The sequence below is a fragment of the Phormidesmis sp. 146-12 genome (genome assembly GCF_052939495.1).
The window spans coordinates 1-54,453 of sequence record NZ_JBJPHS010000034.1; the positions used below are offsets into that span (position 1 = coordinate 1).

General features: G+C 47.5%; 60 protein-coding genes and 4 pseudogenes (1 of these 64 only partly in view). 34 read left to right on the top strand and 30 right to left on the bottom strand.

Features of this window, described 5'->3' with window-relative positions; all coding sequences use genetic code 11:
* Positions 1-72 precede the first annotated feature (72 nt).
* The 4 genes from ACKFKF_RS15570 to ACKFKF_RS15585 all read left to right on the top strand — a co-directional run bounded on the left by ACKFKF_RS15570 (position 73) and on the right by ACKFKF_RS15585 (position 3,208).
* A complete protein-coding gene (locus tag ACKFKF_RS15570) occupies positions 73-597 on the top strand; it encodes a hypothetical protein (RefSeq protein WP_446868510.1) in 525 nt (174 codons plus the stop codon).
* A gap of 9 nt (positions 598-606) precedes the next feature.
* Positions 607-1,248: a hypothetical protein gene (locus ACKFKF_RS15575; RefSeq protein ID WP_446868511.1), complete on the top strand. Its 642-nt coding sequence runs from the start codon at positions 607-609 to the stop codon at positions 1,246-1,248.
* Between the two features lie 174 nt (positions 1,249-1,422).
* Positions 1,423-2,205 carry a ParA family protein gene (locus ACKFKF_RS15580; RefSeq protein ID WP_446868512.1) on the top strand — a complete coding sequence of 261 codons (783 nt, stop codon included), beginning with the start codon at positions 1,423-1,425 and terminating at the stop codon, positions 2,203-2,205.
* A 73-nt stretch (positions 2,206-2,278) separates the two neighbouring features.
* Positions 2,279-3,208 (top strand): ParB/RepB/Spo0J family partition protein, encoded by a 930-nt coding sequence (locus tag ACKFKF_RS15585; RefSeq protein WP_446868513.1) that lies wholly within the window; start codon positions 2,279-2,281, stop codon positions 3,206-3,208.
* A 114-nt stretch (positions 3,209-3,322) separates the two neighbouring features.
* Here ACKFKF_RS15585 and ACKFKF_RS15590 read toward each other — a convergent pair whose 3' ends face one another.
* Genes ACKFKF_RS15590 through ACKFKF_RS15600 form a run of 3 tightly spaced genes read right to left on the bottom strand, consistent with a single transcriptional unit; the run spans position 3,323 to position 6,694 of the window.
* Positions 3,323-3,964, bottom strand: a complete 642-nt coding sequence (locus ACKFKF_RS15590; protein WP_446868514.1) for a hypothetical protein — start codon at positions 3,962-3,964, stop codon at positions 3,323-3,325.
* A gap of 11 nt (positions 3,965-3,975) precedes the next feature.
* Complete coding sequence (locus tag ACKFKF_RS15595) at positions 3,976-4,392, bottom strand: hypothetical protein (protein ID WP_446868515.1); 417 nt, start codon at positions 4,390-4,392, stop codon at positions 3,976-3,978.
* 10 nt (positions 4,393-4,402) lie between these two features.
* Entirely contained in the window at positions 4,403-6,694 is a 2,292-nt protein-coding gene (locus ACKFKF_RS15600; protein ID WP_446868516.1) for a hypothetical protein, read from the bottom strand.
* A gap of 201 nt (positions 6,695-6,895) precedes the next feature.
* Between ACKFKF_RS15600 and ACKFKF_RS15605 the strand changes: the two genes are divergently transcribed.
* On the top strand, positions 6,896-8,476 hold the full coding sequence (locus tag ACKFKF_RS15605) for an ATP-binding protein (protein WP_446868517.1): 1,581 nt from the start codon (positions 6,896-6,898) through the stop codon (positions 8,474-8,476).
* Between the two features lie 29 nt (positions 8,477-8,505).
* Positions 8,506-8,637 carry a hypothetical protein gene (locus tag ACKFKF_RS15610; RefSeq protein WP_446868518.1) on the top strand — a complete coding sequence of 44 codons (132 nt, stop codon included), beginning with the start codon at positions 8,506-8,508 and terminating at the stop codon, positions 8,635-8,637.
* Between the two features lie 52 nt (positions 8,638-8,689).
* Here the strand turns inward: ACKFKF_RS15610 and tnpA are convergent, their stop codons facing one another.
* Complete coding sequence (tnpA, locus tag ACKFKF_RS15615; protein WP_446865813.1) at positions 8,690-9,109, bottom strand: IS200/IS605 family transposase; 420 nt, start codon at positions 9,107-9,109, stop codon at positions 8,690-8,692.
* Between tnpA and ACKFKF_RS15620 the strand changes: the two genes are divergently transcribed.
* Positions 9,108-9,590: a hypothetical protein gene (locus ACKFKF_RS15620; protein ID WP_446868519.1), complete on the top strand. Its 483-nt coding sequence runs from the start codon at positions 9,108-9,110 to the stop codon at positions 9,588-9,590. The two genes, tnpA and ACKFKF_RS15620, sit on opposite strands and share 2 nt — an antisense overlap.
* A gap of 113 nt (positions 9,591-9,703) precedes the next feature.
* Here the strand turns inward: ACKFKF_RS15620 and ACKFKF_RS15625 are convergent, their stop codons facing one another.
* The 5 genes from ACKFKF_RS15625 to recA all read right to left on the bottom strand — a co-directional run bounded on the left by ACKFKF_RS15625 (position 9,704) and on the right by recA (position 14,785).
* Positions 9,704-10,969 carry a hypothetical protein gene (locus ACKFKF_RS15625; RefSeq protein ID WP_446868520.1) on the bottom strand — a complete coding sequence of 422 codons (1,266 nt, stop codon included), beginning with the start codon at positions 10,967-10,969 and terminating at the stop codon, positions 9,704-9,706.
* Positions 10,957-11,679: a hypothetical protein gene (locus ACKFKF_RS15630; protein ID WP_446868521.1), complete on the bottom strand. Its 723-nt coding sequence runs from the start codon at positions 11,677-11,679 to the stop codon at positions 10,957-10,959. Before ACKFKF_RS15630 ends, ACKFKF_RS15625 begins: the two co-directional genes overlap by 13 nt.
* A 9-nt stretch (positions 11,680-11,688) precedes the next feature.
* The gene (locus ACKFKF_RS15635) at positions 11,689-13,017 is read right to left on the bottom strand and encodes a tetratricopeptide repeat protein (RefSeq protein WP_446868522.1); all 1,329 of its coding nucleotides are present in this window, start codon (positions 13,015-13,017) and stop codon (positions 11,689-11,691) included.
* A gap of 389 nt (positions 13,018-13,406) precedes the next feature.
* Positions 13,407-13,724 (bottom strand): hypothetical protein, encoded by a 318-nt coding sequence (locus tag ACKFKF_RS15640; RefSeq protein WP_446868523.1) that lies wholly within the window; start codon positions 13,722-13,724, stop codon positions 13,407-13,409.
* 206 nt (positions 13,725-13,930) lie between these two features.
* Positions 13,931-14,785 carry a recombinase RecA gene (gene recA, locus ACKFKF_RS15645; RefSeq protein ID WP_446868524.1) on the bottom strand — a complete coding sequence of 285 codons (855 nt, stop codon included), beginning with the start codon at positions 14,783-14,785 and terminating at the stop codon, positions 13,931-13,933.
* A 61-nt stretch (positions 14,786-14,846) separates the two neighbouring features.
* On the opposite strand from recA, the gene ACKFKF_RS15650 reads away from it, so the two are divergent.
* From ACKFKF_RS15650 to ACKFKF_RS15660, 3 genes are all read left to right on the top strand, one after another.
* Entirely contained in the window at positions 14,847-16,013 is a 1,167-nt protein-coding gene (locus ACKFKF_RS15650) for a PDDEXK nuclease domain-containing protein (RefSeq protein WP_446868525.1), read from the top strand.
* Positions 16,014-16,203: 190 nt separating this feature from the next.
* The gene (locus ACKFKF_RS15655; protein WP_446868526.1) at positions 16,204-18,312 is read left to right on the top strand and encodes a helix-turn-helix domain-containing protein; all 2,109 of its coding nucleotides are present in this window, start codon (positions 16,204-16,206) and stop codon (positions 18,310-18,312) included.
* Positions 18,313-19,584: 1,272 nt separating this feature from the next.
* Positions 19,585-21,642, top strand: coding sequence for a hypothetical protein (locus tag ACKFKF_RS15660; protein ID WP_446868527.1), 2,058 nt, complete (start codon positions 19,585-19,587; stop codon positions 21,640-21,642).
* 116 nt (positions 21,643-21,758) lie between these two features.
* On the opposite strand, the pseudogene ACKFKF_RS15665 reads toward ACKFKF_RS15660, so the two are convergent.
* A pseudogene (locus ACKFKF_RS15665) lies at positions 21,759-22,379 on the bottom strand (IS1 family transposase).
* Positions 22,380-22,558: 179 nt separating this feature from the next.
* Here ACKFKF_RS15665 and ACKFKF_RS15670 point away from each other — a divergent pair.
* Together ACKFKF_RS15670 and ACKFKF_RS15675 are read left to right on the top strand one after the other, a co-directional pair.
* Positions 22,559-23,682 (top strand): annotated as a pseudogene (locus ACKFKF_RS15670) (HAD-IC family P-type ATPase).
* The gene (locus ACKFKF_RS15675) at positions 23,658-24,368 is read left to right on the top strand and encodes a cation transporting ATPase C-terminal domain-containing protein (protein ID WP_446868528.1); all 711 of its coding nucleotides are present in this window, start codon (positions 23,658-23,660) and stop codon (positions 24,366-24,368) included. Before ACKFKF_RS15670 ends, ACKFKF_RS15675 begins: the two are co-directional and overlap by 25 nt.
* A 4-nt stretch (positions 24,369-24,372) precedes the next feature.
* Here ACKFKF_RS15675 and mgtA read toward each other — a convergent pair whose 3' ends face one another.
* The 4 genes from mgtA to ACKFKF_RS15695 all read right to left on the bottom strand — a co-directional run bounded on the left by mgtA (position 24,373) and on the right by ACKFKF_RS15695 (position 28,961).
* A complete protein-coding gene (gene mgtA / locus ACKFKF_RS15680; protein WP_446868529.1) occupies positions 24,373-25,716 on the bottom strand; it encodes a magnesium-translocating P-type ATPase in 1,344 nt (447 codons plus the stop codon).
* Positions 25,704-27,014 (bottom strand): HAD-IC family P-type ATPase, encoded by a 1,311-nt coding sequence (locus tag ACKFKF_RS15685; RefSeq protein ID WP_446868530.1) that lies wholly within the window; start codon positions 27,012-27,014, stop codon positions 25,704-25,706. Before ACKFKF_RS15685 ends, mgtA begins: the two co-directional genes overlap by 13 nt.
* A gap of 309 nt (positions 27,015-27,323) precedes the next feature.
* Positions 27,324-28,031 (bottom strand): Tn3 family transposase, encoded by a 708-nt coding sequence (locus ACKFKF_RS15690; protein ID WP_446868531.1) that lies wholly within the window; start codon positions 28,029-28,031, stop codon positions 27,324-27,326.
* Positions 28,032-28,961, bottom strand: coding sequence for an IS5 family transposase (locus tag ACKFKF_RS15695; RefSeq protein ID WP_446868572.1), 930 nt, complete (start codon positions 28,959-28,961; stop codon positions 28,032-28,034).
* A gap of 63 nt (positions 28,962-29,024) precedes the next feature.
* Between ACKFKF_RS15695 and ACKFKF_RS15700 the strand changes: the two genes are divergently transcribed.
* Positions 29,025-29,369 carry an antibiotic biosynthesis monooxygenase family protein gene (locus tag ACKFKF_RS15700; RefSeq protein ID WP_446868532.1) on the top strand — a complete coding sequence of 115 codons (345 nt, stop codon included), beginning with the start codon at positions 29,025-29,027 and terminating at the stop codon, positions 29,367-29,369.
* A 25-nt stretch (positions 29,370-29,394) separates the two neighbouring features.
* Here ACKFKF_RS15700 and ACKFKF_RS15705 read toward each other — a convergent pair whose 3' ends face one another.
* Genes ACKFKF_RS15705 through ACKFKF_RS15715 form a run of 3 tightly spaced genes read right to left on the bottom strand, consistent with a single transcriptional unit; the run spans position 29,395 to position 32,309 of the window.
* On the bottom strand, positions 29,395-30,435 hold the full coding sequence (locus ACKFKF_RS15705; protein WP_446868533.1) for a hypothetical protein: 1,041 nt from the start codon (positions 30,433-30,435) through the stop codon (positions 29,395-29,397).
* A 27-nt stretch (positions 30,436-30,462) separates the two neighbouring features.
* Positions 30,463-31,092, bottom strand: a complete 630-nt coding sequence (locus tag ACKFKF_RS15710) for a response regulator (protein ID WP_446868534.1) — start codon at positions 31,090-31,092, stop codon at positions 30,463-30,465.
* A complete protein-coding gene (locus ACKFKF_RS15715; RefSeq protein WP_446868535.1) occupies positions 31,089-32,309 on the bottom strand; it encodes a sensor histidine kinase in 1,221 nt (406 codons plus the stop codon). Before ACKFKF_RS15715 ends, ACKFKF_RS15710 begins: the two co-directional genes overlap by 4 nt.
* 194 nt (positions 32,310-32,503) lie before the next feature.
* On the opposite strand from ACKFKF_RS15715, the gene ACKFKF_RS15720 reads away from it, so the two are divergent.
* Both ACKFKF_RS15720 and ACKFKF_RS15725 read left to right on the top strand, forming a co-directional pair.
* Positions 32,504-32,728, top strand: coding sequence for an alpha/beta fold hydrolase (locus tag ACKFKF_RS15720; RefSeq protein ID WP_446868536.1), 225 nt, complete (start codon positions 32,504-32,506; stop codon positions 32,726-32,728).
* Between the two features lie 132 nt (positions 32,729-32,860).
* Positions 32,861-33,604 carry a MerR family transcriptional regulator gene (locus ACKFKF_RS15725; protein ID WP_446868537.1) on the top strand — a complete coding sequence of 248 codons (744 nt, stop codon included), beginning with the start codon at positions 32,861-32,863 and terminating at the stop codon, positions 33,602-33,604.
* On the opposite strand, the gene blaOXA is transcribed toward ACKFKF_RS15725, so the two are convergent.
* Together blaOXA and ACKFKF_RS15735 are read right to left on the bottom strand one after the other, a co-directional pair.
* Positions 33,601-34,335 (bottom strand): class D beta-lactamase, encoded by a 735-nt coding sequence (gene blaOXA, locus ACKFKF_RS15730; protein ID WP_446868573.1) that lies wholly within the window; start codon positions 34,333-34,335, stop codon positions 33,601-33,603. The genes ACKFKF_RS15725 and blaOXA overlap by 4 nt on opposite strands.
* 9 nt (positions 34,336-34,344) lie before the next feature.
* Positions 34,345-34,491 (bottom strand): hypothetical protein, encoded by a 147-nt coding sequence (locus ACKFKF_RS15735; RefSeq protein ID WP_446868538.1) that lies wholly within the window; start codon positions 34,489-34,491, stop codon positions 34,345-34,347.
* Between the two features lie 130 nt (positions 34,492-34,621).
* Between ACKFKF_RS15735 and ACKFKF_RS15740 the strand changes: the two genes are divergently transcribed.
* Positions 34,622-35,173 carry a GNAT family N-acetyltransferase gene (locus ACKFKF_RS15740; RefSeq protein ID WP_446868539.1) on the top strand — a complete coding sequence of 184 codons (552 nt, stop codon included), beginning with the start codon at positions 34,622-34,624 and terminating at the stop codon, positions 35,171-35,173.
* Positions 35,174-35,321: 148 nt separating this feature from the next.
* Here the strand turns inward: ACKFKF_RS15740 and ACKFKF_RS15745 are convergent, their stop codons facing one another.
* From ACKFKF_RS15745 to ACKFKF_RS15755, 3 genes are all read right to left on the bottom strand, one after another.
* Positions 35,322-35,966, bottom strand: a complete 645-nt coding sequence (locus ACKFKF_RS15745) for a GNAT family N-acetyltransferase (RefSeq protein WP_446868540.1) — start codon at positions 35,964-35,966, stop codon at positions 35,322-35,324.
* A 95-nt stretch (positions 35,967-36,061) separates the two neighbouring features.
* A complete protein-coding gene (locus ACKFKF_RS15750) occupies positions 36,062-36,433 on the bottom strand; it encodes a VOC family protein (RefSeq protein WP_446868541.1) in 372 nt (123 codons plus the stop codon).
* 57 nt (positions 36,434-36,490) lie between these two features.
* Positions 36,491-37,132, bottom strand: coding sequence for a helix-turn-helix transcriptional regulator (locus ACKFKF_RS15755; protein ID WP_446868542.1), 642 nt, complete (start codon positions 37,130-37,132; stop codon positions 36,491-36,493).
* 230 nt (positions 37,133-37,362) lie between these two features.
* On the opposite strand from ACKFKF_RS15755, the gene ACKFKF_RS15760 reads away from it, so the two are divergent.
* Together ACKFKF_RS15760 and ACKFKF_RS15765 are read left to right on the top strand one after the other, a co-directional pair.
* Entirely contained in the window at positions 37,363-37,863 is a 501-nt protein-coding gene (locus ACKFKF_RS15760) for an anthrone oxygenase family protein (RefSeq protein ID WP_446868543.1), read from the top strand.
* A gap of 43 nt (positions 37,864-37,906) precedes the next feature.
* Positions 37,907-38,308 (top strand): nuclear transport factor 2 family protein, encoded by a 402-nt coding sequence (locus ACKFKF_RS15765; RefSeq protein ID WP_446868544.1) that lies wholly within the window; start codon positions 37,907-37,909, stop codon positions 38,306-38,308.
* Positions 38,309-38,690: 382 nt separating this feature from the next.
* Here ACKFKF_RS15765 and ACKFKF_RS15770 read toward each other — a convergent pair whose 3' ends face one another.
* Positions 38,691-39,572 carry a LysR substrate-binding domain-containing protein gene (locus ACKFKF_RS15770; protein ID WP_446868545.1) on the bottom strand — a complete coding sequence of 294 codons (882 nt, stop codon included), beginning with the start codon at positions 39,570-39,572 and terminating at the stop codon, positions 38,691-38,693.
* 117 nt (positions 39,573-39,689) lie between these two features.
* Here ACKFKF_RS15770 and ACKFKF_RS15775 point away from each other — a divergent pair, with 117 nt between their 5' ends.
* The 4 genes and pseudogenes from ACKFKF_RS15775 to ACKFKF_RS15790 all read left to right on the top strand — a co-directional run.
* A complete protein-coding gene (locus tag ACKFKF_RS15775; protein WP_446868546.1) occupies positions 39,690-40,565 on the top strand; it encodes an oxidoreductase in 876 nt (291 codons plus the stop codon).
* 10 nt (positions 40,566-40,575) lie between these two features.
* Positions 40,576-41,031, top strand: coding sequence for an NIPSNAP family protein (locus tag ACKFKF_RS15780; RefSeq protein ID WP_446868547.1), 456 nt, complete (start codon positions 40,576-40,578; stop codon positions 41,029-41,031).
* Positions 41,032-41,078: 47 nt separating this feature from the next.
* Positions 41,079-41,201, top strand: a complete 123-nt coding sequence (locus ACKFKF_RS15785; RefSeq protein ID WP_446868548.1) for a hypothetical protein — start codon at positions 41,079-41,081, stop codon at positions 41,199-41,201.
* 185 nt (positions 41,202-41,386) lie between these two features.
* Positions 41,387-41,467: pseudogene (locus ACKFKF_RS15790) on the top strand (GFA family protein); the annotation flags it as partial.
* Between the two features lie 53 nt (positions 41,468-41,520).
* On the opposite strand, the gene ACKFKF_RS15795 reads toward ACKFKF_RS15790, so the two are convergent.
* The 6 genes from ACKFKF_RS15795 to ACKFKF_RS15820 all read right to left on the bottom strand — a co-directional run bounded on the left by ACKFKF_RS15795 (position 41,521) and on the right by ACKFKF_RS15820 (position 46,148).
* Positions 41,521-43,104, bottom strand: coding sequence for a PEP/pyruvate-binding domain-containing protein (locus ACKFKF_RS15795; RefSeq protein WP_446868549.1), 1,584 nt, complete (start codon positions 43,102-43,104; stop codon positions 41,521-41,523).
* 192 nt (positions 43,105-43,296) lie between these two features.
* Positions 43,297-43,695: a VOC family protein gene (locus ACKFKF_RS15800; RefSeq protein WP_446868550.1), complete on the bottom strand. Its 399-nt coding sequence runs from the start codon at positions 43,693-43,695 to the stop codon at positions 43,297-43,299.
* Positions 43,696-43,715: 20 nt separating this feature from the next.
* The gene (locus tag ACKFKF_RS15805; protein ID WP_446868551.1) at positions 43,716-44,222 is read right to left on the bottom strand and encodes a GNAT family N-acetyltransferase; all 507 of its coding nucleotides are present in this window, start codon (positions 44,220-44,222) and stop codon (positions 43,716-43,718) included.
* Between the two features lie 163 nt (positions 44,223-44,385).
* Positions 44,386-44,757: a hypothetical protein gene (locus tag ACKFKF_RS15810; protein WP_446868552.1), complete on the bottom strand. Its 372-nt coding sequence runs from the start codon at positions 44,755-44,757 to the stop codon at positions 44,386-44,388.
* Complete coding sequence (gene add / locus ACKFKF_RS15815) at positions 44,720-45,763, bottom strand: adenosine deaminase (RefSeq protein WP_446868553.1); 1,044 nt, start codon at positions 45,761-45,763, stop codon at positions 44,720-44,722. Before add ends, ACKFKF_RS15810 begins: the two co-directional genes overlap by 38 nt.
* Before the next feature lie 4 nt (positions 45,764-45,767).
* Positions 45,768-46,148 carry a DUF6463 family protein gene (locus ACKFKF_RS15820; RefSeq protein WP_446868554.1) on the bottom strand — a complete coding sequence of 127 codons (381 nt, stop codon included), beginning with the start codon at positions 46,146-46,148 and terminating at the stop codon, positions 45,768-45,770.
* A 91-nt stretch (positions 46,149-46,239) separates the two neighbouring features.
* Here ACKFKF_RS15820 and ACKFKF_RS15825 point away from each other — a divergent pair, with 91 nt between their 5' ends.
* From ACKFKF_RS15825 to ACKFKF_RS15845, 5 genes and pseudogenes are all read left to right on the top strand, one after another.
* The gene (locus ACKFKF_RS15825) at positions 46,240-46,824 is read left to right on the top strand and encodes a TetR/AcrR family transcriptional regulator (protein ID WP_446868555.1); all 585 of its coding nucleotides are present in this window, start codon (positions 46,240-46,242) and stop codon (positions 46,822-46,824) included.
* A complete protein-coding gene (locus ACKFKF_RS15830; RefSeq protein ID WP_446868575.1) occupies positions 46,821-46,976 on the top strand; it encodes a hypothetical protein in 156 nt (51 codons plus the stop codon). The genes ACKFKF_RS15825 and ACKFKF_RS15830 overlap by 4 nt, the downstream gene beginning before the upstream one ends.
* Positions 46,976-47,155 carry a DUF2834 domain-containing protein gene (locus tag ACKFKF_RS15835; protein ID WP_446868574.1) on the top strand — a complete coding sequence of 60 codons (180 nt, stop codon included), beginning with the start codon at positions 46,976-46,978 and terminating at the stop codon, positions 47,153-47,155. Before ACKFKF_RS15830 ends, ACKFKF_RS15835 begins: the two co-directional genes overlap by 1 nt.
* A 127-nt stretch (positions 47,156-47,282) precedes the next feature.
* Positions 47,283-48,575: pseudogene (locus ACKFKF_RS15840) on the top strand (amidase).
* Between the two features lie 166 nt (positions 48,576-48,741).
* On the top strand, positions 48,742-49,098 hold the full coding sequence (locus ACKFKF_RS15845) for a hypothetical protein (RefSeq protein ID WP_446868556.1): 357 nt from the start codon (positions 48,742-48,744) through the stop codon (positions 49,096-49,098).
* A 5-nt stretch (positions 49,099-49,103) separates the two neighbouring features.
* Here ACKFKF_RS15845 and ACKFKF_RS15850 read toward each other — a convergent pair whose 3' ends face one another.
* Complete coding sequence (locus tag ACKFKF_RS15850) at positions 49,104-50,165, bottom strand: WD40 repeat domain-containing protein (protein ID WP_446868557.1); 1,062 nt, start codon at positions 50,163-50,165, stop codon at positions 49,104-49,106.
* Positions 50,166-50,478: 313 nt separating this feature from the next.
* Here ACKFKF_RS15850 and ACKFKF_RS15855 point away from each other — a divergent pair, with 313 nt between their 5' ends.
* From ACKFKF_RS15855 to ACKFKF_RS15885, 7 genes are all read left to right on the top strand, one after another.
* Positions 50,479-51,525 carry a hypothetical protein gene (locus ACKFKF_RS15855; RefSeq protein WP_446868558.1) on the top strand — a complete coding sequence of 349 codons (1,047 nt, stop codon included), beginning with the start codon at positions 50,479-50,481 and terminating at the stop codon, positions 51,523-51,525.
* A 142-nt stretch (positions 51,526-51,667) separates the two neighbouring features.
* Positions 51,668-51,997, top strand: a complete 330-nt coding sequence (locus ACKFKF_RS15860) for an ArsR/SmtB family transcription factor (RefSeq protein WP_446868559.1) — start codon at positions 51,668-51,670, stop codon at positions 51,995-51,997.
* An 11-nt stretch (positions 51,998-52,008) separates the two neighbouring features.
* The gene (locus ACKFKF_RS15865; RefSeq protein WP_446868560.1) at positions 52,009-52,551 is read left to right on the top strand and encodes an SRPBCC domain-containing protein; all 543 of its coding nucleotides are present in this window, start codon (positions 52,009-52,011) and stop codon (positions 52,549-52,551) included.
* 102 nt (positions 52,552-52,653) lie between these two features.
* Positions 52,654-53,064: a VOC family protein gene (locus tag ACKFKF_RS15870; RefSeq protein ID WP_446868561.1), complete on the top strand. Its 411-nt coding sequence runs from the start codon at positions 52,654-52,656 to the stop codon at positions 53,062-53,064.
* 37 nt (positions 53,065-53,101) lie between these two features.
* Entirely contained in the window at positions 53,102-53,620 is a 519-nt protein-coding gene (locus ACKFKF_RS15875; protein WP_446868562.1) for a DUF1579 domain-containing protein, read from the top strand.
* A gap of 128 nt (positions 53,621-53,748) precedes the next feature.
* Positions 53,749-54,054, top strand: coding sequence for a hypothetical protein (locus ACKFKF_RS15880; RefSeq protein WP_446868563.1), 306 nt, complete (start codon positions 53,749-53,751; stop codon positions 54,052-54,054).
* Positions 54,055-54,086: 32 nt separating this feature from the next.
* On the top strand, positions 54,087-54,453 hold the 5' portion of the coding sequence (locus ACKFKF_RS15885; RefSeq protein ID WP_446868564.1) for a GNAT family N-acetyltransferase. 140 nt of this gene lie beyond the right edge of the window; only the first 367 of its 507 coding nucleotides appear in the window; it begins with the start codon at positions 54,087-54,089; its stop codon lies off the right edge, out of view.

The following is a 54,453-nucleotide window of genomic DNA, read 5'->3' on the forward strand; positions in this document are numbered from 1 at the left end:
CCGCAATGGTCATCTTTTGCCTTAAGCTGTGGTCAACTTATTATTAAAATCACAAGTTGAGAAAACAAGCGAATGGGTCGTTCTGTCAGCCGAATTTGTATGAAGTGTGCCCTACTGCCCGTTGAGGAAGCGAAAGCTCAACATTGCTGGAATCCAAACGTGTGCCATCGGCGACGATCGCATTATCGCAATCGGCAGCAGAATAATGAGAAGCGCCAGCAAGAGCGACGACTTGCAAGTAAAGCAGTTCCATCACTGAATCCAGATCAACCGCTTGAAGTCACGTTACCCGAACCGGAAACCCTGGCAGCTTTTCTGATGTTCGTCCGGCGCAATCCAGGTGCTCCCATTCATGCGATCGGGGCAGAGGTTTGGCAGCAAGGACGGCTGGCAGGGCGAATTCAACTTCAGCACACCGTAGGAATGCGTGGCCCCGACCTTAACGCCTATCTTCAGCAAATGCAACAGAAGCTACAGGAAGCCTTTGATATTGAGCGGTTTGAGGATACGTTTATTGAGATTCAACCAGAGGATTGCCCGATTCATCCCTGTCCTTTGCGTCCTGCCCCTGCTGCCAATCCAACTGAATTGCGATGAGGAAATGCCATGAAGGGAACTCAGTTGGAACTCGATTTACATCAGGCACTGGCAGATCCACCCACCGCTGACTTAAAGCAACTTTGGCAGGTATTGGAGGAGGCATTGCAGCCTTTGCCAAAATATCAACAGCTTCAGATTGCTGGAGATGCGATCGCTCAAATTGTCGAAGTAGTTTGCGGTCGCGCACAGCAAATCTTAGATGGGCTTGAGCATTCTCAGCATTCACTTCAGACAGAACCTCAGATAAAAATCTGCTTAAGTCGCGAGTTTCTTGAACCATTTATTCGTCAGTCAGTTAGTCTGAATCTCGATCAACTCCTTGTCCCACCGACCAACCGTCAGCGCGAAAAAGGAATTCAATCGGTAGTCGAAGAATGTAACAAGGAAGCACTCCTCTTAATGCTGGACGAAGAGCAAGCCAAGCAGCAAGCACTAGCGGTTGCTCATGCCGAAGCCGTAGAAGACTGGAGTACTCGGTTACGAGAGTTTTTTATACAAACAGACAAGCCTGCTTTGCTGAACGAATTGGTTCAGGACTTACAGATGGACTGGGTTGAGGTCTGGTTGGGTTTACTGTTGGGTGGCTTTAAATTAGAGCAGCAAGGTGAATTTTACGACGCAAAAACAATTTTGTGTGGGGTCGCTTAAGCAAAGCGTCCGTTCAGCTTTAGCCTAAAACTGCTGCCTGAATCCGTATTTTGAAGCCTATATAAACTGACAGTGAACAGGGAATTGGTCTCCACGCTATCATTTCATCCCATAAAGTTTCTTCAACTCTCCAATCATCTGACATACTAAACCTTAGTTGCTGTAGTCAACGTCATGGCATACAAAATTGCGATTTTCAATATGAAGGGAGGCGTTGGTAAGTCTGCGACTGCAACCAACTTGGCAGACGGACTCTCCCGATTTAAGGGAAAAAAGGTCTTATTAGTCGATATCGATCCACAGGGAACCTCCGGTGCTTCACTCGGTATTGAAATTTGGAAGCTAGAAACCCAACTGAAGGATGTGCTTCAGAGCGAGACAGCCGCTGAGCGCAAAAAACTTCTCAAGCAAGCGATCGTCCCCGTTTGCGATAACCGAGTCGATGTTCTACCCTCCAACATCCTGCTTGCTGTCGAAGAACTGCAAATCTCGGGATTGCCGGGGCGAGAAAATCTTCTGAAGCGATTGCTGGCTGAGATTGATGCCAAGTATGATTTTATCCTGATTGATTGCCCACCTAACATAGGAGTCTTTTCAATCAACGCCCTCAAAGCCAGTGATGGAGTGATCGTCCCAGTTGATATGAGTTACGTGGGACTGTTAGGCGTTCAGGGAGTGGAGTATGCTTTTAATCTGGTCAAAAACTTTCTGGATCACGACGTGAAGTTGTTAGGTGTGCTTGCAACGAAGTTTGATGGACGGCAAAAGATTGGCAAGGACGTGTTGATTTATTTACAAGAGCATTTTAAGGCAGCCATGTTTAAGGTGATTATTCCTACAACCGTCCGGATTTCCGAAGCTCCCAGCTTTGGCATTTCAATCTTTGATCATGATCCTAAAGGAACAGGCTCAAAAGCTTATAAAGAGCTGATCAATGAAATGCTCAAACGGCTTTAGCAGTTGACACAGGTTCGATCATTTCTTTTTCCGACAACGTTGTCGGAAAGATATTCAGGAGTTGTAGGGTTTTATGTCTAAACGAGGTCTCGGTACTAATCCTTTCAAAACAAGCTCTGTAGCAAGTATTTTTAGCCCAACAGAGCATCTCAGCGTGGAAGTAAAGGACGCAACTAGCGTTAGTTTAGCCAGCATCCAACTACCAGCTCAACAACCCCGCCGCTATTTTGACTTGCAAAAACTTCAGCAGTTGGCTGAATCGATCAGGGTGCACGGCATTTTAGAGCCACTGTTGGTTCGTCCAATTGCAGGCGATCGCTATGAGTTGGTCGCTGGAGAACGACGCTATCGGGCAGCGAAGGAAATTGGATTACAGGAAGTTCCTGTAGTTATTCGGGAACTCAGTGACTTACAGGCAGTTGAACTGGCACTAATTGAAAACCTACAGCGGGAAGACCTTAATCCTGTGGAAGAAACAGAAGGAATCCTTACTTTGTTAGGTGCCAAGCTGGACATGCCGACCAGTGAAGTCTCTCAGCTTCTCCATCGACTTGCAAAACGTGGTTCCGACAACGTTGTCGGAAGTGAAGAGACGCTAGAGATCGTTGAAGCAATCTTTCAAATTGTAGGCAAGATGAGTTGGGAATCCTTTGCTACTCACCGTTTACCTCTACTAAATCTGCCACAACCAGTTCTTGAGGCACTTCAAGCAGGCAAGATTGAGTACACGAAGGCAAGGGCATTGGCACGAGTAAAAGATCCTGAGGTATTAAGTGACCTCTTGGAGCAAACCACGACAGAACAGTGGTCACTGAATCAGATTCGGACAGCGATTAATGAGAAAACTAAATCTGCCACGTTAGAAGACACAGAACTGAAGCAAAGATTCAGCCAAGTTTCTAAAACATTGAAATCGTCTACAGTTTGGGAAGATCCGAGTAAACGCCAGCGACTAGAGCAATTGCTCGACGAGCTTCAACAGCTAGCCAAGGGGGAGATTTAGGCAGTTGGCGTCACTGCTAATAGAACATAAGATTTATTCCTCGGGTCAATAAATCATTAACCACTTGGCTAACAGATTGCTGCCTTCAAACCAGTACCGAGACATCAATGAATTTTAGATTTTTATTTTTTCAACTTTTGAAGCACCCCGATTAGAATGACTGGGTTCAAGGAGTTGGCTGTTGAGTACTGTCTGCTCAGGAGCGTACTGATTACCATCCCAACTGTAGACGACCTGCCGAAGCTGATTTCCTTCAACCTGATTGGCAATAAATGAGGGCATTTCTTTTTCCTCATACTGAGCCAGTAACGGAATGTGTTTGGGGAGATTGGGAGACAGATAGCTGCTCCACACCAATCGATACTGGGTATGTTGCTCAAGATATGCTGCAAAGAGGCATCCCAACTGACCACACAGTTGAGGGGATTGGGAGAAGTTGAAGAAAATAATTCGCCCTTGCTTACTCTCCATCTGGGTTGCCAGCACTGGCAGTTGTCCCTCTTGATCGGGAGGGGTCGATGTAATTTGTTGAACAGCAGTCTGGATAACTTCTTGAGGAACAACTCTCTGAGCCTCTGTCCAGTTCAAAGGTTTGCCGTTTAGTGCCAATGCTTTGCTTGTGCATCCAGCGAGTCCAAGGGTGGTGATGAGTAGAGCGATCGCCACACCAACCCGAAATAGAAGAGCAAATCGTACCCAGAATTTTGGGACTGGTGGGAAGGGTGGAGCTTGAGTCGCTTGAGTAGTTTGAGTCACAGTTACTGCTCCTATTGCTCGTAATTACGCCACTTGGGATCAATTTGAGTCAGCAGTCGTTCAGCGATCGCCTGTGGTACACCAGATTGTTTCAATCCGCCCAGTCCCAACCAGCCACCCCCGTGAGTGAGAATTTTCCAGGTTCCAGCTTGCTTTTGCAACAGCGCCTGACCACCGGCTTCGCCTTCAACCCAGGACACCAATGCATAGCTAGATGCCACTGCAATCTTTCGCACTTTGAACTGTTTTGATTTGCCTAACTGCTGCTGGACGACTTTTTTGACAATCGCTTGATCAGAGCTTTGAGTCATTTGAATTGGTTGAGATGCAGTTGCTTGAGTGGGGTGTATCCAGGGTTCAATAGCAATCGTGGTCGCGATCGCCGCCGCAAACAGCAGTATGAAGGCTATTTTGGTATATCGAGTCATTGGTTTCTCCTTACTTGGTTACTCGGTAAATTTCTTCTGAACCGCCATATTGGTCATAAGCACCATCAAAAGTGCGGCTGGATTTCCAACGAAATGAGGCACGACTAGACGAGTTGGATAGGACTTCAGAGCATCCATCTTTGAGACAAATTCCAATATGGCGTTGATCCTTAGCAATGATAATGTCACCCGCTTTTGCTTGCGCAGCCAATATCTTCTGCCCTCTGTTTGCTCTGAGGTCATCCACGACAGACGGAACATAGTTCGGATTTGCTCCAAGGGGACGAATTCCCGCCTCTGCCAACACTTTATTGACTGTCCAAGCACAGGCATTGGCACCGCCATCGGGTCCAGCAGAGGTGTTCATTCCGAAAAGTTGTTTAGTGGTATTAGTGATTTTGGTGTTCACTCCATTGACAGCTTTGCTAGAGCCTTTTCCAATTGCTTTGGTCTTGGTTAAGGCAGTCGTTTGGCAGTTCCCTTTGCCATTCGATTTGTAATAAGTTCTAGCTTTAGTGCCATAGGCAGCCAGCGACAACTGCCCTGATGCATCGGAACTACCCCCATCAACCGCTGAGTAGTCTCCACCAAAGTGTTTTTGGGCAACTCGTTCAAGCAGGCGATCGCCCGTGAAAGGCTGCTCAGTTTTAGGATCAATTTCTCTAGCAGTAGTAGTGAGTTTGTCAGCAAGCGAATTTTGAAATGCTCGGTCTTGATCTTCCGGTGGGAAGTACTGCATCAGATCAGCAGAGGTCGGTTGGTAACCTCGCTCCACTCGACGCAAAAAAACCTGACCATCAGAGCGGGCAGAAATCAGGTCAGCGGCGTATTCGTTATAGTTCATGAACTGGTACTTGCCCAGTCCTCTCCCGCAGTTGCGTCCTCCATCTGCACAGGTATAGACACCCACAGCGTTGTACCCACCATTGCCTCGACTCTCGATCGCGGCAATCGCTTGCGCCAGTCCCTCTAAATTCAATCCTTGCACAGTTTTACCAGAGCAAAGTGCCAGAAGTTTTCCAGACAGACTGTCATTTCCACCCAAGTTGCCTAAATCACTTGCAGTCTCACCGATTCGGGCATTAGTCGGGGCAGACATTCCAGTAGAAGTCTCTCGCCAGTCTGGAGCACCCACAAAAATAGGGGAGTTTGCTGTGTAACTGAAGAAAGGAATCGGTCCCAGGATATAGGGTGACGAACCGCAGAAGGTGCTGAAACGGAAATACAAGGCTGTATTCACCCGATCGGTCTGCTCATTAGGTTCCATCACCACGACTTTGAATAGTGAACCAAATGGGTGTCTGCCCGTGGGTTCTTTGCCACTATTCACATCCGCTAAACAGCCCTCACCACCATTAACCGTTTGATATTTACCAGAAATCCACTGCTTACCTTCAAAGCTCCCCCGTGTGTTACGTCCCGAATTTTCCAGATCATCGAGTTCCATATAGGCACAGCGGCTTCCACATGCAACGCTGAATCCTTGCTGGTAAGAACCTGAAATGGCGCGATCGCGTTTTGCTTCACCGGGTCCGTAAATCATGTCGATGCGAGCAACCACATTTCCCATTCCATCGAGCGGTTGGGGAAATGCATTCAACGGCAAATCTCCTAGTCCTGGAACTCCGCTCACTTTAGTAGATTGCCAATCTTGAAAATCTTTGAAGGACACTACATCCAAATTAGGAATCGAAGAGATTGGGTATTGACTTAGATTGATGGAGCCAAGTTTTTGGGTGGCGGTAGCCGGATTATTTTCCAGCACTTGCGCGATCGTGCCGTTTTGGTTTCCAGAGACAGCTTTGACTAGATCTCGAATCGGTGGTACTTCACTCACAAACCGGTTGGCAAGTTCGGGGACAACTGCAACCAAATGTCCAAGTTGTTGTTGAGCTACAAGCGTGAAGGCACTGAGAGCAATTTGCTCAATGTCAGTTCTTGTAGACTCTGCCACAGCACCAAGCGTCAGGTTTTCTGCCCCCAGTGCTGGGGCCAAATCTCCAACCCGCAAGAACTGATCCGGAGTTTGCCCTCGCTGCCATTTCACTGGCTCTCCATCGATCGTGACACTACCGTTGCTTTGAATCGGTGGCATATTGGACAAACTGATGGCGCTCCAGTCTGGCGTGAGTAGCTGTTCGCCTGTTCCAATCGTCTGAATTTGAGTCGGCAATCCACTGGTCTCGACTGCCAAAGCAGGATCACTCCAGGTAACTATATAGAGGAGAATGCACATCAGCCCCAACAGCACGGACTGAATTACTCTTGCGAGACAAGCAGGGAATGTTCGGATTCGCTTCATTGCCAGTGGTATGAACACTTCGCTTCTTGTTGTAAGAAACGCGATTCGCTCTACACCTCAGAACAATGGGAGGATTCTCCTTATCCAGATGGGACATCCAGCTACGTCCTCTGCCGATCAGGAGATATTTTCTTAGCCAATTTGTAGGGGAGAATCACTTCAAGCTTTGATTTACTGAATGAGTCGAGAAGCGTAAGTGCAATGGTTGACTCCTCAAGCACTGCCCTGAATAACCTTCCTAATCTTTTTCGAGCAGGCACTCAACTAGTCGCGGTTCAGTCTCCAATCACTGAGCGGCGATCGCTCCTGGAGCAGATCCTATCCTGGACAGATACTCCTCTGCTTTTTTGGAGCGCTGGCTTCAAAATACTTCAGCAGGTTGAACAACTCGACAATAAATTGTTGTTGAGGACCTTCGGCAGCGATCGCATTGATGATATTTTGCAATTCGCCATCAACCGCCACTCCAATGGCTGGTTCATTTTAGAAGGACTCTTGGAGCTTGATGACACTGGTGAATTGAGCGCCGAACAAGTGGCAGAACTGACCGATACTTTTTATGCCCTCCAGCAACAGCCAGACCTCAAAATTGTACTGGTCGATGAGTATGTGCAGTTCCCGATCGAACTGATGGCGCTTATCCCCACACTGGAAAATCTTCTTCCAGAAGGTGAAGCGGTTACTCATCTCGTAGCGGAGTTTTGTACTCAGCATCCTGGCATGGTTGGGGAGCAACGGTTTCTGGTACGTGCCTGCCTGGGTTTGCCGGATGGCGAGTTGCGGTTAGTTCTATCTCGACTGAGCGTAAGCTGTTCCAGCACTGTGGAACTGGCTCAATCCGTACTCGCTTACAAAGTTTCCAAGCTTAAAGGGCGAGGACTGGAGTTCATTGCCCAGCCTGATGTCCCTGTTGGAGGATTGGATCTGCTGGAAGCGGTCTTAGAGCGGGATTGTAGTCTATTATCACCACGCGCTACTCAGTATGGACTGTCACTTCCGAAAGGCATTTTGCTCTGGGGTCCACCAGGAACAGGTAAAAGCCTCTCTGCCAAACATGCGGCGCTCAAGATGGGTGTGCCGCTGATTGCTGCCAACTGGGGTAGTTTGCGATCACCCAAACCTGGACAGTCAGAAAAGAACCTCAATTTTCTGCTTCAACAGTGCTGCATCAACGCACCCGTTGTGCTGTTCTTTGACGATTTTGACAAGGGCTTTGCTGGCTGGAATTCTGATATGGACGGAGGCGTAGAGAGTAGGCTGGCAAACAAACTTCTCACCTGGATGCAGGAACGAATTGAGCCAGTGTACGTGGTCGTCACCTGTAACCGACTAGAGAAACTCCCACCAGAACTAGTCCGTCGTTTTGACACGATCGTCTTTGTCGATCTCCCCCACGCCGGAGCCAGAAAAGAAATCTTTGACCTGCATCTGGCAAAGTACTTTCCAGCATTTCGTGACTCTACCCATTCACCATTGAGCGATCGCGACTGGCGACGACTACTCAAAGCGACTCACCTCTGCACACCAGCCGAGATTGCTCTCATCGTGCAAAAAGCAGCCCAGGAAGCGTTTTATCAAGGTAGACCAGGACACTGCGCGCTGGAAGACTTGTTGTATCAGCGATCGCTAATGGTGCCTGCGATGATTCGAGAAGAGGAAGCGATTCTAGCAATTCGCAACCGCGCATCGTTCGCCCGTCCTGCTGCCTCACCGGACACTAGCCAATGGGCAATGCCGGAGCAACGACTATTTCAGTTCGATAGTGATGCTGCTGCCTCGTAAACGAATCACCTACTCAAGGAGAAACTTCCATGAATGATACCAACTCGAATGGCTATGGCACAGACGATGCTTACGGCTGCTCTGGCTATGATTCACCTGGTTACAAATCTTCTGGCTATGAAGCACCGAGTCAGACACCCCCAGCAAAGCTGGTGGCTTGATGAATGTGACCGCCAAGGGCGGGTGTCCTTGCTGAAGGTGTCTGTGAGTCAATTAGAATCGTCCACTTTGCTCAAACACTTCTTGCTCTCGGATATACCGACGCACCACCTCCTCTTCAAATCCAACGGTTGAGACGGCGTAGCCCCGTGCCCAGAAATTCTCTCCCTCAAAATTGCGCTGCTTGCCTTTGAATCGACGGGCAATTGCAATGGCACTTTTGCCCTTGAGAAAGCCGATCACGGACGACACTGCATGTTTCGGCGGAATCGCAATGCACATATGCACATGATCCACCAGCAAATGTCCTTCGATGATCTGGCATTCTTTTTGACGCGCCAACTCATGAAACACCAGCCCCAAATATTGCCGCAACTCCAAAAACATGGTCTTTCGACGATACTTGGGCACGAAAATCACGTGATACTTGCAATCCCACTTGCTGTGAGAAAGGCTTTGATACAATTCCGACATGTGTTTATCCTCCTACGGTTCGGTTCAAGCCACCGTGGGAGTTACTTTACACGCGCTCAGGAACGCCGGAAACGCTAAAAGCTGTTCAAGTCGCACTGGTAAAACCAGTGGCTTACCTTCTGAGCTACTGACAAGTTACAAATCTCCTGGCTATGGCGACGGCACTGGGTATGGGGCAACAGAGGCTACTGATCAGCAACAGACAAGTTACGCCCCGCTAGACACTTGGACTTCTGGATATCAGGAGAATGTCTACGATCGCGCCAACCTACTGGATACTTCATACCTGGACACGGCTGCTAATCCAAATCCAGATGCTGGGGCATTCGCGCCTTACCAGACATCAACAAATCCTTACAGCTTCACTAATCAAGGATATATTCCACCGCAACCATTACCAAAACCTAAGCCACATAACAAAACCCAATCATCTCCTAATCACGATCTCTATCGCTCTAGCACCTTTGAATTGGAGCTTTGAGTTAATTCTGCATGAAATTTGGAAGGCAGTAAACTCAATTCTAAAAAATCGACGTTGTGAGAGCAAACTTCTATTGCAAAGACACTCGTTATGAATTGAGATCCATTGAAGTCTTACGATTTTGACTTTGAGAAGTTATCAACCAACCAGGCTAAGAGTGAGAGGATTAAAGCACTACAAAATGAGACTAAGGCAACAATCGCATCATTTGGTAGAAAACGGGCAAAGAAACTACCTTGAATACGCGCAATTGGGAGGTCAGGATTGAGACCCGCCATGATGAGCGGAGTTCTACCAGAAATATCCACTTTTAAACCGGTGACCGGTTCAGAAACTTTGAGTGTTTGACCTGCAATCTGAAGTTCTGGAGCTTCATTAGGCTTAGAATGAGCTATTCGTAGACGACGCAGACTTTCAATTCCTGGCGACTGAATCTTCAAAAATTGACCTTCTTCAAGACTGAGTTGCCGCTCTGCCATGCGAATAGTGCCTGTAGTGATTGAAGATTCTAGGACATTTTTACTGAGATCATCGCTTTTTTGGAATTGTTGTTCAAGTTTTACATCTTTAACCTTAATATCCTGCCAAAATGGTTGTTCATCAGAATCAAATAGCTCTATACCAAAGGTTAAGGAGCCGATGATTGGAAGAATAAACTCAGTAGGTTCAAAGCTAAATTCCAAAGGTGTGCTGTCATCCTGTCGGTTTAGACTAGGAAGACGGTAATTCATCAAGGTTAATTGCAGTCTTCCAGTAGAATTGAGACGTAGAAACCCTTGGTTAGAAGACTTCTGTAGCAAGTTAGATTCCAAAGAAAAGGAGAGAAAGCGACTAGAGGGAGTGTAGCTCAGTTCTCGAACTTCTGTAGCTTTCTCTAAGATTAAGTCAATCAAATCGAGATCAGAGCCTTTGGGATTAGTAGAGGCAATCCTCCAATAGCTTTTCTCATCGGGCAGTTCAATCTGTAGCCTTTTAAGCTGCTTCAAGCGGGGTTCCATTTCGCTTTGAAAGGGTTTACTAGCAACCGTATTTTCCAGTGAAATGGTTTGATACCCCTCAATAGTGAGGCTACGGATTTTCCGCAAATTTCTTAGTAAGAGTTGCTCAGGTTGAGTACAAGTAAAGCTGATCTTGGTGACAGTCAAATTACCTTCAAAAACCTGGGGAGCAGGTTGATATCCCCAAAGAAGGAAACAAACTAGCAGCAGCGTGAAAACTAAAACTACTGTGAAGCGTCGATCACTAGCTAGATACCTATAAACGGTTTTGATCCAAATTCTAACTCTCCTCGTGAAAGGCAGAAATAACACCATCCAAATCCACATGGAAACTTGGATCAGGTGTTTACGAATTGTCATCCACGCGTTTATTTTAGCCATTGGGGATCATGCTCAAAGGCAACGTTGATCGAAACTGGTTCAGGAGATCGATCCCCTTGCTCCATTTCAGCATTTACGCGCAGTTCGTAGCGACCTTTTGGCGTATTGCGCCCATCCCATGCAAAACCCTGCTCTCCGGCAGGTTGAAATACTGGTCGAGAAGTACTGTAAGTTACACTACCTTTACTACTAATTTGAAATTTTAGAATCCTGACGCGACGACCGCTGTAGATGACAAAATCATATTTACCAGATGACTGCCCCAACCGAACTGGCAAATAAACAGTTTGAGAACCTAATTGACTAGATGCTAGTGCTCTCAAGCTATTGAGTGAAATTTTTGCTTGCTCCAGGACAAAATTTGACCAATTGAACTTAAACCAAGAACCACTCTCTTGAAGTGAAATAGGATCAAGTTGATAATTTTTTCTAAACGAAATTACCCTTACAAAGGGCTTCTGTGTGGTTCCCTGGTTAGGTACTTGTAGAGTGAGGACACCTCCACTGGGATTGATTTTTCCTACTGCGAAAGAAACTAATGTAAAATCTCCACCAACATTAAAAGGCTTGAGTCCTTCGCAGCGAGGATCATTCTTTCGCAAAATGTAGTTAATAGACTGAGAATCGCCATCTTTACAAGTCTGCGCTTGGGCAGGTAAGTAATTCCAAGCCAGAAACAGGAAAATAGCAGGTAAAACTTTAATGCCCATAGTTATTTCTTAATTCAACCATCCATTTAATTTCTGCTGAATCAGATCAATTGGTATAGCAAGTAAAAAACCACTAGTACTACTTGGTATCTGGTCAGCAGTCTGGGTCTGAGATACTGTACCAATTACTTGACGCTGTTCGTTTAATATAGGGCTACCAGAACTTCCATCACCTTGTACAACATTTTTAATAGTCAAATTATTAGTAGTTGCATTGAGAATCTCACCATTATCTATAAGCAAGCCTGTTGAACTAGTATTTGGATACCCGATAACAGTCACTTTGAGAGTTGCTAGTTCACTACGGTCTGTAGGTAGTTTGGAAATAGGAGATAATGGGATGATATCGTTGGGTAAACCACGCACTTCTAGCAACGCTAAATCAGGATCGTTAAAGCATTGGGCTGCTGCTTGAAATCGTTTAGATGGTTCCCCATAAAGTTTGATCTCGATACGGGAGCTTTGCCGTTTTCGACTGTCCTCACCACAAGCTACATGTCGGTTAGTCACTACCCAAGCTGTATCTCCTACACGTTTGATTAACCAACCTGTTCCCCCCACATTTCCGCCAGAATAATTAATGCTTATTCTAAAAACGGCCCGTTTGACAGATTCCCAGTCCCTACTGGCTTGAACTGGCTTCGGATCTACAGAGGTGCTAGGAATTTTTGAAAGGGCTACTCTCGGCAAATCATAATTGGGATCAATCGCCATTGCCTTACTAAGTTCTTCTCTGGCTTCTAGAAATTTTCCTTGCGATTGAAGAGCTAAACCAAGACCAGTGTGGGCGATCGCATGAGCAGAGACCGCTGAATCCCCCTGAAAATTTGGTAAGCTAATTGCTTTACTGTAAGCAGCAATTGCCTCATCCAATTTTTTCTGTTCTCTTAATGCATTACCCAGATTGGCATAGGCAGAAGTATAGTCATTGACTAGTTGAGTAGCTTTGCGGTAAGCAGCGATCGCACCATCTAATTTTCCTTGCTCCCTCAATGCATTGCCTAAGCCGTGATAGGCAGAGGCATTACTTTTATCAAGTTGAATTGCTTTATGGTAAGTATCAACTGCTTCATCAAATCTTTTCTGATCCATCAGAACATAACCTAAATAAGAGTAAATTTCTCCCGGTTTAACACTAAGAAAAGATAGGTAACCTTGAGTCTTAGAGGGCTTTTCCAATAAGCTCATAGCTATTTGGCATTCTCTGGCTGCTTCTTCGAGTTTTTGCTGTCCACGTAATGCACGACAAAGGTGAAAGTGAGTAATGGAAATATTAGGATCGAGCTGAACTACTTCGCGAAGGATAACTTCGGCTTGAGAATAGCTACGATTGCTCAAAAGTTTAATGCCTGTTATTAGCTTAGTGCTTATGATTTGTAGCCTGGATGATTCCTCTCTTATTCTAATAGTCTCATTGGTTACTCCCTTTATTATCCTAATAGTCTCATCGATGGAGGAAGAGGGTGACGGACTCGATTTCTTTTGGGCAACTGCAATCCGGGGTGTCATTACCACAGCAAGAGCCAAGGAAAACGCAAGAAGTTTTAGGGGCGACATAGTTTATGTGTATTTTAAGCGGGAAGAGATAAACTCACGCTTATATTAGCTCAAATATTGTGTCGTCAGAAAATCTTTGTAAAAGCAGCAATCATACCTGAGTCTGGTCTTATCGCCCACGCAACGAACTCTTGCACATAACGGTAAAAGAAGATTTTCAGCCTCTTAAACTATTCCGTTTGCTTCCTGAGTCCCTTGAGGTAGTAGCTGCGGTACTTCTCGCCATCGCGAAATCGCAGGTATGGATAGGGACCGCATCCGTTAATCATTTTCCATGCAATGTGAGCCGACTTGCCTTTTCGATTGGTGGTCGGTGAAGACATATTGGCTACTTCCTGTCCCTCATCATCCTCTTTGTCCAACGCCTCACGCAGTGCCAGCAATGCCGCAATCAACTCGTCCAGTTCCGGCGACGACAACTGATAGGCGAGTTGCACAATCTCCTGGACAGTTGCGGGATGTTGATCAGATCGGCGTTTTCGAGGCATAAGAGCATATTTTAGGGTGCAAAAAATTCAAAGCTCAGGCGAAAAGAACATTGCGCTGCACCCTAAAAATACCTTGAATGTCAGAACAGCTTATAGGACAAGCATACTGCCCAAAAAAGCTGAAAATTAATTTAGGGTGCACACTCTTCTAAATTTAGATGTACAAAGGGTTTTATTTGCACCCTAAATACTTGTGCTACCGCTACTTATTGCCCTTCACACAATCCCTTCATGAGTGCATTTCCGCCCTGCTGAAAACCTTTACCGAAGTGCAGGTCTAGCTCAACCGATCGAAACGGAGGAGCCACTTTGTTCTTAGCCGCCTTGATTTTGATCTTGATACCATAGCTATTCAAGCCCCGTTGGAGCGTTTGAATGCAGCGAACTTCTAGGCGCATGGAAGCATAGAACCGTAGCGCCCTGCCGCCAGTCGTCGTTTCTGGTGAACCGTAGACCACACCGATTTGATAGCGTAATTGGTTGGTGAAAATTAGGATGCAGTCAGATTGCTTGGCATTGAGTCGAGACGTAAGCCGCCGGAGGGCTTTGCTCATTAGGCTAGAATGCAGCCCAGCCATATAATCCCCGACTTCTCCATTGAGTTCTGCCTGAGGCGTGAGCGCAGCAACTGAGTCCACTACGATCAGGGCGATCGCCCCTGACTCCACCAGCGATTCCGCCACCGACAGTGCCATTTCACCCGAATCGGGCTGCGATACCAGCAGTTTATCGATGTCTATACCCAACGCTTTAGCATAGTCCGGATCAAGGGCATGTTCCGTGTCAATGAAAGCTGCCGTTCCTCCTGCCCGTTGAGCTTGGGCGATCGCGTGGAGTGCCAACGTCGTTTTGCCTGAGCTTTCGGGTCCGAAGATTTCGATGATGCGTCCTTTAGGTAATCCACTTCCCAAAACAGCATCTAATTCTGGGATTCCAGTTGATAGGGTTTCGATTTGCAGGTGTTTGGCATCGCCGAGACGCATGAGAGTGCCCTTTCCCAGTTGGCGATCGAGTTGTTTAATCAATTGCTGGATAGGCTTATCGAGAGTTGAAAGGTTCATAAGATAGAAGGTCCGCATAGAAAAGACCACTCACCCGCAGCAGGGCAAGTGGTCTCAGGATTTGCATGAAACTCGCAACCGTTGGAGCGGTAGCTACAATCTAAGTCGGGTTACTAATGACGACACAGCCCTGTATAGTACAGAAATATTTAGACCAATCAGTATGAGCGACGGGCTATCCAACTTCCGCTACGACGAGTTTCTCCACGACCTGAAGGAGCGCATCCGCAATTCCCAAGTGCGGGCAGCTCTAGCAGTGAATCGGGAATTGGTGTCGCTGTATTGGCAAATTGGTTGCGAGATTCTGAAACGACAGCAGGAGCAAGGCTGGGGTTCCAAGGTGATCGAAAAGCTGGCAAAGGATCTGAAGCGAGAGTTTCCCGATATTTCAGGCTTCTCTCGCTCCAACCTGCTCTATATGCGAGCGTTTGCAGAGGCATACCCGGATGAGCAAATTGTCCAACAGCTTGTTGGACAAATTCCCTGGGGTCACAACGTCCGAATTTTGGAGAGCGTCAAAGACCCCTCGGAGCGGTTATGGTACGTCCGACAAACCATCGAAAACGGCTGGAGCCGGAATGTGCTGGTGCATCAGATGGAAAGCGACCTGTACCACCGCATGGGAGAGGCAGTCACTAATTTCGACCGGGTGCTGCCTCCAGTTCAGTCCGATTTAGCTAACCAGATGCTGAAAGACCCGTACAATTTTTCGTTCTTGAGTCTGAGTAAGGAGGTGCAGGAGCGAGAATTGGAGCGATCGCTCGTCGATCACATTCGCGATTTTTTGCTAGAGTTGGGCGTAGGGTTTTCGTTTTTGGGCAGCCAGTACCCACTGGAGGTAAGCGGCAAGGAATATAAATTGGACTTGCTCTTTTACCACGTTCGCCTGCACTGCTATATCGTGATCGACTTGAAGATGGGCGAATTTGAGCCAGAATTTTCAGGCAAGATGGGATTTTATGTGACAGCAGTAGACAATCTGCTGAGAACAGCGGTAGACCAACCCACGATCGGCATTATTCTGTGCAAAACCAAGGACAAAACAACCGTCGAGTATGCCCTACAACCCGTGCAAGCCCCGATCGGTGTTGCAACTTATCGACTGCGGGATGCGTTACCGGAGCCATTAAAAGGTAAGCTGCCAACTATTGAAGAACTCGAAACCCAATTAAACATTTTGACTGTAGAGGCTGAAAAGGAGGTTCAGGTGGGCGAAGACAATGAATGATTGTTTGGAACCAGCTAATCGTCCAACAAGCTGTTGGATAATTTCCAGCGAAAATCCTGATCTTTTGCTCTACCCGTTCAGACAGGCATGAATTCTTTGATGAGCGCCAGTGTTAAATTGAGGTATGCTATGCCAAACTTTAAGGCAGCTCCAGCAAGGGGGCTGGCACCTGGAGAGAAACGTTATAGACATGGGCGATCATAAACTAAAGCAGCCTGAAACTCAAACCCCTATTCATCCTGATTTCCAGGAGGGGGATGTTCAGCGGGCTGCTCAAGTCGAGTCAGTTACCGAAGAACCCACCTTCACGCTCTTCAGCCACCGGGAATCTCTCAGTAAAGGTGAGCCTTCCAACCCGAATAACGAAAGCCACCTCATCCAAGCAGCCAGAGACAACCTGAACCCTCAGCAAATTGAGGCAACCATTCAGTACCTCCAGAGCAAGTCGAGCTTACTGGAACGGGTCACAATAGAGATTTCCCAGTACTTGATCACTGCTTACAAGGGTAGGTTATCAGCCCAAGCCCAGCCCACGACTAAAAAGGGTTCTGGGAAAACTCTGCCCTCGATTGAAGTTGAGCAAGATGCAACCTCAGGCTCTTTGCAACTAAAAACGAACCTGGATCAAGACGTTCTCCAACAAATCCGCAGCTTAATCGAAGAGTTTTTCGAGAGAAACGAACTTTGGGAGAAAAGCGCTAAGGATATTTGGTCAAACCTGATAGCCTGGGCTGTAGAAGATATGAAGGCGGAGATCGGTGAGACCGCTTTGACATCTCTCAGTCAAGAAGAGTTTTATCTTGAGTTAAACCGTTGCCTGTTCGAGAAAGAATCGCTCTTTATTACCAACAGAATTAACTTTCTGGAAAAGTCCTACGCCGAAAGTATTTCCTACTTAATTGTTCAAGATCTCGATTTACCAAATTATCCTTTATCAGGCTTAGAAAGGCTACTGGGTATCTACCAGAACAATGGAAAAAAACCAGTTCCATCGACTGAGAGAACTTTATCCAAAATTGATTCTGTTGCAGCAATTCCAACTGGTTTACCCATTGTTAGCAGCATCTCTGCACAGCTTAATACTGCATTATGGAAACCTGATGATTCAGGCATTGCTCACTTTCGGTATCACTCAAAAAACAATCAGAGTAATTATTTAGAACACTATATTACAACCCCTGGAGATATTGAAGTACTGCCCTGGGAAGCGGCTGAGCAAATCATCAATAAATTTGGTTTTAATACGGTTAAATTGCAATTCATTTTGGCTGCTCACGCCATGAGGCAGGCGCTTCCCTGGGAAAGCACGTTTACACTCAAAGCCAGCGATATTATTGAAGAATTTGGTTGGGACAAGAACCACAGCACGAGCTTGCCTACCAAGCGGAATGAAGTTGCCAGTATTGCCTATGCGCTCTCCTGTCTGCTCGTGAAAGCTGTCTGGGTTGAAGGTCGGGGCAAAAATCAGGTGGATGCCAGTACGCCCATCGGTCGCATGTGGGAACTGTTGATTGATCCCCACGGACAGTTCGACTGGACAACAGGTAGAATCGACGAGCCAGACGAAGTTTTCATCACCGTCCGCCCTGGCTTATGGACTGCTCATTTTCTTAACCAAGCTGGAAGTAAGGCAAAGGAAGCCCTGTATCAGTTTGGCTACTTGGCGCTGAATATCCTGAAGCTAGACCCGTACCACGATGAGCTAACGCTCAGGTTAGCAATTCATCTGACCCTGGACGTGCGAATTCGTGCTAGAGACCGAAATCCCTACGAGTATCGGGTGAAGACGCTACTGGAAGCGGTTCTACCGACAACGGTGATTCAGGAAGCTCGTCAGAGTAGTGAAAAAGCGCGTAGTTTATTTAACCGATGGAATCATGCTCTGGGACTCTTAGAAAGCCTGGGCTGGCAGCCGGATGATGCTGATCAAGCTGCGGGGTTCTACGTCAAGCCTTACCCAGACTGGTTAGAGCCAGACACCAAAATTAAGAAGCCCAGAGGCTGGATTGAGCAGTGGCTAGAGCAGCGGTTGATCATTAAGCCCCCTAATCCCATCCCTGACCGGATGGCACCCTTAAACGGCTCCCACAAGCGGCAGACCAAGCGCCTGAAGTCTGAACCTCCTGCGCCCTTAAACGGACCTCAAATTAAGGAGGCTCGGAAGGCAAAAGGATGGACGCAGGCAAAACTTGCTGGCACCTTGGGGGTGCATCAAAGCTTGATTGCCAAGATTGAATCGGGCGATCGCCCCATCAGCACCGAACTCGAACCCTCCCTCCGAGAGCTTCTGAGCCTTTGATCTGTCATATTTCACTGATCTTGTCATAAATTAAGCAGTCTTAAACGATCTTCAAACCCCATATCCACAAGGGTTATAGGATTATGACAGACTGATCCAGATGCCCCCATAATTCCTCCGTATGCTTCCATGAACTTGCTGACCACGCTCATCGTGACTGCCAAGGTTTAAGCGGTTTGGGTATGTCATAAATCCTGCTTGTCATAAGCTAAAGTTCTTACAAAATTCGCTTCCAAACTCCCTTCCTATAAGAGTTTGAACCTTATGACAAATCTCTCCAAATGCCACCATTAGCTCTCCGTATGCTCCCATGAACTAACCCGTATGCTCCCATAAAGGAAATTTGAGATCCTTTCAGGAAGAGGCTTTCGGCGTTTTATGACACTCCGATCAGTCTGATAAGACTGATCCTGCTGCAAGCGCGAATTTAGAAAGTTTGTCATAATTTACCCGCAGCCACGTTATAGACATGCGTACTGGTGGCAAAACCCTTAAGGAAAAGGAGGTTGGAGGAATTCAAAGGCTAACAAATTCAATTCCGTTTCTTATCGTTAGAGCAAATCTTCAGTTACCAGCATTTTGAGAAGGCTGCAACTGAACAGTGGCTATTTGTCAAGCTAGCCCAGGTGGCAGAGGTAGCTGTTGTTTAATCCGATCTTCAATTTGATCTGGTTCTCTGTGACTCGGCTCTGCAAATGACTAGGACAAACTATCGTGCATCTTAGTCTGTCCTAAGTTCATGTAAATCATGGAAACAGTTACAGGGAGGTAAGTGGCACCCCAGCTATCATCTAAGACTTCACCATTGACTCACAACAGAAAACCGGGACAGAGCCTCGCCAAAGCCTCTTCACATCCCGGTTTCCTAGCCGTTTCTGAAACAAGCTTTGGATTTCAAAACCAAGCTTCAGAATTGGTGGGGTACTTTTGTGCATCTACATTTAGGATACTACCTCTATCGCAATGTGCAAGAGGTAGCAGGGTTATTTATGCAAATTTTTCCTGTCATTTTGCAAAAACTCGTAGTTTTGCCAGTGAGCAGGTTGCTAAATCCCATGCACACAAACCGTTACACCTGAAAGCTTTAACGGTTTAACCCCTACTTAAGCTAAAGAAATCAGCGGCTAGAGAAATCGGCAATATCGCCTTGGGCAGAAAGCTAGGACAGCGCAATTGGTCAAATGCGAAGTCTGGGTAGGCTTTCTGACTCACCTCTACACTCTCTGTGGCTATGGCTAAACTGTCCCGGCTCCACTTATCTAAGGAGCCGCTATGATTCTTGCGAAAACAGTAAACTTCAACCAATTCCAGTACATCCAGGAGTGGGATGACGAGTTTCTCTCGCTTTTTCTCCATCGCTATGACTACATTTGGGCAGAGCATCCAGATCCAAAAGGCAAGGTTGAGTGGAAGACTGAGAGCCGCCATCCCCTGAGCGATCGCTTGATCCACCAGGGAGCCTTTCTTTACGGCGTTCGCTTTGGTGCGGAAACTCAATATTGCTTACTGGATATTGATGCAGGCAGCATTTACCACCCCAAACGAGATCCCTTCGCTATCTCTCGCATCTTGGCGGAACTTGAACCACTGGGGTTAGTCAGCTATATCGCCTGCACCTCCAGCTACAGCGGTGGGATTCACCTCTATTTCCCGTTTGAACAACCTCAGAAAACCTGGGAACTATCCCTCGCACTGCAAGCTGTTTTGGAGAACGGAGGTTTGAAGCCAGCTCTTGGACAACTGGAACTTTTCCCGAATGTCCGGTTGTTCGTCACGGAGGGAACTCCCAATCTGTATGCTGCCCATCGGTTGCCCATGCAAGCAGGTTCCTACATCTTGAGTGATGACTGGGAGTTGACCAACAGCAACCAAACGACTTTTGTGCAACAGTGGCGATTTGCCCAACGCCGTAATGATATCAATGCCAAAATCCTTCAACGGGTACTCAAAGCAGCCAGACGCAAACGCTACTGCCTTTCTGGTAAAGCGGACAAGTTCCTCAATGACCTGAATGCCGACATCGAAGCCGGTTGGAGCGGCTCTGGACAGACTAATTATCTCCTGGGTCGGATTGCCATGCGGAGCTACATCTTTGGGCATTTGCTGTACGGGTGTGAACCGCTGGCAGGCAAAGCACTGGTGAATGACATCGTGCGAGTTGCTGAATCCCTCCCTGGGTATGAAGAGTGGTGTCGCCACCAAAGTGAAATTGAGCATCGGGCGGAAGAGTGGGCGCAGTGTGTAGAAGCCAGCCATTATTTCCCTTTTGGGCAATCCAAGCAAGCTCCCACAGAACTCATTACAGCGACAGACGAAGAGGCGCTGACCTGGAATCAGCAGCGATCGCAGGCAGCACGAGAACGGATTCGCCAAGCGATCGCCGACTTACTGAACAAAGGCACTCTGCCTGCTAATGCAACCGCCCGGTTTCATACCCTCACCAGCTACGGCATCGGTGGGGGTTCCCTCTATCGGCATCGTGACCTCTGGCATCCCGCGCACCTTGTGGAAAACCCCCCAGACCCCCCAAACACATTAACAGTCTCCTCAATAGATTGCGCTGGAGGCGCATCTATTGAGAAAAGCCTTGTAAGCTTATTATCCAAAAATGACGGTAATAGCCTAACCAGTAATAGCTTCAAGGATTCTTTAGGGGCTGATCACTCTCTAACAGACGGTAATCGCTTGCTAGATAAGGAAGTGAGCGAGTTCGTTAGTGCTGATTCCCCAAGTTACTCACCAGATCAGCAGGGAGAATTAGAAGGAATTCGCTATGTTCAACAGATTCTGTTCGAGATTCAGGAACAGAACCAGGCTGACCGGGAAGCAGCGAAACAGACACAAGGCAAGCCGTGCAAACGGGAGGAGGCTAAAGCCGCGCAAATTCAGCGAATGCAGCAGTATTGGGATTCCGGCGATCCAATCTTGATAGCAGAGGCACAGCAGTGGGCAAGTTCCAATCCAGGTATTCTGAATATTCCTGAACCCCGTGACCAACCCCAGCAAAGAGGAACCGAGGGATTGACAGATCTTCCGATGGGAAAGGCGCTGCTGCGACAAGTAGAGCATTTGGCTCGGCCGGCGATCAGTTTAGGGGAATTTGAGCAGGAGACAGCAGAACCAATCGATGAAGAGAGTTTAGAGGTTGCAGACCTTTCAGATGTCTTGGCGCAAATCAGCGTCCATCGGCAACGGTTGGGCTGGACAACCGTTCAAGTTAGGGAGGCACTCAACCACCGCTTTGGTAAAATCAGTCAGGCGATGCTGACAGACTCAGAGTTGATGGAGTGGTTGAGTTGGTTACAGGGACTGGGGCGATCGCGAAGTTAGTCCAATATCTGAGCTACCAAGGAACGAAAGCGTTCGTTAAGAAAAAAGGGCGTTGCTGAAACTGTAATGGATTAGACTTGCACAGGAACTGTCCCATACTTCAAATAGTCAAGCAGTCAGCGAAGTGAACATTTCAACATCTCAACCGATTTGGAGTAACACAAGGTTTTGCGGTGCAATCGCGCCAAGTAATGCCGCAGGCGGGCATTCTCCTCCTCCACGCGAGTCCTGTAGGTCTTGCTGACGATCTGATCCCTCTCCTCAATGAACATCGCATAGACCTTCCACCCGGCGGTCACGTAGAAAAAACAGTGCCAGCACTGGACAATTAGCCATAAGACCTGGAAGGTTGCGGCACTGCGATCGCCTATCACCCAGGTGAGAATTCCCACTTGCTTGTGGTTAACGGCTGTCCAAATCCAGACTTTGTTACGCTGGTTTCCCACGAAAGTTTGCAGTTCATCCAGGTCGGTGACTTCTGGGATTTCTTCCGCTTCAGGAGCATCAGGCAGTCAATGTCCCGCTGCTCGAATCCAGTGCATCACAGTGGTGTGATGAATCTCGGTGACGCGCTCGATCCCGCGCAATCCCATGCCATTGAGATACATTTTGATGCACAGTTGTTTGACATCATCCGAGTAAGCCCAAGGGCGGTACGATTCGAGAAATTGGCGACCGCACTGCTTACACTTGTAGCACTGGGTAGTCCTAAACAGGTAAGGATGCGTTGTAGTCATGGATAAGGGACTTGCAATTTAATAATGTACCAATCACGAAAGTCTAGATTTGTGTGTTGCTGTCAACTATCTGGTACTTTATTTTCTCGCTCGTCCCTTATTCACCTCACAGCTTCCTCAACTTTTGGACTTAACATCAAGGCGGACTTGACTTTTTTATTTGAAAAAGCGGAATCAAGATGTTTCAAGATGCTCTCAACCCGACTCCTGGCTTATCTGAGCAAGAAGCACTCGCTCGGCTCAAACACGATGGCTACAATGAATTGCCCTCGGCTCAATCTTGCAGTCTTTGGTTGATCGCTTGGGACACCATTCAAGATCCGATCTTCCTCCTGCTGGTCGGCGGTGGTGTCATTTATCTAATTTTAGGTGACGTGCAGGAAGCCGTGATTTTGCTCGGTTTCGTCTTTTTCATTATGGGAATCAGCCTGTATCAAGAAGGCAAGACCGAACATGCTCTAGAAGCGTTGCGCGATCTATCGAGTCCTCGTGCGTTGGTGATTCGAGATGGAGTGCGAAAACGAATTGCAGGGCGAGAAGTCGTGCAGGGAGATCTCCTGGTGTTGGCAGAAGGCGATCGCGTCCCGGCGGATGCGATCGTGCTGGATTGCACCAATCTCTCAACCGATGAGTCATTGTTAACTGGAGAATCTTTGCCCGTTCGCAAGGTTGTTGCGGTGGGCGAGGTGAAGATGGCGCGTCCAGGAGGAGAGGCAACGCCGTTTGTCTATTCTGGAACGTTAGTGGTTCAGGGACGGGAATCGTTCAAGTTCAAGCGATCGGCGCTCAGACAGAGATGGGCAAGATTGGCAATGCCCTACAGAACGTGAAGCCAGAAGCAACTGCATTACAGCGGGAAATGACGCGGTTGGTGAGTCGTTTGTTTGGCGTTGCGCTATTTTTGTGTGTTGCGATCGTCATCGTTTATGGACTGACGCGAGACGACTGGCTTAAAGGAGTCCTCGCAGGAATTACATTAGCGATGGCAATCTTGCCGAATGAATTTCCGGTAGTGGTGACAATTTTTCTAGCCTTAGGCGCTTGGCGCATTTCCCAAAAACAAGTCTTAGCGCGTCGGGCTTCCGCTGTTGAAACTTTGGGTTCCACAACTGTGCTGTGTGTGGATAAAACGGGAACGTTAACGCTCAATCAAATGGCGGTGCAACAGCTATTGCCCTACATCCATTTAGAACACCCGTATGATGTGAGTTTGCATTCCAAAGAGCCGCTGCCCGAAGCCGTACATGAACTGGTCGAGTTCTGTATCGAGGTACAGATGTGGCGCGTGAGTCTGCGGCATTAGTGTTACTGGAGGATGATTTTTCGTCGATCGTAAAAGCAGTCAAACTCGGACGGCGAATTTTTGACAATCTCCGCAAAGCAATGGCGTATCTGCTCGCGATTCATATTCCGATCGCTGGAATGTCTCTGATTCCCGTGTTGTTTAAGTTGCCCTTAGTGTTACTTCCGGTTCACGTTGCTTTTCTACACTTGATTATTGATCCTGCTTGTTCGATTGTTTTAGAAGCCGAACCCGCAGAAGCGAATGTGATGAATCGTCCTCCTCGCAATTCTAAAGAGCCGTTGTTTGGTAGGAAAACGTTGGGGTTAGCAGTGTTGCAAGGCAGCGGAATTTTAGCGATCGTGCTGGCGATTTTTGTGATCACACTCTATCGCGGACAAGGAGAACTTGATGCTCGCGCGTTAACGTTCACCACATTGATTCTGGCAAATTTAGGCTTAATTCTGAGTGAACGGTCTTCATCGCGCCTTAGTCTCAAAGTCCTACAATCCCCCAATGCTGCATTGTGGTGGGTCATCGGAGGGGGGCTATTTTTTCTTGCGATCGTGCTTTATATTCCCTTTTTGCGCCAATTGTTCAGTTTCTCATTTCTGCATCCGATCGATCTGGCAATCTGTTTCGCAGGTGGAGCAATCAGCTTACTCTGGTTTGAGCAGTTGAAGTGCTTCAATAAAAACACAAGATAGCAACTTAGTCATAACTATACTTTTTGATAAACCAGGTTTTGACAAACTGCGTTAGCACACAGTAGCTCGATAGAATCAATACTAACCAGAGAAAGTAACTGGCAGGCAACGGAACAAAGCCTAAGCTAGCGCCGATCGGCGAAAACGGCAGACTTATTCCGATCGCCATAATCGTGAGCGTCAGCAACAACATCGGTAACGCGGGTCGGCTTTGAATCATTGGGATCTTGGCAGTGCGAATGATGTGAACAATCAACGTTTGTGTCAGCAGACTTTCCACAAACCAACCCGTTTGAAATAATGCCTGTTCCTGCACCGTATTCGCCCCGAACACAAACCACATCACTGCATAAGTCACATAATCAAAAATCGAACTCATTGGACCAATGTAGATCATAAACCGCTGGATGTTCCCAATCTGCCATTTGCGCGGTTTCGTCAAATACTCTGCATCTACATTGTCAAACGGAATCCCGGTTTGGGAAAAGTCATACAGCAGATTATTGATCAAAATCTGGACAGGCTGCATCGGCAAGAAGGGTAACAAGGCACTCGCGCCCAACACACTGAACATATTGCCAAAATTGGAACTCGTGCCCATCTTGATGTATTTCATGATGTTAGCAAAGGTTTTGCGCCCCTCAATCACGCCTTGATCTAGCACTAACAAGCTCTTTTCTAACAGAATGATACCGGCGGATTCCTTCGCAATGTCTACAGCCGTATCCACCGAGATCCCCACATCAGCGGTTCGGAGTGCCGCAGCATCATTGATGCCATCGCCCATAAATCCAACAATGTGTCCCTTGCGTCGTAGCACTTCGATCACTCTCGCTTTTTGTATCGGAGAGAGTTTAGCAAACACAGTTGTCGTTTCAGCAAGGGCAGTGAGTTCATCATCTGAAAGCGTCTCGATTTCGTTGCCTAATAGAATGTGGTGAACATATAAGCCCACATCTTTACAGATTTTGCGGGAAATAATCTCATTGTCCCCCGTCAAAACTTTGACCTGAACCCCATGTCGATCGAGCGCCTTCAATGCCGCTGCCGCAGAATCTTTGGGCGGATCGAGGAAAGCAATAAACCCCATTAGAATTAGGTCACGTTCATCCGCAACAGAGTACTGAGTTTGATCCAGCGGAAGTTCTTTGTAAGCAACAGCAACGACTCGAAAGCCATCTTCGTTTAGCTCTCGCTTCAGTTGGGTAACTTGCTGATTGATCGTTTCGTCGATCGAGAGAATCTGATCTCCGACTTTGGCTTGAGTACTCACTTGAAGAATTTCTTCAACGGCTCCTTTGCAAATTAGCTCATGGTGATGTTGTTGTTCTTCGACTACAACAGACATTCGCCGAGCACATCAATATGTTCTAGTACCGCAACATCAAGGAGGTTCTTTAACCCGGTTTGATAGTAGCTATTGAGATAGGCGAACTCCAGCACCGTATCATCTTCGTCACCCTTGATGTTCAGATGTCGCTTGAGGACAATCTTATCTTGAGTTAGGGTTCCTGTCTTATCGGTACAAAGAATGTCCATTGCTCCAAAGCTTTGAATCGCATCCAGGTTTTTGACAATCACCTTCTTGTCGGACATCGCGATCGCGCCTCGCGCCAAGTTCGCCGTAACAATCATCGGTAACATTTCTGGAGCTAACCCAACCGCAACCGAGAGCGCAAAAAAGAACGCTTCAATCCAGGTACCTTTGACCAATCCATTGATTAAAAAGACTACGGGAGCCATGACCAACATAAAGCGCAACAGCAAAAAGCTGACCCCATTCACGCCTTTGTCAAAGCTAGTCATCGCTTTTTGACCAACAACCGTTTTGGCGATCGAGCCAAGATACGTATTTCCGCCTGTCTCGACCACGATCGCCATTCCTGTCCCACTGACAATGGTTGTCCCCATGAAACATAGATTCGTCAGTTCTAGAGGATTGTTGAGTGCAGATTCCTCATCGGGCAAAATGGCGTGTTTCTCGATCGGTAAGGATTCGCCTGTCAGCGTTCCTTGGCTCACAAATAAATCTCTTGCGGAAAGCACTCGCACATCCGCCGGAATCATATCTCCAGCAGAAAGATGCACCACATCTCCAGGCACAAGAAACTTGATTGGAATGTCTTGCTGTTGGGTTTCACTTGGCGGATGATGCGGGATCTCGCCAATTTGAGGTCGATCGCTTCGGCTGACCATCGCGGTATTCGTGACCATTTCTCTCAGCTTGGTAGCGGCAAGGCTAGAGCGAAACTCTTGAGAAAACCGCAGCAGAACACTGAACACGACGATGAGCAAGATAATGGCAGCGGCTCTAGCATCACCCGTTACCAGTGAAATCAATGCCAGCGTGATTAACAGAATCACCAGTGGATTGTAAAACGTTTTGAAGAATTGAACGTACCACTTCGGCAGTTTCTCGTTCGCAATTTCATTCAGCCCATACTGCTCGATTCGTCGCTGGGATTCTTGTAGACTTAATCCCACCGGAGAAGAAGATAGCGATCGCAGCACAGTTTCCACGTCAGCTTGAGCCATCTTGACCAAGATTTGTGAAACTTTGGCAGGTGAACCCGCTGTGACTTTAGGCTGCCCGCTGTGATTCAGTAGCCGTCCTAAAGCCTGCTTGAGAAAATTATGGGTTGCCATAGGAGTGATTTAGACAGATGCTTATAACCTAGCTGGAACCGACTCCACTTTCCATTGCAGTTAATCAGATTCATCGCAGCAATTCCAAATTCAGATTTTGACAACCTGGTCAGTGACTAGGAGGATAGAGAAGTATATCATCAGGGTCAAATCATGGAGTCGCAACCGCTCAGTTTTGGGGTGTTAATGTCGTATCTGAATCGAGCGATTGCTGGACTGAGAGATCCTCGCCAACCCAGTAACGGGTATGGCAACGATTCGTGTAATTTCCTATCATGAGGGGCAACAAAGGCTGAGTAGGAGAGGGTTTCAGGGTTTGAGATCTTGTACTACTGGAGTCTCATAATCGATGGGTGGCGGGCACCGATTGAGGTTGAGGTCATAGCGCCCAAAACGGTTAACGTGTTGTGTCCAGTAAGGACTCAGAGCCGCTACTGCCTCCACTTCCACAGGATAGCCCTCTTGCATCAACTCATTGAGGATGCGGCTAATCTCAAAGACATTGTAGAAAATCAAGCAATTTGCCACCAGATGATTGTAGCGAATCATTTTGCGCTGCTCCTCTCGATTATTCGCACTCAGAACCCCCTCACCGCCAAAGGACAGCCATTGCACAAAGTTATTGAAAGATTCACTTTTATTCGTTGCCGCCTGAATTGTCGCTCGTAACTGCGCGTCATTGAGATACTGGAGCAGAAAACCTGTTCTAACCGCACAGCCTAAGCTATGAAAAGCCTGGTAAAGCTTGTTCTTGCTACTATTAGTGCTCAACTTTCGCAGCACCGTTGAAGCATTGCACTTTCCCATTTTAACCGAAAGCGCTACCCGTAACATATCCGGCAAATAGGTTTCAATTAACTCCCAATTAACCGTATCTGTGAACAGAGAATCAACATGACGATAACAACGTGCAGAAGCATGAGGACGATAGAACGTTAAATCCTTCCAGTTACGAATGCGAGGGGCTTTGTTGCATGAATCACAAAAAGGCAGACATCGGCTTGAACGAGCGAACAACTAAGCTTCAATTTGATAGCTATCGGGCTTCGCGATCTGGATCAAGCGATTGAGCGCGGCACATTTGATGAACAATTCCACCGCTTGATTGTCGAACTTGCGCGAATGCACACTGCCGTCAAAAATCGTCTTGAACCGAAACATGGTGGTTTCCGCGATCGATCGCCGATGATAGTTGCTTTCTTGCTTCCAAGCTTTGCGTCCAACTTTGCGGAGGCGTCGAAGATTCTCATCTCGGTTGTGGCGTTCTGATTTGCAATTGCCATGCTGCCAGATTTTCGCGCCGCGTCGCGGGGGGATGGTTGCCCTGGCTTTGCGGTCTCGAATCGCGTCATAGCATTGCTTTTGGTCATAGGCTCCATCTCCTGAAACCTGGTCGATCTCGCCCTCAATTTGGTCAAGTAACTCTGGTAACATCTGTCCGTCACCCAGGTCATTGCTGGTCACGGTCGCCGCTAAAATCTCGCCTGTTTGTTCATCCACACCCAGATGCAGTTTGCGCCAAGTCCGCCGTTTACTGATGCCATGTTGCCGGGTCTTCCATTCTCCCTCGCCATACACTTTCACCCCCGTTGAATCCACCACCACATGCCTTGCTTCGGTTTTCGCTCGCACCGGCAGGTCGATCGATAATTTGCCCAGTCGCCGCGACACCGTACTGTGGTCAGGCACCGGCAGGTCGATGCCCATCAATTCAAACAGCGATTCGACAAACCCCTGGCACTGCCGTCCAGCTAAACCGTATATCGCGCTCAGCGTCGCGATCGTTTGGATGGCTAAGTCGCTATAAAACACCGAGGCTCCAGGATTCCCGCTCAACTTCGGCACGATCCAGGATTCTAGAACCCGGTCTTCGATCCAGAATGTCAGGCTTCCTCTTTGCTTCAAGCCAGCGTTATATTCAGACCCGTTGCGGATGCGGTAGCTCATGGCTGTAAAGGTTTGTCGGTGGTACTGCAACCCTATCACATCGCCGCTCCGCAACTCTTATTCATGCAACAACGCCAAAATCAATTCTTCACGGTTCTGATTGAATTTGAAGTCACTCCATCACAGCAACAGGCATTTATTGATGCGATCGCTGATCAAGTTGAACAGTACTTCAAAAATTATGCTGGGTTCATTTCTGCCAGTTTCCATGCCAGTGAGGATGGAAAGCGGGTTGTCAACTACGCGCAATGGCACTCAAAAGAGGCTTGGCAGAACTCATTTGAAGCATCTGGTCGAAATGAAGTTCAGGTGGCAATCAACGAGGTGATTAACCACTATAGTGTTAAGACTCTTACCGTCGAACCCTTTCAAGTTAAGCGAGTGATTGAAGTATGTACGAACGTCTAGAATCTTGTCGTTTGCCTTGAAGAATTCAAGCCTTCTCAGCATTTGTCTGGTATGCGGTATGATTAGCGATTGCAAGCAGCACAATCGCCCCGATCGCGAGGATGCCATTGCCGATCAAATCAACAACGCCTTTAGAACCGATCGTCGGAACTTGAGGGAACCCATACCAGGCATAGGTCAGCAATGCTCCACCTGCAAGGGCTAACTGGTGAGCATTTCCCCATCCTGTCGGTTCCTGCGGAGTTGCGCTTTGCGCTAATCGTGACCACTGAGAGATAAGTTTGATCATCAGAGCATAGAGCGCAAGGTACATCCCAACGAGTACCCAGCCAGGAACGAAATCAACCACTAAATTGGATGCCATAAACACACTCGACGTGAGCAGCGAAACTAGACCCACAACTCTCGGACTAGGCGCTTTGCCAGTGAGCCGCGATTGGCTCCGCCAAGCTCCGAAGGATCGCGGATATGGACGAACTTTAAAGGCAAAAACGACAATGGAGACGATCGCGATCGCAGTCCCAATCAACTGTGGCGGAGAGGCTAGAAAATTTTCCTGGAAATAGACAAAGAAAGCGGTTAAGGCTGAACCCACGAAAAATAGAAGGGTCGTGACTGCTAAACCGACTTTGCCTAACCAGGGAGTTGTTCTACGGTTGGGAACGAAGGTTTCAACCAGTGTGATCGACACACTCGTACTCCAAACGGTATGTAAGGTCAACACCATCAGCGTCCACCATGCACCCATGCCAATAGCAGGAATATAGGCAGTAGCAAGTAGGTTGAAGCCGAAAAACGAGGGGTTGAATAACGTTTGATTGACGAGTCCTTCTACAATCACAGCATATGCTAATCCAAGTAAGATCATCGTCCGCCAGCCCCGTTTAGTACGGCGTGTAACTTCGCGGATCAAAAGTGCGCCACCCCCATACATTGTTGAAGCTAATGGCAACCCGACAGGTAGCAGCACATCAATCGACATATTCCCTAACAGAAATTCCCCAACCAAGGGTGAGAGAAAGAACAGTCCGATCGCAGGTGCAATCCGTTTCAAAGTCTTCAGCATCTGTAAAAAATCCTCAATACCCTACTTTTATAATGTCTGTTGTGCCCATAGAGCCGCTTGGAGCCGACTGGAAACACCGAGTTCACCTAAGATGCGAGTGATGTGGTTCTTGACGGTTCCTTCGGAAATGAAGAGATGCTTTGCAATGTCACGATTGCTGAGTCCTTGAGCAATCAGATTTAGAACTTCGAGTTCGCGATCGCTAAATTGCACATTTTGAGCTTCTGATAGAGGTGTCACAAGCCGCATCTGAGAAAAGATTTTTGCCGCGATCGTGGGACTGAGTTGACTGTATCCTTCAAAGGCAGAATGAATTGCCGCTGCAAGTTGTTTGGCAGGAGTATTTTTGAGCAAATAGCCCAAAGCACCCTGATTCAAACATTGCTGAACGTATTGATCATCATCAAAGGTTGTTAATACGAGAATCCGAATCCAAGGGTAGCGTTGATGAATTTCGCGAGTTGCCTGCACACCGTCGCAAATCGGCATCTGAACATCCATCAAAATGACATCCGGTTGTAGCGATTGAGCGAGTGCGATCGCTTCTTGACCATTGCTGGCTTGCCCGACAATTTCTAAATCGGGTTGGAGCGAGAGTAAGTCTGCTAGGGATTGACAAAAACTAAGATGATCATCAGCGATCAGTAGACGAATCATTGCGGAACCCTCACTTGTAGCCGTGTTCCTTGTTGTAGAATACTTTCAATCTGAAACTGTCCGCCTAAGATCTCAACTCGTTCTCGAATGCCTCGCAGTCCAAATCCAGTCGGTGGATCGCTGAGATCGAACCCGCGTCCATTATCTTCTAATTCCAGAACAATCTGATTTTCACCGTCAGTCCCCATGTGTAAGCGAACCTGTGAGGCTTGAGCATGTTTGCGGATGTTTGTGAGTCCTTCTTGCACGATCGCATAAAGTTGATGACTGGTTTGCAGAGACAACGTTGGAAGCTTGACCTGCCAATCGATCGATAGTTCAGGACAACTAACTGCACTCGTGCGCTTGAATTGTTCAATCAATTGTTCCAGTCGAAGGGTCAGGTCAATGTGATCTTGACGAAAGGCTTGCAAGGAATAGCGAACATTTTGAAGGCATTGATCCGCAACTTGCTTGATCGAATCGAGCGATCGCAGTGCTTTTTCTGGGTGATGGTCTCGCAAAGTCTGAGCCAGTTCGAGTTTGACACCGAGATCGGTTAATGAATGTCCAAGTGAGTCATGAATTTCGCGAGCAATCCGAGTCCGTTCTAGTTTGGTGGCTAAAGCATCCACTTCTTGAGCCAGTTTCTCGGCTCTGTGGCGCGTTGTTTGTTCTTGATGCAAAACGATGCTGAGCAAAATGATGAAGGCATTGAAGGCGACGAAGGTGGCTTGTTGCGGTACTAGGTCTAACAAGACATCATCGATCCTATAGCCTTGAGGTAGAAAATCACACTTTTGGACTGTTGCCAGAAAGGTCTGAAACGTCGCAGATGTTGTAACAAACCAAAAACCTCCAATCATGTAAACAATTCCCGCTACAACGGATAAAACGATCATTTCTTGCATTCGTAACAAGAAGCAGCTTTTCGCTACAAACACGAAAAAGAGATTGTAGAACCCTCCCGGAGCGGCAAGCGATTGAGCGATCATCAGAAGCAGCATTTCACCACAGAGATAAAGCCGCCTTTGCCACATCGGACGATGGATTGGAAAGCTCAGACTCAATGCAAAGAATATGCCTAAAATTGTGAGGAGTAACAGCGGGATTTGAATCTGAGGGACTTCATGTTGGTACGGTCTGTAGAGACGAACGATAATTGCTAAAGCGATCGATAGAAGTAATAGCCATTCTGTCCAACGAAAAATCCAGCGAAACAGGCGGGAGGAGTGCATAGGTCAAGTACATCAGGATCTCAATGTTATTCCCTGTCCCAGTCAGAGCTAATTCATTCTTTCATCATGGGCTAAAATTGCTCCGACGTGCCCTGACGAAAGTCACAAAATAAGCGATCGCATTGTGCAATCTGCCAAAGCTGAGATCGCTACATTAGGATGAAATGACAAGAACGCGATGGATCGGGTATCGTATGGAAAGTAAACAGATTAGTAACAACGGAGTGCATCTTTTTTCAGAATCCTTTGGTTCTCCAGAGGACATTCCAATCTTATTAATCATGGGAGCAATGGCTTCAGGCGTTTGGTGGTCGGAAGCGTTCTGTTGTCAGTTAGCTGCTGCGGGACGATACGTGATTCGTTACGATCACCGGGATACTGGACGCTCAACCAGCTATGAACCAGGAACTGCATCCTGACGATTGGTTCACGATCGTTGAGGCAATCGAGCAGCACACAGCATCATGACGCAACTTTTTCGCATTGCCCCTTGACTCTGACGTAGCGTGAGGCTTCTACCATAGGGTCATGAATTGAGCGGAGAGGAGAAAATGTCAGCGATAACCAACGGTAACGCAACCGGATTCAAAGTCGGCGACCTCGCCAAACAAACTGGAGTTTCAGTGAGGACGTTGCACTATTACGATGAGATTGGCTTACTATCGCCATCTCAGCGCACGGAGGCAGGCTATCGCGTCTACGGCGAAGATGACATTATTCGCTTGCAGCAGATTGTCTCACTACGGCAGATTGGCTTTTCTCTAGAACAGATCCGGGATTGTCTAGGACAAGAGCAGTTCTCACCGCATCATGTGGTGCAGTTGCATCTGTCGCAATTGAGAGAACAGATGGCACTCCAGCAGCAGCTTTACACCAAGCTTGAATCCATTTTGGCTCATTTACAAGCGGCTGAAACAATCTCAATTCATGAATTTGTGCAAATTATCGAGGTGACAACCATGATTGGAAAATACTACACGTCAGAACAACAGGACTATCTCAAAGCGAGAGCGGAACAGATTGGACAGGAGCAAATTCGGCAAGTTGAGGCAGAATGGCAAGATCTGATCGAGCAAGCGCGCACTGCAATGGCAAACGGGATTGATCCATCCGATGAATCGGTGCAAGTTCTGGCACGACGATGGAGATCGCTGATCGAAGAATTCACAGGCTGCGATCCTGAAATTGCGCGATCGCTGAACACGATGTATCAGCAAGAAGGATCTGAAGCTGCTAGCCGAGGTGCAGTCGATACTGCTTTAGCCGCGTACATGAGCCGTGCGATGCAATGCTAGAGCAACCCTAATGCTTTGAAGCTCCGGCGAGTCAGTTCTAATCGCTTTGGAGCTTCTTTTGCACTGGGCATGATGATATTCGTCGCAAAGAAGTACACATTGTTATTTTGTTCTAAATACCCAACAATCCAACCCACGTTGGGCTTCACCGAATCGATCCAGCCTGTTTTACCTCGCAAGGTATAGTTTGGAGTGCGCTCAATGACCATCATGTCTTTGACGAGATCGATCGTGCGTTGTGAAAAGGGTAAATCATTGCGTTCCAGGCGTTGCAGAAATTCGATCTGCTGCTTGGGCGTAGTTTGTAGCGGTCCCTCTAACCAGAAGCGATCAATTTGGTTCTCGGCTCCAATTTGACGGTTGCCATAGTTGACCTGCTGAACAAACTTTTGCATTCGGTCATGCCCATTTTTACGTGCCAGCACTTGATAAAACCACACGGTGGAATCCTTAAACGCTTGACGTAAGTTCGTATCGCGATTCCAAGCCGGAATCGATCGCACAATGCCATCCCAAGTGAACACAGTGACATCATCTCGAATCACTCCAGTCTCTAGCGAAATCAAAGCATTCAGGATTTTGAAAGTACTGCCAGGAAAGAAGGCGGTGCGGTTGCGTGAGGGGTTGTGTTCATAGAAGCGATCGCGGTTTTTATCGTAGATGACGATCGCGCCGTCGATGCCCAACTCTTGGAAGGCTTTGCTAAGATTGGGAGCCTGTGCTGTCTGAATTTGCTCAACCTAATGCGATCGTGTAACTGCGATTGCATTAGGTTGAGTGGCGATCATGCAAATTGCTAAACTACAAAGCAATAGCAGCGCAAGGCTAGAAATAGTCAGGAACTCCAGTTTGAGCCGTTTGCCTAAAGCGGCTTTGATTCTACGCATTGTTTCTTGATCCTAAAATTGCAGGCTATGGGATACATCTCAACGTAGCGCGATTCCGCAGAGTTTCAATTTGCCAACCATACCAGTTGTTTAACACGCTACATTGGATAGGCTGAACATTAAAGCAGGTATGGAAATCATCACCCCAAGATTTCTGCTGCGAGATTTCATTGAGTCTGATCGATCGCAGTTCTTGAACTATCAAGCTGATCCCCGTAGTCAGAGCTTTTACGAACTCAGCGCAACGAATCCCGAACATTCAACTCGTTTGTTTGAAACCTTTTGCACTTGGGCTTCTGAGCATCCTCGACTTAGCTACCAACTTGCGATTGTCCAACGGCGTGAACCTGATGTGCTAATCGGCTGCTGCGGACTACGGAGAAGAGAATGTGATGCAGGTGAGATGGAACTGGGAATTGAGCTTGCGCCCGACTATTGGGGGCGCTATGCCTACGCGATCGAGGTTGGAAGCGCCCTGCTCGATTTTGGCTTTAGAGAACTCCAGCTACCCGCGATCTCTGGCTCTACCGTAAGCGCAAATGTGCGGATTGCTCGGCTGGCGGAGTGGAGCGGTGCAGAAGTCGTTGCGGTTCGTCCGGGTTCTGCTTGGATGACTGAGCGAGGGTGGAGCGAGGTGGATTGGCGAATTACGCGATCGCGATGGGAGCGTCGCCAGCGTTAGGGTTCCAGTTGGCTCGATCGAGCAGATTGAGCGACGACTATCAACTTGAACAATGAAGGAAGTGACTTTGCACGTCCGCTCCAACCGAGTTAAGACAGATAGCCTTTGACAATCGCTTTGGTAATTGCCCTTATCCGAATCTCCAATATCAGAATTGATTTGTGTCATATTGGTTCACTGTATCTTCAAACTCTTTGGGAGCAGTAGTAATTCTAAGCTTCTCAAAGTATTCTTTCGGCATGAATTCTTCTAGAATCGGCAGACATTCATCCAAATCGTTTTTTCTGATGCCGAAATTCTCGCCTGAAAGTAACGAGAACCCAAAATCCGAGTAAAGCTTGATTGCCCGAAAACTAGAGGGTTGTGTATGAAGATAAACAGGATAATCATGCCTTTCCAATTTCTGCATAATAACTGAAAGCAAAGCTCTGCCAATCCCTTGCCCTTCGTACTCTTTTAGCACTTTAAACCATTGAATCGTATTAAATTCGTTGTACGCCTTCCAACTTGAGCAAGTGGCGATCGGTTTATCTTGCTGATCACACACGAACAGAGTTTTGGCAAAAAAGAGGTCTTCCTTTCCGCCATAAGTTGTGGTGAAATAATCGGACATAAACCCCTCATATTCTTCTGCCAAATCAGCAGCATCAAAGGGCATCGTTTTCCATATGCCTAGCTCGTCAGGTCTGCAACTCCTGATAGAATAGCGAGATGGCAGTTCGGTAAGAGCATTGCGATTCAATGCCTCGCACATCATAAAGATATTCTTGTCGGGTATTTCTTCTTCTTTCATTGCCCAGCGATTCGGCTAAAAATTAGGATCAACAGATGGTTGGCAGTGGAACTAGGCAAAATTAGTCTGCCTAACCCTTCAAGTACAACGAAGGGTTAGGTTTCAGGTTCGTGGCAAACCACTTCGATGTTGTGCCCGTCTGGATCAATGACAAAAGCTGCATAGTAGTTCGCGTGGTAGTGGGGGCGCAGACCAGGCGCGCCGTTGTCTTTACCACCCGCCTCTAGAGCCGCACGATAGAAGGCTTCGACTTGCTGGCGATTCTCGGCGGTGAACGCCAAGTGAAGATGCGCTGGCTTCTCCTCGGTTTGGTACAGGCACAATGAAGATTCACCGTCTATGCGGCTAAGCTCGACACCGAGCGATCCCTCCAGGACAACAGCTACGCCAAGCGGTTCGAGTGCCTTGAGGAAAAACGCTTTGCTCGCTGCATAGTCGCTGACTCCGAATACGACGTGATCAAACATGAGTTCTCCTGAAGTGTGTTTGGATCAAGGTTCGCCACCTTTACTTTTAGGGTCTTTTTAATTTGCTCTGTAGGCTTTCGGTGTTACTCCTGTAAATTGCCGAAACTGTTTGCTTAAATGGCTATGACTGTTGAATTCGCACAGGAAAGCAATGTCCATAATGGAGCGCGCTGCTTTGCAGATACCGCAAGGGTCGCTGTTTTTCAATAACTGCTTTGCCCGCTCAATCCGTTGTTGCAGCAGATATTGATAAGGCGTAATGCCGTTTGCTTCGCAGTTCCCCGAAGGGGTAAACGCTTCGATCTGAGCATCGCGAGTCCGAAATTCAGGCAGTAACTCCAAGCGATCGGGATTGATCTTCAGTACTTCTGTTGCGACTTGCTGGATGAATTGAGCGGCGACGCGAATCTGCATATAGTGATCCTCTCCCTCCCAACGGGCAAAAAATGGCATCTTAGCTGGGGTAATCACAATATCCCCTTTCCCGTATAGACTCGAATGCGTTCTGCCATCCTTCACTTGCAGAAAGCGAACTGGGCGAGGAGCGAGCGACAGACAAATTGCATGGTCATCGCCGTAATCCGTCCTGCATTCTCCGGATGGATTTTGAAATTGTTCAACCAGAATGTTTTCCCAGCCTTGGCTCGACAAGAGCGGTAGGCAGGTGGGTTGAGTCGGGTCATGAGCCGTTGTGTTCATGATATAAACCGAATGCATCTTGCTCTGATTGTATTCATCCTGGAATTACTTTTGTCGAAAAGTTTGCAAATTTAATCGCAAGATTTTGATAGTGCCACAAGAATTAGATAGTTTAGTAACGATCGTTTTCCTAAACTGGAAAGGTTATTGATTAGCACAATGAAGACGAAGCGACCTTGCTTTTGCCTTTTTCCAGTCCGTTAAACTGACATTCATCCATAGGAGGCTTTATGGCAATCGTTCACAATTTGCGTTTTCCTTTAATGCTTGTCGCGGCTCTTGGCTGCGGACTGGTCGCAGGCGTGTTCTTCGCGTTCTCCACATTTGTGATGCCTGCTCTCGCCCGTCTCCAGCCACCCCAAGGCATTGCTGCAATGCAATCGATCAACATTACAGCGATTAATCCATTGTTCATGATCGCCTTGTTTGGAACAGCTTTTGTCTGCCTCTTGCTAGCAATCGCTGTTCTATTCAAATGGCAGCAACCGAGTGCTTTCTATTTGCTTGCAGGTAGTCTACTTTACCTGATTGGAACGATCGGCGTGACGATCGCATTCAATGTACCGCTGAATGATGCTCTGGCAACCGTGAAACCCGACAGTCCAGAAGGCGCAACACGCTGGGCAAGATACCTGACCGATTGGACATTCTGGAATCATGTTCGGACGATCGCCGCGATCGCAGCAGCAGCATTATTTACAATTTCTCTGTACGATCGAGTCGGAAAATAATCTTGTCTCAGAAAGTTAAGCCAATTCAACGAACAATTTGCAGATGGAAAACCTATCACTTCTGTCTATTCTGTCTATATTGCGCGAATTAGAGTGCGAACTTCATCAACCGGAGTGCCGTAGCAATCGAGAGCGCTTGGCACAACTGCTTGCGCCTGACTTTAGAGAGTTCGGTCGATCAGGGGCTTCTTACACCCGTGATCATATGCTGACATCACTGCCGAGCGATCTACGGACACCGCAGATCTATGCCCAAGACTTTGCGGTCAACCTACTCTCAGACTCGATCGCATTACTCACTTACCGCTCGGCTCATCTGAACGCATCGGGAGCGTTATTCCGGCACACGAACCGCTCCTCAATTTGGCGGCTAGAATCGTCAGGCTGGCAAATGGTGTTTCATCAAGGTACGCCTACAGACCCTTTTGACCAAACTGCAACCTAACGTAGCGTGATTACTTCGTGTGGGTTGGGGTAACGAGATTTATAGTCTCAGGTGTACGCCTAAGTCGAATAAGACAATCATAGCAAAATTGTCGCGAGTGCCTCAAGCTGTAGCGATCGCAACCTTCTAATCTGGCTGATCTCAATTCTAAAGGCAGGTCTAAGTCTGCTTACAGGATGAGAGAGCGGTTTCTCATGGGTTTGTTTTGATAGATAAAATGCCAAATCCGGATCTTACTCTGTCAAAACTGATAAATAAGGTCTCGAACAGGAACATAAAGCGGCAAAAGTGCAGACTCAATTTGGGGCAATAATCTGCAAAGGAAAAAACACTAGTAAAGTTGTTATGCCGATTGCTGAGTGGGTTGGTGAGTTGACTCCCCTTATGTCGTCTTCCGTGCCAAACTGAGAAATGTGCTGACGACTGGTGAGGAATCATGCTGCCGCCAAGTCAGGTAAAGTCCGGTTTTAGGAATCTGTTCTTGTAAGGGTCTGTAAATGACTCCGCTTCTGTGGAAGTTTTGCATGGAGGCGGGAACGATCGCAATGCCCAGTCCTGCTGCAACTAAGCCGATGATCGTCTGCATCTGAACTGCCTCTTGAGCCACTTTCGGACGAAATCCAGCTTGTTGACAACTGCGAATAATCTGCTCGTAAAAGAGGGGTCCTAGTTTGGCAGGAAACAGGATAAAGAATTCATCTGCCAATGAGGAGAGAGACACTTGAGTTTGGGCAGAGAGCGGATGCTTTTCTGGCAACGCCAAGACCAAGGATTCTGGCAAAAGACACTCCGCACTCAAACCTGGTTCGCTGATGGCAGAACGAACAATGCCGACATCAATCTGCTTGTCAAACAGGGCTTGAATTTGTTGAGCAGTCGTCAGTTCATGCAATCGCAGTTCTACCGCCGGAAACTGTTCTCGAAAGACCCTTAAAATCTCTGGTAGCAACGTATACATTGCAGAGTCAACAAAGCCGATCACTAACCGTCCAACCTCACCCCTCCCAATCTGTTGGGTTGCTTCGATCGCCTGTTCGAGTTGTGCTAACACCTGGTAGGAGCGCTCTAAAAACACTCTGCCTGCTTCAGTTAAATGCACTTGCCGCTTCGTTCGTTCAAACAGCTTGACTCCGAGTTCATCTTCCAAACTGCGAATCTGCTGACTGAGCGGCGGTTGGGAAATGTGCAACCGCTCCGCTGCTCGACTAAAGTGCAGTTCCTCAGCCACCGCAATGAAGTAGTGCAGATGCCGTAGTTCTATCATGACTTATATGTTTAACCTATTAATCCTGATCATATATATATTGGACAGTCACATTGCTGTCTCCTATCGTCAGAAGTATGAAGCGTGTCTCATCACTTTATAAATTGGAGAAAGCAAATGAACTCAGACAAAAATCGTGTCGCTCCTAAAGTTTGGTTGATTACAGGCTGTTCAACCGGATTCGGACGTGCCTTAGCAGAAGCTGTGTTGAAGAAGGGCGATTACCTGCTGGCTACTGCTCGTGAACCAGAGCAACTTCGCGCTTTGATTGACTACTATCCAAAAACTGCAAAGGCTGTACGTCTGGATGTAACATCGTCTCAAGACATCCAAGCTGCTGTTGATACCGCGATCGCTACCTTTGGTCGAATTGATGTACTGGTCAACAATGTGGGGCATGGACTGATTGCCGCCCTTGAAGAAGTCAGTGATGTGGAGATGCACCAATTCTTTGAAACTAACTTCTTTGGGGCACTGCGTCTGATGCGAACGGTTTTGCCTGTAATGCGTCAGCAAGGCAGCGGTCACATTGTAAATATGTCGTCCACAGCCGGAATAGTGGGATTTGGTGGAAGCAGTCTCTATTGTGGCGCTAAATTTGCCCTGGAAGGTACGTCTGAAGCTCTAGCTAAGGAGATTGAATCCTTTGGAGTAAAAGTGACTTTAATTGAACCTGGGGCATTTCGCACAGATTTTAACGGACGCTCTCTAGCAGCAGCCGAACAATCCATTGATGCCTATGCTGGGGTGAGTGGTGCTTCATTGCAGTGGTTTAAAGAGATGGATGGTCAGCAACCGGGCGATCCTGCTAAAGCAGCGCAGGCTATCATTCAAGCTGTGGAAAGTCCTGATCCACCGATGCGACTGGCATTAGGCACCGATGCCATCAGCCTGATTCAGGAAAAACTGGAATGGGTCAAAACCGATTTGGAGGCTTGGCAGCAGGTGACTGTCAGTACGAGTTATCCAGAACACATCAACTATGCCAAGTAGAGGGTTGTCCATGATTCACACCAAGACATTTCTGCGTGTTGTTCTAATCATCGTGTTTATTGTTGTCATGAGCACCACTATCGGACTTTCACAAACCTCCAGCAAAAGTGTCAAAGCGACAGGCAGCGTCATCCACCAACTGCGTATCTACGAGATCTTCGATAGCAATAAAACGGCATTCCACGAACGGTTCCGCGATCATGTGATGCGGATCATGGCGCGGTACGACTTCAAAATTGTGGCGACCTGGGAATCTCGGCACCAGAACCGCACGGAGTTGGTCTATCTGCTTGAGTGGTCTGACACGGAAACGATGAAGGAGCGATGGGCGGCGTTCATGGCTGATCAAGAGTGGGCGGAGATTAAGAAGGTGACGGCTGAGGCGCATGGCTCACTCGTCGGCAACATTGAGGATCGGACATTAGAGTTGACAGATTACTCACCGAGCAGACGACTGACGAACTAAAGTTCAGAGTTTAAGTTAGGAGAAAGTTCAGTTTCAGCAACAACTCAATGGCTCCGCACAAAGCTGAAGTCGATCAATGTCCGTCTCCCCATAATTCGCTTGGAGCACACTGGCGAAAGTCACTGATGCTGAGTTTGAGATTGTTTGCAGCCGCTCAAGCAAACCGTTAGCAGTCATCGTGCATACCACCATCGTCTCGGCAGCCCTCTTTCTCGTGGCATTAGTAACGTTGTCGTCGGATACACTGTGGGAAGCGTATGAGTGCTGTTCGTTGTCACCCCATTCGATCGCTTGATTTTAGAGGAGACGCAACATGAATCAATTCACTGGCGGTTGCTTGTGTGGTAACGTCCGAATGGTGGCATCGGGACTTCCATATCGGGTCGGTCTTTGTCACTGCCTCGACTGCTGCAAGCATCATGGGGCACTGTTTCATGCTTCTGCGGTGTTCCCTCAAGACGCGGTGACGATCGAGGGCGAAACCCGCGACTACAATGGGCGGTTTTTTTGTCCCCGTTCTAGGAGCGTCATGAATGCGTCTCTAATCAGCGGGTCGTTTTTTCCCAAGACATCGACGATGATTCCTCTTCTAGCAGGTGAAGCCAGTTCCTGCGTGACATCCACAAACAATCTGCCACCTGCTTGATACATAGGGCGACCAGCGGTTAACTGCCATACAGACAATCCCAGTGGTTTCATGGCATCGGTCATCATTTGTTGATGACCAACAGAAACATAAACGTGATTTGCTCGATCATTCGCTTCAGGAATCGGAAATAAAGTCGTGATCGGTCGGCTCTGGACAATGTAAAACGTATCGTCAACTAAACACCATTCGATGTCTTGAGGCTGTCCGAAATGGGCTGCGATCTTTCTGCCTATCTGCAACGCCTTGAGTCTGTCTCGCTGCAACGTGTGTTGGGAAGTTCCCGGTGAGAATTTTGCTTGAGCGTTCTCGGTCTTGCTGATCATCGAATCAAACGCGCAGAGGGTTTCTTGTAGATTGTCCCGTGTGAAATCATCTGTATCGTTAATCTTCTTATTCATCAGTGCGGACGCATACTGTAATGCCTTGAGGTTGTCTCGCAGCATCGTATGTTGCCAAGTTCCCGGTGTCAACTTCTGCTTTGCTTTTTCAGACTTGCTGATCAATGAAGCTATCGGTCGAAGTGCTTCTTGCAATTCGTCTGTTGTATAGTCGCGGTCGAACTGTTTCTCAATCTTTCTGCCCAAGCGCTCAAGCTGCAAAATCTGCTCATCCGTCAGCGCTTGCCGATTCTGCTGCTCAGGTTCAATCTCCTGTGCTTGCGTACCGCCCTCAAAGAGGGCATAAATCGCCAGTTTCTTGGTAGATATCTTCTTATCAATCACCCTGCCGTTACGCACTTTATAGCTATCAGCATTTACCAGCCCAGAGACCATCGCCTCGCCCAGTCCGAAGCTAGCATCAATCGATAACACTTTTCGATTAGCAGTGACGGGATCGGCAGTAAACAAAATTCCTGCCACCTGCGGAAAGACCATCTTCTGAACCACGACAGACAGATAGACTTTACGGTGGTCGAAGCCGTTTTGTAGGCGGTAAATGACTGCTCGATCGGTAAAGAGCGATGCCCAGCACTTGCTGATATGCTTTAGAACTGCCTCCTTGCCGATAATGTTCAAGTATGTATCCTGCTGCCCTGCAAAGGAGGCTGTCGGTAAATCTTCCGCAGTGGCGCTAGATCGGACTGCATAGGCATTGTTTTCTCCAAACCTGGAGAGAAGACGGGCGATCGCTTCATTGATGTCTTGAGGAATCGCGATTCCTTCGATTGCGCTACGAATCTCACTGCTTAGTTCAGCGATTTTATCCCGGTTTTCTACTTTGAGTCGTGATAACTGATCCAGCAATTCAGGAATCGTTGTTGATTCCCCAATGATTCTTTTGAAAGCTTCAGTCGTGACACAAAAACCATCGGGTACGTTGATTCCTTCGATTTTGGAGAGTTCTCCCAGGGTTGCACCTTTCCCCCCAACAACCGTGAGTTTTGTTTGGTCAATGTCCTGAAAACCAAGCACCAATGAACTCATCGTTTTACCTCTTAATCGATCGCATTTTTCTGACGTGAGAAGTCATGGAGTAGTGCCGATCGCTCTAGCCAATTCCGATTTCCGACCAGTTCAACATTACTAGCAGTTAAATTGTTGCATGGTGAATGAATAGCCGGATAAGAATTGCGATCGTGGATTCAAAGAAGTCAAGTTTCGGCAGGAATAGCAAACTTATAGCTGCGGTGTTAGCTCAGTCATCCATTGAACGAGTTGAATCACAACGCCATTGGGATCAGTGACCTGAAAAAACCGTTCACCCCAGGATTCAGTCTCAATTGGAGTGGTAATCGTGACTCCTTCAGCTTTCAATCGCGTATATTCTGCATCAATGTTATCGACAACAAAGGCAATCAGCAAACCATCTGCTCGATGTCCGCGCATGGCAACGGGTTTGAAGGTTTCTAGCCCAGTTCGCAGGAAAATCAGGTTGAAGCCAGCATCTTGCCGCGAGAGGGACACGAAGCCATCCGCAGACATCTCTTCACTGAAGCCAAAATGCTGCTTGACAAACTCAGCCGACGCTGTGACATCATCGACGTTGAGTGAGATAGCGGATGCGGTGATCTGCATCAATTCTCCTCCAGTGTTATTTAACTTAGCGATCGCGCTTTAACCATCAGTAGCGCTAACCCATCCGGCGTGATCACCTCACCCACATCCACAAATCCGGCTCGTCGATAGCATCGAATTGCCCGCTCATTGTTGGGTGAAGGGTCGGTCTGCACTTTGGTCACTGCCGGATCTTGGAAAAGTTGCTCTACGAAGGTCTGAATCATTGCACGACCCAAACCGCGACCAAGTTGCTCCGAGTTACATAGAAACTGGTCAATGCCTCTCGCACCCGGATCGGTTTCCTGTTCCCACCACCCATCCCCCGCTCCCATCACGATGTAAGACTGGATAAATCCAATAGGTTCATTTTCAAGTAAAGCAATGTAAGCTTGTGTGGTCGATTCGCCGGTTATAGAAGGTAGATACTCACACTCCACATCGGCGTAAGTTTTAGGATTGTCCCACCATTCTGAGACATGCGATCGATGTAGCCACTCATGTAGCATTGGCAGATCGGAAGCAACCAACGGTCTAAAAGAAATCACTTTGATTGAATCCTCATTTTAAGAAAATGCACTCTCTCCATCTATCTATCAAATTCTTACGACACTATCAAAATCTTGGGATCAATTTCGACAAACTGCGTCAACAGATGATTTTCAGATCCGATTCAACTGTAATACGACATACTACAAATGCTGCTCACTCTCAAGGATGAGTTTGAGCAACAGATTTTGCGAATGGCTCTACCAATGCCCGAACTCGCGCCGCATCGTCTGGATCAACCAAGGGTGCTCCGTGAGCAGGAATGATCACAGGATCACCTGCCAATGCCTCTAATACTGTCCGAGCGACGGCTTGAACATCAGAACAGAGGAGCTTTGCGTAAACTCGATTGATACTCAAGCCAGGCGCACTTTTAGCCCACCAAAACAAAATTCTTGTCCAGGATTTCGGCAAGGCTGACCAATTGATCACCAACTCATCAACATAGACAATGGGGCGTTCTGCTTGATGAACTATGTCGATCTCCTGAAACCTGCTAGCTGGCTGATCGCGTAAATTGCTTCCACTCAGCACGATATTTGTCTTTTTCGACTTCATCCAGAAACGTTGCTTCCAAAGTATTCACATTGAGTTGCCAAAGTTCTTCCCAGCTAAAGCCCTGTGCTGCAAGCGTTAAATACTCGTTCGTCAAACTCGTGGAAAACATGGCTGGATCGTCTGAGTTGACGGTGCAGTACAGCCCAGCATCAACCATCTTGCGGATGGGGTGAGGCTGACTTCGCTCGACAACCCCTAAACAATAGTTGCTTTGGGGAGACACTTCTAAAGGAATTTGATGTTGGCGGAGGACTTCCACTAAGTTGGGATCGTCTAAACACCGAATGCCATGTCCAATTCGCTCAGGTCTCAAAGTATTCACTGCGCCCCAGATGCTTTCTGCTCCCACTGCCTCCCCTGCATGAGCCACCAAGCGGAGTCCTTGCCGACGGGCTTGAGCAAACGTTTCTGTGAACAATTCTGGTGGATACCCAACTTCAAGTCCTCCGATCCCTAAGCCTACAAATAACCCACGCTCTTTCCCTTTCACCACAAACTCCAAAACGCGCTCTTGAGAATCAGGAATCTCACGTGCAATATCGGGAATGAAATTAATCTGGCAGTGATAGTTGGCTTCCCCCGCAGATCGTCCTGCCGCAATCGCGTCTAAAATTTCGTCATCCTGAAACTTTTGAATCAGAAACGAGGCACTCAAGAAAGCTTCCGTGTAGCGAATGTTTTCCTCAGCTTGTCGTTTGTAGAGCCGTTCAATCATCAGCGCATAGTCTTCTGGTGTTTGCAAGCACCGAACCGCTGCTGCGTAAACCTCGATAAAATGCGAAAAATCGCGAAACTCAAAAAATGACTTCCATTCGTCTAATGAACTCATCGGTAACTCAACGTGATTCTGCTGCGCCATGTGATAAAACGTCTCTGCGTCTGTTGCGGCTTCGACGTGAACATGGATTTCAACTTTGGGCATAGCGCGAAGCCAAGCCGCGAGTTCAGGAGCAATTGAGGTCACTGTGTTAGTGTGTGGCATAAACTCAGCCTCTTAATTTGTACCGTTGTCGATCAATCAGCATCAGCAACGCAGGCGGGATAAACAGCCAAAATCCCGAAATCGGTTCAAGCGTAATTCCAACAGCAGCCGTTAGCAAGAGCATCCAACCCGGAAAACTGGGTAAGGTCATCTCTCTTGTTTGTGCCCAACAACAGAGCCATCCGATGATTAGGACAAATGGCGTGACCATCATGCACCAAAATGCAGCTTCTCGGTCATAAAAAGGATCTAATGGATTTGGAGCGATCGTATTGAACCAACCCTCCTGCACAATCTCCATCAAAGGTTGAGCAAAAAGCCACCCGTGGATGAGCGGATGGAGAACACCGATCGCAATTAACCAGTACCCACTCACTCGAAGCATCTTGATCTCCTTAGGTCTAAATGATTTGACCGTATCAAATTGTTCTTGAATACGCTACCGTATGGTTATAGATTAGTGACCTATCTCGCCAATGTCAATACGCCACCGTATGGTTAAGCAGAATGAGATTTCCAGGCTTGGACAGCAAGATTGGATCGACTTAGGGCTAAGAGTTTTAGCAGAGAACGGAGTGGAAGCCGTGCGAGTTGAGCCACTTGCTAAATTGCTGAACGTGACAAAAGGGAGCTTCTACTGGCATTTCAAAAATCGGGAAGAGCTTTTAGAAGCCATCCTGCAAGCATGGGTGAATCGTGAAACGGAGAGCATTATTCAGCAAGTTGAGGCAGCAGGGGGTGACGCTTCAGCCAAACTACTTTACTTGTTTGAACTTGCCATTCAAGATAATGGTCAAATCGAAAATGCAATTCGAGCTTGGGCAGCGAATGATTCTAGAGTTACTACAATTCTTGACCAGGTTGATCAGCGTCGTCTCGACTACACAAAGAATTTGTTTTTAGACATTGGCTTCACACCGTTTGAAGCAACAGTACGCGCCCGAATGGTTTACTACGCTCTGGTGGGTGAACTCGTCCTTGGTATTCAGACGAGTCGGGCTGAACGATTAGCTGAGATGCACCTCCAGCATCTTATTCTGACGCGCCAAGATCAATCATGAGCACAACTTGTACAGAGAATGTGAAGCCAGCTAATGGTACCCATTACCCGCCGCAAATAGCCTTTGCATCATCAGCGATCGCCGAAGTTCCGCTTAGATGGTGGAGCGAGGTGGATTGGCGAATGATGCAACTGCCTGGGCGAATGATTTAATGATTTCAGCGATCGCGTTCTTTTGTTTTGTATGGATTGAGTTAAAGCGACTCAATGTTTCTCGGCTCTGGCTCATTCTGTATGTTGGGCTAACTTTTGGTGTTGGACTGTCTTGTTCTCTACCACTCTTCCTATATCTTCGAGCGCAAGATTTTGATAGGACAACCAGAATTAGATAGCTGAACCACGATCGTTGTTCTAAGCTGGAAGGATTATCGAGCAGGAGGGGAGGTCAGCATTGTGAGCATTATTTTCTCTAGTACCACACAACTCGCTGCTGCGATTCGAGCGAAGCGGGTTTCGGCGGTGGAAGTTTTAGAAGCGCATCTGACCCAGATTGAGCAGTTCAATTCTGCTTTGAATGCGATCGTCATTTTAGAGGTCGATCTCGCTCGTCAACAAGCACGAGAAGCCGATGCAGCCTTAGCGCGTGACGAAAACTGGGGAGTGCTGCATGGTGTTCCTTTTACCTTGAAAGATGCTCATGCTACCGCCGGAATGCGAACCACAACTGGATTTCCGCCGCTCGATCATGTGCCCCAAGTGGATAGCACGGTGACAGCCTGACTGAAAGCAGCGGGTGGTATTCTCATGGGCAAAACGAATGTGGCAACACTCTTGGCTGATTATCAATCAAGTAATCCTATTTTTGGTCGAACCAACAATCCTTGGAGTCTTGATCGCACCCCTGGCGGTTCTAGTGGTGGCGCGGCAGCCGCGATCGCAGCCGGAATGACTCCCTTCGACATCGGGACTGATCTCTCCGGTTCCATTCGCATTCCTGCCCATTTTTGCGGTGTGATGGGCTTGAAACCGACAGAGCATCGAGTCTCACTGGCTGGACTGATTCCAGGACTGTCTTCTCCCCGCAGTGTTCGCATTATGTCCTGCATTGGTCTAATGGCACGAACCATCGAAGATCTAGCATTACTCTACGCCATCATTGCGGGGGCAGACGAATTCGATCCAGATGTGCCGCCTGTCGGAATTAACCCTGTACCAGAACTCGACCTCAAACCCCTCCGAATTGCCTTTGCAACAACATTTCCTGATCTTCCAATCGCGATCAGAATTCAAACTGCGATCGAGAAACTGGCAACACAACTCAGTTCACTCTGTGCCAGGGTTGAAGCGCCTCCTCTCCCCCCATTTGATGCTGTTCACGCCCAATTTGGCGAACTGGTGGATATGATTGTAGGCGCATTCCAGCCCGAATCACAGCCGAAGACGCTTGCTCAATATCTAGAAGCACTTCACGATCGCGATCAATCCATCCTGGCATGGGAGCAGTTTTTTAATCAGTGGGATATTTTACTCTGTCCCGTGGCGATGGTGACCGCATTTCCTCATTGTGAAGCGGGAACACCATTGCAAGTAGACCATCAATCCGTTGAGTATTGGCAGGTTGGCGACTATTGCAGCGTCTTTAACTACACGGGACATCCAGCGGTTGTCTTGCCTTACCAGCAAGATCAGGATGGACTGCCGATTGGGATACAGTTAGTGGGAAAACGTTGGGATGAATCACGACTGTTAGCGATCGCAGCATTGCTGACACAGGTAACAGGCAAGTTCCAACCACCAAGCGTATCCTATTGAACTTTTTCCAATCGGTAAGAATTTGTGAGCAAGCAGACAAATGCAACATTAGGATTAGAAATTCTGCCGTCTTTCGATAGGGAAAAAATTAATTCTTATCAGTGGCTTCAATCTGGTGCTGAACTTGTACGCTGAAAGGCATTGCTGAACGATGGAGGAAAGACTGATGCCACGCTCTATTCTCTTCTCGCTAGCTTGGATCGCGATCGCAATGATTCCGCTCATCTCAACGACTTCATCCGCACAATCCACTTCCTCAAACCCTCCAGCAGCGACGACGATTCCAGTCATGTCGCCCTACGATTTGGTATTCATGGCATATCAAGGGTACTTTAGGTCGCAAGGACTACGCGGCTACGGGACGTTTACCGATGGTTGCAATCAGGGCAAGATTCAAGCTAAGGATGTGGTTGATGCGGCGATCAAAGCAAATCAGCTACCACCGGATATTTTGAGCGATCGCGGTTATATGAGTGCTGTCGATGCTAACCTGAAAGCTTTCAAAAATAATTCAGGTCGCTAACCTTGCTACCGCCAGATTTTGATTTTTGTGCCATCGGTGATGCCTGCTAATGTTTGTCCATCGGGGCTAAACGTGATCGCACCTCCAGCAACCAGAAACTCTTGTGTTTCAAAGACAGGTTTATCCAAACCTAAATCATAGATTCGCAACGGTGCGTAGCTGCTCCCAGAAGCAACATACTGCCCATCTGGACTAAAAACGGGATTTTCAGACCAGTGAAATTCGTAGTTTCGGGTGCGAATGGGCTTCCCCGTCTCCACGTTCCAACGCTGAATTCCTTTGACCATTGACTCATAGGTGTTAATCAAAGTTTTGCTATCTCGGCTGAATACTAGATTGCCAATTGGCTGATTGCCTCTCAAGGTATGGAGTTGCTTTCGGGTGCTCACATTCCAAAGTGCGACCCTTGCGGTATCTGCAAAGCAGCGCGCTTGCCGATTACTGCTCGCCAACCTCTGCCCATCTGGACTAAATGCTAAGGTTCTTCCGTTTGCTCCAGTTAGACGAGCGCGAACGACACCGCGCTGCACATCCCAGAGTTGAATTGTTAAACTGTTTCCGGCAATGCTAGCGATTGTTTTGCCGTCTGGGCTAAAAACAATCGTAGAGCCTTCAGAGGAAATCGAATCAGTGCTTTTGAGCGTGCGAACTTCCTGCTTAGACTGCACATCCCAGAGTTTAATCAGGAGTGTTTTTTGAGCAGGAAAATAATTGCTCACCGCCAAGATCTTTCCATCGGGACTGAATGCGATCTCATCATCGTATCCTCGATCTGAAAAGCCAGCGAAACGATAAATGGCTTTCCCTGTGTTGATATTCCATAGTTCTACGATCGCTTCACCCGATGACGTTTGCGTTTGTACTGCGATCGTTTTTCCATCTGGACTCAAGATCATCCGATTCGCAGCGGTTGGGATTGTTTGAATCAGTTTTGCAGTTCTCCAATTTTTATTCGCAGTCGCTTGAGCAACTGGTGCAGCATTGCTCATCGATAGTGGTAGATTGATGGTTATAGCTGAAACCACCACACCCAAGCCGACAACAGCAGCAAAGAATCGAGAAATCATGGTTAATCCAATCGAAGTCGCTCATGTTTGATTTGGTAGCGTTCTGTCTCGTGTGCGAGTGACTTAAGAAAAGAAAGTCTGTTTGGAAAGTTCCGCACAGCTAACTTGACTACAAACGATCAATTCTTGTTTCCAAAATTCAAATTTTCTCCGCTAGTTAGAGGCATATTCTAACTAGCGATAGAGATTAAAGCAACAGCATGATCAGAATGCGGAATTGCTTCTTCTACCAATGTGTCTAGTACTCCAATGCATCGCTTCAGGAACTCGATTGTACTTTGCTATGAAGGAAAGTTTTGTGAAATCCATACTGATGAAATCTTGGGTTGGATCTGCGATCGCTTCGCTTCTCCTCTTTAGTTTGATCGCTTGTCGCTCCTCTCAGTCCACATCCTCGCCCCCAAATCCCATTGACACCCGACCGACTAACAATTTGATCGGACTATTGGTTGTGAGAAAAGACAATTTGACGAATCAGTTTCGAGGAGAAATCTATCCAATCGCGTTACGGCTCAACGATCGCTATCTCGAAGTCAATGAAGACGTAACACTGGACATCAGAAATGGTGCAAATCTCGATCGTTTAATTGAGCTAAAAAATCAGCGCTTGATTGTCAACGCGATCAAAGATTTTACGATCGTTGCGAACCATCAAAAACTGGGTGATTTTCAAGTAGAGAAACCAATTATCGGTCAATTTGCTTGTTCTGCTAGCATCACAGGGGCAGGAAAATTTCGAGATCAGACGACGCTCTCAACCGTCTTTGATCAGATTCCAAAAGAGCAGTCTGGTGGGGGTCGAGGTATTATTCGCAATCAGAAATTTGATGAAACTTGGCGGATTGCACTCGCACTGAGTCAACCACCGACCCTTGCTAAATCCATTACGCCAACGGAAGCAGAACTTGCACAGTATCGCCAAGCCGCGATTGATGTTGGCAAAGCTGCGATCAAGCCATTTGACAGAGGTAACGCTTTACCCGATGAAGCAAGTGTAGAATCGCTGCAAGTGATGGATCTCGATCGCAATGGCTCATCCGAAATCTTTGCAAAAATACGTCAAGGAAAAGCAGCTTCTAACGCTGCGGCGCAAAATAATCCAACGGGGTTTGCAACGGTCTGGTTAACCTATAGAGATGGCAAACCCCAACTTTTAGAAACGCTGCGAATCGGTGTGAGTCTTCAGGGTGTTCCGCGATCGCCCTTTCATGATCTACTAGGAACGGCTGATCTCGATGGAGATGGCATTGAGGAGATCGTACTCAGACGCACGGATTATGAGGCAATCAGTTTCGAGATCTACAAATACGAGAACGATCGACTTCAGCGAGTTTTTAATGGAGCAGGGTATGGTTGTTAGTTTGCTCTAGCTCTCCGGTTCCAGCAACCAGCGCTTTTAAGGTCATTCTCTCACTTCGCTTTCAATGGATGAAAACAAGCACTTGACATCTGGGAATGGTACACTTAACCTATAAGTTAATTAACCGTTAGGTTAAATGCAGATGTCCACCGACTCTCTGAGCCTCATCTTTACTGCCCTGTCCGATTCCACTCGGCGGGCGATTCTTGCCCATCTTGTTCAAGGAGAAGCCTCGGTGACAGAATTAGCTCAACCCTTTGAGATGAGTTTGCCTGCTATCTCCAAGCATCTCAAGGTGCTAGAGCGAGCAGGACTTATCACACGCGGACGAGAGGCACAGTGGCGACCTTGCCAACTCAACACAGCACCGCTCAAAGATGTGGATCACTGGCTCGAACAATACCGACAATTCTGGGAGGACAACCTCAATCGCTTAGAAGACTATCTGCAAGAGCTACAAGCAGAACCTTAAGGAGAATCAATATGGCGAATACAGAAGCTTTATCCGATCGCGAGATTGTCATCACTCGCATCCTCAACGCACCGCGAGAACTCGTATTCAAAGCATGGACAGAGCCACAACACCTGGAAAAATGGTGGGGACCGAAAGGATTCACCACTCGCGTCACGGCAATAGATTTTCGCCCTGGAGGAGAATGGTGCTATGTCATGATTGCTCCAGACGGGACAGAATATCCCTCGAAAGGAGTCTTCCAAGAAATTATCCCGCCTGAACGGATTGTCAGCACCGATGAATTTGGGGACGGCATTGAGCAGGTACTAGATGCAGATTTGCCTCAAGGCATGGTCACGACTGTTTTATTCGAGGCGCTTGAGAACAAGACAAAGCTCACAATTCGGATTGTGCATCCGTCTGTGGAAGATCGTCGTAAGCATGAAGCAATGGGCGTACTGGAAGGATGGAACTCTAGCTTGGATTGCTTAGATGAGTACCTAGCAACGCTATGGGTCAAGAAAGCTCACAGCGAATCCTTGAAAAAACTGGACAGTGATGCATTTCAGTGAGCCTCCACTTCAGCCACTCTAACAAATTAATACAAACAAACTACTCATCGAATTGAGTGGTTAAACTTTGGGAAAGCACGTCATTTACTTTCGGAGGGAATGATGCAACTGAATCCTTACCTGAGCTTCGATGGACACTGTGCAACTGCCTTTCAGTTCTATGCACAATGTTTAGGAGGCAGCATTGAGGCGATGATGACCTATGGAGAATCGCCCATGTCAGATCAGACTCCAGCAGCATGGCAGGACAAAATCATGCATACTCAACTGAAAGTCAGCGACATGACGTTGATGGGAGCCGATAGCCCACCAGATATGTATGCTGTTCCTACAGGCTTCTCAGTCATGCTAGGCATCAATGATCCAGAAGAAGCTGAGCGTATATTTAAGGCATTAGCGGAGAACGGAACAATCCAAATGCCGATTCAGAAAACATTCTGGGCTGAGAAGTTCGGCATGTTGACTGACCAATTTGGGACACCGTGGATGGTGAACTGCTATCCCATTGAGTAAATCTAAACATAAGCATCAAATGCAAGGAGTTCAAACGATGGAAGCAACACAAGTACAACCGGAAGCTCGTATGCCTGTGGAACCGCAAAAAGAGCATCAATGGCTTCAGAAACTCGTGGGTGAGTGGACTTATGAAACCGAAGCCAGCATGGGAACTAATCAGCCTGCGATGAAATCAACCGGGACGGAAACGGTGAGATCGATCAGGGATCTCTGGTTCCTGGCTGAAGGGCAAGGTGAGATGCCCGGCTGTGGGCTAGCAACAACAATCATGACGCTCGGTTACGATCCACAGCAGCAAAAATTTGTTGGTTCTTGGATTGGATCAATGATGACCTATCTCTGGCGGTATGAGGGAGAATTAGATGCTTCAGGCAACAAGCTCATTCTCAACTCAGAAGGACCTGTGATGACAGGTGAGAACAAGATGGCGAAGTACCAAGATGTGATTGAGTTCAAGAGCGAGGATCATCGGACTTTGACCTCTCATGCACTGGGTGAAGATGGACAGTGGTATCCGTTTATGACAGCAGACTATCGACGCAAGCAATCATAGGGAATTCCCAGACACCAACCGCTTAGGTGGTATGGTGCTGGCTTCCCAATTCATCAAAAGATGCTTGGGCTGATGAAGAAAAATATTGTTAGTGCTAAGCTTTAAAGCGAAGAATTGAAGAATCAAAGATGCGTCGATGTCTTCTAGCTTTCCTCTTTTTTCCGCTGCTCAGTCTGGGAATGTCGTCTCCTGCATCGGCTCAAGAGCATCCGGTTTTAACTCGATTGTACCTACGCGATCGAGTTGTTGTGATCGAATCGGGTCAAGATAGCGTGCTTTATACGATTACGACAAAAGATGGCACATTGGATGTCAAACTGAATGAGGCTGAACTTCAGGCAAAGCATCCAGAAATTTATGAATCTGTTCAACCCGCCATTGCAAAGCCAGATTCGACTTTAATGATGTTGGATGTAGGGCAATTCAGACAATAGCGATCGTGCCGCAAGTTCAGTAAAAGGCACAGATGCACCTTTCTACACTTGAGTTCAAACCCATTAACTTAGAGTTGCATCAGGAGTTGTGCATTCAGTTTCGAGCAGACTCTTTCGTGTGCAGCTTTGGCTCCTCCGATCGCTTCTATCAAGAAGACGCAAGTGGAGCAAAATATTTGCAGTGGTTGAAACAGCGGATGACCGAGATGCCAAACAGTTGTGTGCATATTTGGAAAGGAGAGCAAATCATTGGACAAATCGAGATGCAACGCTGGAGGCTCAATCCAGAAGCGGGCTATGTTAATCTGTTTTACCTAACCCCAGAGTTTCGAGGTCAAGGTTTAGGTCAGCAATTAGATCGATATGCCGCTAGTTTTTTCAAGCAGCTTGGCTGTAAAA

What these genes read in the sequence shown, in the direction of transcription:
- ACKFKF_RS15570 (WP_446868510.1), top strand. Translation starts at nt 73, where the DNA reads ATGGGTCGTTCTGTCAGCCGAATTTGTATGAAGTGTGCCCTACTGCCC.
- ACKFKF_RS15575 (WP_446868511.1), top strand. Translation starts at nt 607, where the DNA reads ATGAAGGGAACTCAGTTGGAACTCGATTTACATCAGGCACTGGCAGAT.
- ACKFKF_RS15580 (WP_446868512.1), top strand. Translation starts at nt 1,423, where the DNA reads ATGGCATACAAAATTGCGATTTTCAATATGAAGGGAGGCGTTGGTAAG.
- ACKFKF_RS15585 (WP_446868513.1), top strand. Translation starts at nt 2,279, where the DNA reads ATGTCTAAACGAGGTCTCGGTACTAATCCTTTCAAAACAAGCTCTGTA.
- ACKFKF_RS15595 (WP_446868515.1), bottom strand. Translation starts at nt 4,392, where the DNA reads ATGACTCGATATACCAAAATAGCCTTCATACTGCTGTTTGCGGCGGCG.
- ACKFKF_RS15600 (WP_446868516.1), bottom strand. Translation starts at nt 6,694, where the DNA reads ATGAAGCGAATCCGAACATTCCCTGCTTGTCTCGCAAGAGTAATTCAG.
- ACKFKF_RS15605 (WP_446868517.1), top strand. Translation starts at nt 6,896, where the DNA reads ATGGTTGACTCCTCAAGCACTGCCCTGAATAACCTTCCTAATCTTTTT.
- ACKFKF_RS15610 (WP_446868518.1), top strand. Translation starts at nt 8,506, where the DNA reads ATGAATGATACCAACTCGAATGGCTATGGCACAGACGATGCTTACGGC.
- ACKFKF_RS15620 (WP_446868519.1), top strand. Translation starts at nt 9,108, where the DNA reads ATGTGTTTATCCTCCTACGGTTCGGTTCAAGCCACCGTGGGAGTTACT.
- tnpA (WP_446865813.1), bottom strand. Translation starts at nt 9,109, where the DNA reads ATGTCGGAATTGTATCAAAGCCTTTCTCACAGCAAGTGGGATTGCAAG.
- ACKFKF_RS15625 (WP_446868520.1), bottom strand. Translation starts at nt 10,969, where the DNA reads ATGGCTAAAATAAACGCGTGGATGACAATTCGTAAACACCTGATCCAA.
- ACKFKF_RS15630 (WP_446868521.1), bottom strand. Translation starts at nt 11,679, where the DNA reads ATGGGCATTAAAGTTTTACCTGCTATTTTCCTGTTTCTGGCTTGGAAT.
- ACKFKF_RS15640 (WP_446868523.1), bottom strand. Translation starts at nt 13,724, where the DNA reads ATGCCTCGAAAACGCCGATCTGATCAACATCCCGCAACTGTCCAGGAG.
- recA (WP_446868524.1), bottom strand. Translation starts at nt 14,785, where the DNA reads ATGAACCTTTCAACTCTCGATAAGCCTATCCAGCAATTGATTAAACAA.
- ACKFKF_RS15655 (WP_446868526.1), top strand. Translation starts at nt 16,204, where the DNA reads ATGGGCGATCATAAACTAAAGCAGCCTGAAACTCAAACCCCTATTCAT.
- ACKFKF_RS15660 (WP_446868527.1), top strand. Translation starts at nt 19,585, where the DNA reads ATGATTCTTGCGAAAACAGTAAACTTCAACCAATTCCAGTACATCCAG.
- mgtA (WP_446868529.1), bottom strand. Translation starts at nt 25,716, where the DNA reads ATGTCTGTTGTAGTCGAAGAACAACAACATCACCATGAGCTAATTTGC.
- ACKFKF_RS15685 (WP_446868530.1), bottom strand. Translation starts at nt 27,014, where the DNA reads ATGGCAACCCATAATTTTCTCAAGCAGGCTTTAGGACGGCTACTGAAT.
- ACKFKF_RS15695 (WP_446868572.1), bottom strand. Translation starts at nt 28,961, where the DNA reads ATGAGCTACCGCATCCGCAACGGGTCTGAATATAACGCTGGCTTGAAG.
- ACKFKF_RS15700 (WP_446868532.1), top strand. Translation starts at nt 29,025, where the DNA reads ATGCAACAACGCCAAAATCAATTCTTCACGGTTCTGATTGAATTTGAA.
- ACKFKF_RS15705 (WP_446868533.1), bottom strand. Translation starts at nt 30,435, where the DNA reads ATGCTGAAGACTTTGAAACGGATTGCACCTGCGATCGGACTGTTCTTT.
- ACKFKF_RS15710 (WP_446868534.1), bottom strand. Translation starts at nt 31,092, where the DNA reads ATGATTCGTCTACTGATCGCTGATGATCATCTTAGTTTTTGTCAATCC.
- ACKFKF_RS15715 (WP_446868535.1), bottom strand. Translation starts at nt 32,309, where the DNA reads ATGCACTCCTCCCGCCTGTTTCGCTGGATTTTTCGTTGGACAGAATGG.
- ACKFKF_RS15720 (WP_446868536.1), top strand. Translation starts at nt 32,504, where the DNA reads ATGGAAAGTAAACAGATTAGTAACAACGGAGTGCATCTTTTTTCAGAA.
- ACKFKF_RS15725 (WP_446868537.1), top strand. Translation starts at nt 32,861, where the DNA reads ATGTCAGCGATAACCAACGGTAACGCAACCGGATTCAAAGTCGGCGAC.
- ACKFKF_RS15735 (WP_446868538.1), bottom strand. Translation starts at nt 34,491, where the DNA reads ATGCGTAGAATCAAAGCCGCTTTAGGCAAACGGCTCAAACTGGAGTTC.
- ACKFKF_RS15740 (WP_446868539.1), top strand. Translation starts at nt 34,622, where the DNA reads ATGGAAATCATCACCCCAAGATTTCTGCTGCGAGATTTCATTGAGTCT.
- ACKFKF_RS15745 (WP_446868540.1), bottom strand. Translation starts at nt 35,966, where the DNA reads ATGAAAGAAGAAGAAATACCCGACAAGAATATCTTTATGATGTGCGAG.
- ACKFKF_RS15750 (WP_446868541.1), bottom strand. Translation starts at nt 36,433, where the DNA reads ATGTTTGATCACGTCGTATTCGGAGTCAGCGACTATGCAGCGAGCAAA.
- ACKFKF_RS15755 (WP_446868542.1), bottom strand. Translation starts at nt 37,132, where the DNA reads ATGAACACAACGGCTCATGACCCGACTCAACCCACCTGCCTACCGCTC.
- ACKFKF_RS15760 (WP_446868543.1), top strand. Translation starts at nt 37,363, where the DNA reads ATGGCAATCGTTCACAATTTGCGTTTTCCTTTAATGCTTGTCGCGGCT.
- ACKFKF_RS15765 (WP_446868544.1), top strand. Translation starts at nt 37,907, where the DNA reads ATGGAAAACCTATCACTTCTGTCTATTCTGTCTATATTGCGCGAATTA.
- ACKFKF_RS15770 (WP_446868545.1), bottom strand. Translation starts at nt 39,572, where the DNA reads ATGATAGAACTACGGCATCTGCACTACTTCATTGCGGTGGCTGAGGAA.
- ACKFKF_RS15775 (WP_446868546.1), top strand. Translation starts at nt 39,690, where the DNA reads ATGAACTCAGACAAAAATCGTGTCGCTCCTAAAGTTTGGTTGATTACA.
- ACKFKF_RS15780 (WP_446868547.1), top strand. Translation starts at nt 40,576, where the DNA reads ATGATTCACACCAAGACATTTCTGCGTGTTGTTCTAATCATCGTGTTT.
- ACKFKF_RS15785 (WP_446868548.1), top strand. Translation starts at nt 41,079, where the DNA reads ATGGCTCCGCACAAAGCTGAAGTCGATCAATGTCCGTCTCCCCATAAT.
- ACKFKF_RS15795 (WP_446868549.1), bottom strand. Translation starts at nt 43,104, where the DNA reads ATGAGTTCATTGGTGCTTGGTTTTCAGGACATTGACCAAACAAAACTC.
- ACKFKF_RS15800 (WP_446868550.1), bottom strand. Translation starts at nt 43,695, where the DNA reads ATGCAGATCACCGCATCCGCTATCTCACTCAACGTCGATGATGTCACA.
- add (WP_446868553.1), bottom strand. Translation starts at nt 45,763, where the DNA reads ATGCCACACACTAACACAGTGACCTCAATTGCTCCTGAACTCGCGGCT.
- ACKFKF_RS15820 (WP_446868554.1), bottom strand. Translation starts at nt 46,148, where the DNA reads ATGCTTCGAGTGAGTGGGTACTGGTTAATTGCGATCGGTGTTCTCCAT.
- ACKFKF_RS15825 (WP_446868555.1), top strand. Translation starts at nt 46,240, where the DNA reads ATGTCAATACGCCACCGTATGGTTAAGCAGAATGAGATTTCCAGGCTT.
- ACKFKF_RS15830 (WP_446868575.1), top strand. Translation starts at nt 46,821, where the DNA reads ATGAGCACAACTTGTACAGAGAATGTGAAGCCAGCTAATGGTACCCAT.
- ACKFKF_RS15835 (WP_446868574.1), top strand. Translation starts at nt 46,976, where the DNA reads ATGATTTCAGCGATCGCGTTCTTTTGTTTTGTATGGATTGAGTTAAAG.
- ACKFKF_RS15845 (WP_446868556.1), top strand. Translation starts at nt 48,742, where the DNA reads ATGCCACGCTCTATTCTCTTCTCGCTAGCTTGGATCGCGATCGCAATG.
- ACKFKF_RS15850 (WP_446868557.1), bottom strand. Translation starts at nt 50,165, where the DNA reads ATGATTTCTCGATTCTTTGCTGCTGTTGTCGGCTTGGGTGTGGTGGTT.
- ACKFKF_RS15855 (WP_446868558.1), top strand. Translation starts at nt 50,479, where the DNA reads ATGAAATCTTGGGTTGGATCTGCGATCGCTTCGCTTCTCCTCTTTAGT.
- ACKFKF_RS15860 (WP_446868559.1), top strand. Translation starts at nt 51,668, where the DNA reads ATGTCCACCGACTCTCTGAGCCTCATCTTTACTGCCCTGTCCGATTCC.
- ACKFKF_RS15865 (WP_446868560.1), top strand. Translation starts at nt 52,009, where the DNA reads ATGGCGAATACAGAAGCTTTATCCGATCGCGAGATTGTCATCACTCGC.
- ACKFKF_RS15870 (WP_446868561.1), top strand. Translation starts at nt 52,654, where the DNA reads ATGCAACTGAATCCTTACCTGAGCTTCGATGGACACTGTGCAACTGCC.
- ACKFKF_RS15875 (WP_446868562.1), top strand. Translation starts at nt 53,102, where the DNA reads ATGGAAGCAACACAAGTACAACCGGAAGCTCGTATGCCTGTGGAACCG.
- ACKFKF_RS15880 (WP_446868563.1), top strand. Translation starts at nt 53,749, where the DNA reads ATGCGTCGATGTCTTCTAGCTTTCCTCTTTTTTCCGCTGCTCAGTCTG.